Below are 57,671 nucleotides of genomic sequence, written 5' to 3'. Positions count from 1 at the left end.
GCGGGGAACTGTCATTATGTTCGCAACTTGCAGATCAGGTTTTGGCGGATGAGGTCTGATATCAAGTGATTTGCTGAGACTTAGATTATCAGAAGAACCTCCGACTTTCATATAATATGTTCCCGGATCAATCTCGTAACTTCTGGATTTTTCGCTGTAGATATAAAATTCGTTCGGACCGAGTGTAAATTCTACTGTTTTAGTTTCACCCGGTTCAAGAAATATCTTTTTAAATCCTTTAAGATCTTTGACAAACTTTGTTACAAAAGATACAGGTTCGGAAAGATATAATTGCACTACTTCCTCACCTGCACGTGCACCTGTGTTTTTTACATCTACCGACACCGTCAATTCTTGATCTGTGAAAATATAATTCTCTTGAGAAAATTTTAAATTGCTGTACGCAAAAGTTGTGTAGCTTAAACCGTAACCAAAGGCAAACTGAGGTGTATATTTATTATAATCAAACCAGCGGTAGCCGCCCCCTTTATTATCATCCAAATTATTCAACATTCGGTCAGAAAGCTGCGAGTCATTCATTGGCATTGTAACCGGGAGTTTACCGCTGGGGTTATAATCACCGAATAACACTTGGGCAATTGCGTTACCACCTTCTTGCCCGGGGTAAAATGCATACAGCAACCCTTTGATATGATTGATGAAAGGAGTCGCAGTGCATATTCCTCCGCTTATCAAAACAACAATTACGTTTGGATTTGCTGTTTTAACCCATTGAATAAAATCTTTTTGCTTTCCGGGTAATTCAATTGAACCATTTGCACGGTCTGAGCCTTCTCCTTCTTGGGTTGGGTCTAATCCTCCGAAATAAATAACAACTTCTGCTTGAGCTGCTTTTTGAAGGGCATCTGAGAAGTCACTTGCATACTCACCTGCAATCGTACATCCTTGAGCATATAAAACTTTACTTGTACCAATATAATTTTCAATTCCTTGTCTTGGAGAAACTTTGTAAAACGGATCGACCCAACTGCTGCCGGATGCATCTGTTCTCATTTCATTTGCATTAGGGCCAAGTACAGCAATAGTTTTTATTTTGTTTTTATCCAATGGTAAAATGTTGTCTTGATTTTTTAAAAGTACAATTCCTTTTTTGCCAGCTTCAAGACAAAGGGCTTGATGTGCCGGACTGTTCACATCACTCGGATCACCTTCTGGGTAGTAATCCATTATTCCAGATAAAATTTTTGTACGCAACACCCTTCGAACAGCATCATTAATATTTGTTTCAGTCACTTTTCCGCTGTTGACAAGAGCCAAAAGACCATTCGATTCGTTTGAATAAAGATCGGAACCCATTTCAATATCGCATCCGGCTTTAATTGCATTTTCGGCACTCCATAATGAGCCCCAATCAGATACAACGTAATATGGAAAACCCCATTTGGTTCTTAGAATAGTGCCAAGGAGAGTTGGATTTTCTGCTGCTTTTTGCCCACTAATTTGTCCTGTTAACTGTAATTGATTATAAGAATTCATAATACTCAAAGCACCGCCATTTTGGATCGCCTCACGAAATTGCAAACCGTGATGTTCCAACATCATGCGATTGCTGAGTATATAATTGTTGCTTGTCCTTCCGTCTTGCCTGTATTCTGTATAAAAATGTTTTATAGTTGCAATGGTTGGAGTTGATTGCACACCTTGAACGATCGAGGTATTTATCTTGGCATTGAGATATGGATCTTCGCCGCCCGTTTCAGGAGACCTGCCGTTCCGCGGATCGAGACACAGATCCAGACATGGTCCGAGCATCTGTTGAATTCCTTTTCCGCGAAATTCTTTTCCCATTGCTTCACCTACTTTATAAACCAGATCAACATCCCATGTTGCAGCCAATCCGATTCCTACCGGGAACGAAGTTGCCAAACCGTTTCGTACACCGTGAGGTCCATCCGACATGATGAACCCGGGAATGTTTAAACGTGTGTTATCAGCGGTATTCATTCCTCCTTCTTTGTGAAGCTGCAGGACTTTTTCCTCAAGAGTCATTTTTAAAATGAGGTCTGTTATTCGTTCTTCAAGAGTTTGTGAACAAATAGTTGTGTGGAGTAGAAAGAGAATTAATAATATTATTTTAAAAGTAAACCCATACAATTTATTAATTATTACCATGTCTAGGTATCCAGTAATATTTTGCTTATCAAGTTAGTTTACAAGCAAATTTACAATATTCTTCGGTTATAATTTGCGTTTAGATAGATCTTTATTAGTGATTTTAATCGGTTCATTCTTGATAAATAATGCCATTGCTTCGAGTAAACACCAGGCAGTCCTAAAATACTTAATTCATTAAAATTGTACTTGACAATTAGAATCAGCATTCTTAATATAAAAATGTAATGTAAATGGTTACATTTGATAATCATTCCCCCAAAAAGATTTTAATGCCAACGAGTGTAAATCAGATTATAAAAAGGATAAATGTATTAATTGCTATTCAATAGTAAAATTTTATCGGACAGGCTGAAAAATCCATAATTAGTTGAAGTATTTATTTAAAATCTGAAAGGTATATTATGAAAATGTTGATCACTTTATTCCTTTTAGGATTCATAATGAACTCAGGTTGTCAGTCCCGGGATGTTAAATATTTACCTTATGATAAAACTGATTTTAAGATCACTCAAAAAGAACAGGCATTCCTAAGTACTCTACAATACAAATCATTTCTTTACTTCATTCATGAAATGAATCCGGAGAATGGAATGGTAAAGGACCGCTCACAAGATGGTTCACCTGCAACTATTGCTGCTTTAGGTTTCGCGATTCCGATCTGGGCAATCGGTTCAGAGAAGGGATGGATTACTCGAGATAAGTCGATTCAATTCACTCTTACAATGCTCAATTTATTATTAATTTCGGAACAGAGTACCGAACCATTCGCCACTGGTTATATGGGCTTTTATTATCATTTTCTTGACATGAAAACTGGAAAGCGGTTTTGGAATTGCGAACTTTCATCAATCGATTCCGGGCTTCTTTATTGCGGAATTATTTTTGCAAGACAGTATTACAATGGAGCCGATGAAAAAGAAAAACAGATCAGAGAATTATCAACAAAATTATTAAACCGAGTCGATTGGAAATTTTTTACTATGCCTGATACAGGTAAATATGCCAATACAATTTCACTCGGCTGGGATAAAAAAGAGGGATTCAATAAACTTGGATGGTGGGGTTATACTGAAGCTTTGTTCTTATATGTTATTGCAGCCGGAATGGATATGCCGGGTGCAGAAAAAGGTTATGATACCTGGTTAAAAACTTATCAATGGAGAGAGCCGTATGATCAAAAGCTTGGTCACATCGTATTTCCTTCTTTGTTCATTCATCAGTTCTCATTTCTCTGGCTTGACGGGAAAGGATTGACAGATAAGTACATGCGCAGGAAAGGAATTGATTATTTTGAAAACTCCCGTCGTGCGACATACGTTCAGCGTGAATATGCAATAAGAAATATCAATAAATGGGTAGGATATGATTCGTTGACATGGGGATTGACCGCGTGCGACGGACCGGGAGAGAAATATAATTTCGGCGGAAAGGAATTCTGGACTTATTCAGCGCGCGGAACTTCAGGGCCTGATTCAACATTCGACGATGGAACAATTGCACCCACGGCTGCTGGCGGTTCAATCCCATTCGCTCCTGAAATTGCTATTCCTACATTAATGAACATGTATGATAAATACGGCTCACAAGGACTTTGGGGCAGATATGGATTTCTTGATGCTTTCAATCCAACGTTGAAATGGTACGACAAAGATTATCTTGGACTTGATCAGGGCCCTATAGTAATAATGATTGAGAATTACGAAAATGGATTTGTCTGGAAATATTTTATGAAAGATCCGGTAGTACAGAAAGGATTAACGCGACTCGGTTTCAAAAATAATGAGTAGAATATAATGACATTCCTCTTTTCCAAATCTTTTAAGGAGCTCAATAGTTTTAGAATTTCTTTCAATGGAGAACAGTAATTAATAAATTCATGTACAAATTAGAACAGTCTAAAATATGAGAGTGTATATCAAAAATTATCTGATACTTATCCTTGTTCTACTTTCACTTGCAGTTCAGGTATTCGGTTAATCCAATCTTATTGATGAAATTAAAAATACAAATATGGAGGAAATTAATAAACCGGATTGTATTGAAATAAATAACTCTAATACCATTGGATATAAAAGGAAATGCATTCTTATAGTCGAACCGGAATTAATTAGCTTTATTGTTTATGAATCAATTAATATCAAGTTACTGTTGAAGATGAAAACCCAAAAGCATAAAATAAAAATAGCTCTGATAACTAATTAACGATTAAAAGTTGTCAATGATATTGTAATCGAAATCGAGAGGTCATTGAAATGATTAAAAAAATAGTTTTGAATTGCTCAACAGCATTACTGCTAACAAGTCTTATTTATGCACAAGATATTACGCCTCCATACACTCCACAAAACTTTCAATCAATTTCATATGAATTGCACATTGATCTGATTTGGCGGCCTAATACAGAGACTGATCTTGCCGGATATAAAATATACAATTGGGATGGTGCCACATTTCAGTTGCTCTCTAACGTAAAAAAATATCGGTCATTTTATTGGGAATGGATCGGAGCTACATCTATTGCCGGAAAATATAAAATAAGTGCATACGATCTATCCGGTAATGAATCACCTATGAGTTCTGAAGTTACGACTCTCACTCATCAAATGACCGATACTGAATTTCTTGATATGACTCAACGTGCAACATTTAGATACTTCTGGGATTGGGGTGATCCGAATTCAGGAATAGCGCGTGAGAGATGGCAACCAAATGAAATAGATGTGACAAACACAATCGGCGGCGGCGGGTTTGGAGTCATGGCAATTATAGTCGGTATCGAACGAGGATTCATCACTCGAGATCAAGGTGTTGAAAGGTTGAAAAAGATTGTGAATTTCCTTGCCAATAACATTGAAAAATTTCACGGTGCTTTCCCTCATTGGTTCAACGGAACCACCGGAAAAGTTGTAAAGTTTGGGAATTATCAAGATGGTGGGGATATTGTTGAGACTTCATTCATGATCCAAGGTCTGCTTGCTGCAAGGCAATACTTCAACTTGCAAAATGGCAACGAAGATGAAATCAGAAATTTAATTAAACAAATTTGGGAAGGAATTAATTGGGATTTTTATAGAAACGGTTCAACTGGTTTATACTGGAATTGGTCTCCGACTTATCAGTTTAATATTCCGGAAGGAGGATCTTTCCGTTTTCATGGTTGGAGCGAAACTATGATCACTTATTTTCTTGCGGTTGCTTCACCAACTCATCCAATCTTGAAAGACTTTTATAAAAGTGGATGGGGAACAGATGGAGGTATTAAGTATACTGGTCAACCTAAATACGGTTATCTACTTCAAGTCGGAACAAATTATGGCGGTCCACTTTTCTGGACTCACTATTCATATCTTGGTTTTGATCCTCGGGGTAGACGAGATCTCTATGCAAATTATTTTGTGAATAATTTCAATCAGACAATGATTAACCGTTCTTACTGCATCGAAAATCCGGGACACTTTGCAGGTTATAATGAAAATTGCTGGGGATTAACTGCCAGTAATAGCATTCCGGGTGTGGGTTATTTGGCACATGAACCCGGTTCAAACGATAATGGAACGATTGCACCAACTGCTGCAATAAGTTCGATGCCGTATTTTCTTTATGAAAAAGAAAATTTGGCTCTGAATGCAATTAAACATTTTTACAGAGTTTATGGTAACACACTTTGGGGAGATTTTGGTTTTAAGGATGCGTTCAATGTCAGCAAGTTATGGTTTGACACAGATTATCTTGCAATAGATCAGGGACCAATAATCTGTATGATAGAAAATTACCGCTCTCAGTTATTGTGGAAACTCTTTATGGCTGATGAAGATGTGAAAGCAGTAATTTCAAAAAATGATCCATTCTTTCCTTCAGTTGATCCTTCTGATGTGGGAGATAAAAAAAAAATACCAACTGAATTCAAGCTCGAAGGAAATTTTCCAAACCCATTTAATCCAACGACTATTATCCGCTATCAGTTATCTTCTCTCAGTTATATACAGTTGAAGGTGTATGATACTCTTGGAAGAGAAGTTGCAACACTAGTAAATGAAGAGCAACTAGCCGGTGAACACAACATTACATTTGATACTGCAAAAATATCCAGAGTAAACCAGTTAACATCTGGGATTTATTTTTATAGAATACGAGCCGGTAAATATTCAGCAACAGGGAAAATGGTTCTGCAAAAATGATATGAACAAACTCAACAAATTGGAGGTTCTACCTGGGATTTAATCACTTCTTCCATAATTAAATCAAATTTACTATTACCTGAAATACCTAGAGTTTTTATAGTCTTACAGAAAATCTTGGTGGCATAAAGTCATTTCTGACGACTTTTAATATGAATGTTGGGTCCAAACTCGAAGATTATCTACCATTAAAAGTATTGTTAATTGTTTTAAGATTTGGAAAGGACTAAATTTGTCCCGGATGAAAAATATATTTAGAAATAATACAAAAAAAACAATAGCTCTTATACTCCTTGGGTTTTTTGTTTTTTCGTTTTTGCATTCGGAATTAGGATTTCTTGATTTTGACGGTGATAACCACGGGACACATGACTATTGCCAGATTGTTAAGAATACTAATGCACATTCAAAAATATTACGGGAAGAACTACCCAAACTTGAGCTTAATAAAGATCTCTGCTTTCATTGCTTTGAAGAAATTGAAGCGCAAACAACACAAACTTATTTTGGAACAACGGATCATCATCTAAAAGCCAAAACATTTGCCGATCTATACCTTTTTAACAGCTCCTTTCTGATTTAACCAATCTTTTTTTACTTCGTTAATCTCTTTGCGGGATAAGTGTATTCCGCCTTAAGTGTACAACCAAACAATTATAAATTTTGGAGAGAAAATGTTTAGTAATGCGAAATCCCTCTTAGCGGGAAATAAAATTTTTATTTTGGTCGCTGTCGTGCTTCTGCCAGTTTGCCTTTACGGGCAAGCTGAAATTAAAAAACTCAGTTTGAATGAAGCCATTGAAATAGGATTGAAAAATAATCCGGAAATAAAAAGCGCTATAGAAAATATTTCAGCTTCTAAAGGAAGATTTTGGAGTGGAATATCATTGCCGCAGCCGGAAGTTGGTGTTAGTTATGAATACGCACCGGTAAAAAGCAGTTTAAGTAATTCTAGTGAACGAACTATTGAAGTTCAGCAATCCTTTGAGTTTCCCTCAAATTATTTTTTGAAAGGAAGCAAATTCAGCAAAGAAAAAGAGATTGCAGTTTACAAATTAAATTTGGTTGAACGGAGCGTAATTAACCGGGTAAAGACAGCTTACTACAAAATATTGGCGAAACAATACCAGGTGAAATCTGCAGAGGATAATCTTGCAATCTCGGAAGATTTTTTTAAGAAGGCGGAGATTAGGCAAAATGTTGGCGAAGGAACTAATCTTGAAAGATTGACCGCAAAGGTTCAATACGCCGAGGCGAGAAACAATCTGGAAGTTGTAAAAAATGATTTTACAACTGCATTTGCCGAACTTAATTACGCAGTTGGATTTGGAAAACAAAGTTATGATTCGATTTTTAGTCTAACAGACTCACTGGTTTTCACTGATCATAAAATAAATTCAGAACAGATTTATAAATCATTTGAAGAAACAAATCCGCAGATAAAAATTGCGGAATTAAATTATGGTATAGCATCTGTAGAAAAGGGACTTGCTTGGTCATCACTTCTTCCGAATTTCAATCTTGCATATTTCAAACAAACTCGAGACGGCAATAACGGTTTTTACGGCGCATCTTTTGGAATATCAGTCCCGCTCTGGTTCATGTTCGATCAAAGAGGAAAAATTCAAGAAGCGGTCGCTAATCAATCCATCTCCGAATCCGAACTGCAATTGACAAAAAACGAGATCGCTCTAAAATTAAAAAGCATTTTCATGGATCACGAAAATAATCTGATGCAAGTAAAACTATATGTATATGAAATTCTTCCGCAAGCTGAGGAAATTTATAGAACAGCAATAAAAAGTTATGATGCGGGGGAACTGACTTACCTTGAATATCTGCAAGCGAAACAAACGTTATTAAGCTCGCGGAATAATTATATAAATGCTTTGTTCAATTATTATCAATCGGTATTCCGGATTGAAGAAATAGTCGGGCAAAATATTATTGAAAAATCTGAATTGGAGAAATAAATGAAAACAAATATCAAATTGTTTATTGCCGTAAATGTTTTAGTCTTTGTCCTTTGGGGATGCGGCGCTAAAGAAGAAACTAAAAAAGAAGAAAGTCATAATGAGCAGAACGAAGTTGTTAAACTTTCAGCCGAATCGATTAAACAAATAAAATTGGAAACCGAAACGGTTTCACTTCAGACGTTCACCGGATATCTGACAATTCCGGCAAAAGTAATTACAGTCCAGGATAACGAAGCGCAGATTGGTTCGCTTGTCCAGGGAAGAGTGCATGATGTTTTAGTAAAAATAGGCGACTATGTAAAAGCCGGACAAATATTAATGTATGTGGAGGGGTTAGAGATAGGAGTTGTGAAATCCGGTTATCTTAAAGCAAAAGCTAATTATGATTTTACAAAAGCTGATCTTGATCGTCATAAATTACTTATGGAACAAAATATAGGATCCAAACAATCTTATTATGAAGCTGAGGCGGAATACAAAAAAGCCAAAGCTGAGTTTCAAGCAGAGGATAAAAAAATACATTCAATTGGATTGAGCGATGAAGATGTAACCGAAGCGAATCTGAGTGAAGAACATACATCCGGCACACTGCCGATTAAATCGTCAATCAATGGTATCGTGGTTGAAAGAAATGTTGTTATGGGGCAGTATGTTGACGCAACAACAAATGCCTTCAAAGTAATTAATACAAGTACGGTTTGGGTTGACGGACAGATTTATGAAATGGATTTAACAAAGATAAATCAGAAAACAAATGCATTATTTACATCGGCAACTTATCAGAACGAAAAATTTAACGGAAGAATTATATATATCGGTCAAACTGTGGATGAACAGTCCAGAACAATTACTGTGCGCGGTGAGTTTGATAATGCGAATAACAAATTGAAACCGCAGATGTTTGGTGAATTAAAAATTCCGGTGAGTGCAAATGCAAAAGCAATTATGATTCCTGAAGAAGCAGTTATTAAAGAAGCCGGGCAAGAATTTGTTTTTGTTCAAACAAGCGATACAACCACACCTAGCGGCGGGCAAGCATTCGGACAAAGAAAAGTAATTACCGGAACATCCGTTGGCAGCCGGATTGAAATCAAGGAAGGATTGAAAGAAGGAGAAAAAGTTGTGTCCAAAGGTGTGTTCTATCTAAAGAGCGAATTGAAAAAAGATGAATTGGCGGGAGACTAAACTTATGTTAGAAAAAATAATTTCATTAACACTGAATCAAAAAGGTATGGTAATATTTCTTTCGCTGCTGATCGTTGCTTTCGGATTGTATTCATATTTGACATTGCCGATTGATGCTTTCCCGGATGTAACAAATATACAAGTGGAAGTAGTTAGTCATGCGGATGGACTTTCCGCAATTGAGATTGAGCGGAATGTAACTTACCCAATTGAGATGGCAATGCGCGGTTTGCCGGATGTAGAACAAATGCGTTCGGTTACAAAGTTCGGGCTTTCAATAGTAACAATAGTATTTAAAGATGATGTTGATATTTATTTTGCACGTCAACTTGTATTTGAGCGGTTGGGCGAGGCAAAGGAAAGTGTTCCTAAAGGTGTTGAAGTTTCTATGGGACCAATCGCAACCGCGATGGGAGAGATATATCAATATACTCTTGAAGGGAAGATGCCGAGCGATTCGCTGGCAAAGATTTCCTACTTAACAAACTTGAGAACAATTCAAGAGTGGATTGTAACACCTCAACTAAAAAGTGTTGCCGGAGTAAATGAAATAAATTCTTTCGGCGGTTACTTTAAAGAGTATCAAGTGATTGTATCGCCGGAAAAACTTTTGAAGTATTCCATAACAGCAGATGATGTTTATAGAGCAATTGAGAACAACAATCAAAATGTTGGTGGAAACATTCTTGAAAGAAATTCCGATCAATACATAGTTCGCGGAGTTGGTTTGATTAAAACCATCAACGATATAGAAAATATTGTGCTGAAATCACACGAAGGAACACCGACTTATATAAAAGATGTTGCCCAGGTAAAGATTGGTGAAGCTGTGAGAATGGGAGCCGCAATGATAAACGGCAAAAATGAAGCCGTTGGCGGAATTGCAATGATGCTGCGTGGCGAAAATAGCCGTGAGGTTGTCAAACGTGTGGAAGAAAAAGTTAGAGAAATAAATGAGAATAATATCCTTCCGGATGGTATTAAAATAATCCCTTATTACGATAGAAGCGAAATTATAAACGCAAGTGTCAATACAATGAATAAAGCTTTGATTGAAGGTGCAATACTTGTTCTAATAGTATTGTATTTTTTCTTGAGAAGTTTCAGAGGCAGTTTTGTTGTGCTTCTTGCTTTACCTCTTTCGTTACTATCTACATTTATTGTGATGAAACTTGTAGGACTTAGTGCGAATTTAATGTCGCTCGGCGGACTTGCGATTTCAATTGGGATGATAATAGACGCTACAATTATTCAAGTAGAAAATGTACAGAGGCATTTAGGCGAAGGAGAAAATGATCATCCTAAGTTATTAACGGTTCTTAAAGCAGTTCTTGAAGTTAGAAAACCAAGTATCTTCGGTGAATTAATCATTGCAATAACATTTATACCGATTCTTTCGCTGCAAGGAATTGAAGGGAAGATGTTTGGTCCGCTTGCCAAGACTGTTGCCATCGCGCTTCTTTCGTCAATGTTTCTTTCAATTTTTGTTATTCCGGTTCTTTGTTCGGTGTTCTTGAAGTCACAGCCGGAAAAAGAAAGTGTAATTATGAAGTATGCAACGAAAATTTATTTACCGCTTTTAGAATATGTGATGAAGAAGAAAATAGAATTGTTGAGTATAGCCGGATTTTTCTTGATTGCTGCTTTGTTTCTTTTCACAAAATTGGGGACTGAATTTATACCGATTATGGATGAAGGCGCGTTCGATATGGATGTTGCCTTGCTTCCAGGAGTTTCACTTTCAAAGGCTATGGAAGTAAATCAACTTGCCGCGCAAAAGATGAAAGAGTTTGACGAACTCGATGTAGTTGTATCAAAAACCGGTCAAACCGGTATTGCAATGGATACAAGAGGAGCGGATAAAACCGGTTACACAGGAATATTAAAACCAAAAAGTGATTGGAAGCGAAATATTTCAAAAGAAGAATTGACTAATGAAATGCGTGCTTCGCTGGAAGAGATACCGGGAATTGGATTTGGATTTAGCCAGCCGATACAATGCAGAATTGATGAACTTATTGCCGGAACAAAAGCGCAATTGATTCTAAAACTTTTTGGTGATGATATAGACTTGCTAAAAAACAAATCGGATGAAATTGCAAAAATTCTTTCTTCCGTTAAAGGTGGAACTGATTTGATGACAGAAAAGGTTTCCGGGCAACCATACTTAACTGTGAACATAGATAGAAATAAAATTGCGCGGTATGGGTTAAACATAAGCGATGTTCAGAATGTAATTGAAATAGCTGTTGCCGGAAAATCTGCTTCTAAATTTTATGAAGAGAATAGGAATTTTGATATAACTGTTCGTCTGCCTGAAGAAAAAAGAAACTCTATTGAAGCGATTGAGAATATATTAGTCCCGGCAAAATCGGGAATGAATATTCCGCTAGCACAATTAGCAGATATATCTATGATCGAAGGACCCGTTCAGATTAGCCGTCAAGATGGAATTAGAAGAATAGGCATTGAAATGAATGTTAGCGGGAGAGACATAGGCGGTTTTGTTGCTGAGGCAAAACAGAAAATAAAAGAGAACGTACAACTCCCGGCGGGTTATTATTTAACATGGGGCGGACAATTTGAGAATCAGCAAAGAGCAATGAATAAACTAATGATCATTGGACCAATTGCAATAGGTTTAATACTGCTACTCTTATTCATTACGTTCAGATCTGTCCGCTTGTCTGTGTTAGTAATATCCAATCTTCCATTTGCATTAATTGGCGGAGTCTTTTCGCTCTACATCTCCGGATTATATTTATCTGTTCCGGCTTCGGTTGGATTTATAGTTTTGTTCGGTGTTGCCGTATTAAATGGAGTTGTTTTAGTCTCGAGAATTTCTCAACTGAGAGATGAAGGAATTGAATTACGCGAGGCAATCAGAATAGGAAGTCTTAACAGATTACGCCCGGTTTTAATGACTGCCTCAATAGCAATTTTTAGTTTGATGCCTATGTTGTTTGCCAGCGGAACCGGATCGGAAATCCAGAAACCGCTTGCAACCGTGGTTATCGGCGGCTTGATCACTTCAACCTTTCTAACAATGTTAATCATTCCATCAATTTATAGTTGGTTCGAAAAGAGAAAAGTTGAAGCGGAAGTGTAAATAATGTATTCCGCTATATATTACTAGGATGTAAGTCGGACTTTATAATTATTTTGTTGATAATGTTGTAGAATTAGCAAAGTTAGAACGAATGAAAGATGAAAAAATGCAGTATAGTGCCACATAAGGAATCCCGAAATATTTGTAAATCGGAAAAATGAAATGGTTAGTATAAATTGTGGATTAATTACATCTTGTAAGAAGAGCTCATTCCAAAAATTTAATATATATAAAACGGAATCGTAGAAAACTTAGATGTCCACACTGGAAAACCATTCCGCGATCAATCGAATGCTTGTATTGCCAGAATATTCCTGGCTTTATTGAGTAAATATTTTGACTAACTTTTTTAATTTGAAAATATTTTTTTTGTTTTTATTTCTCAATTGGTCACAACAATTAATTGGGCAATGTCTAAAATTACCAGTTAGATATTTTGAGAAACTCATTAAAGTTAATAAGTTTATGTAAATTCATTTATTAGGTTTAGACACGGTGCTTTTATTTAAACAAATTTTAAAATTGTAAATATTCTGAAAGTCACAACTCATAAAATGAAAATAGATGGAACCTAAAAAACAAAATTCTATTGAAATAATAAGAATTCCTTTTGAGCAAATGATGAAGGAATTCGAACGCATCCTTCGTAAATATTATTTCACAGAAGAGAAATCAAAAATTTTAGCAAGAATTTTTACAGAGAGTAGTTTAGATGGAATTTATACTCATGGGGTAAACAGATTTTACGAGTTTATAATATTCGTTAATCAAAAATGTATTTTCGTTCATGCAGAGCCTGAAAAAATAAATAGCATTGGCGCTGTGGAGCAGTTTAATGGAAATCTAGGTCCCGGTCCTCTTAATGCATTGAAATGCACAGACCGATCGATGGAACTCGCAAAGGAATTTGGAATCGGTTGCGTTGCTTTATCTAACACAAATCATTGGATGCGTGGCGGCACTTACGGATGGCGAGCGGCCAAGGCAGGATTTGTTTTTATCGGTTGGACAAATACAACTGGTATTATGCCCGCCTGGGGTGCTGTCGATTCCCGATTAGGAAACAATCCTATTGTCTTTGGTGTACCGTTCAACAATGAAGCTATTGTTATCGATATGGCTTTATCGCAATTCTCTTATGGTAAATTAGAAATTGCAAAAATGAAAGGAGAACCTCTCGGTGTACCAGGCGGTTATAACAAAGATGGAATACTCACAATGAATGCCGATGAAATTCTTGAATCAAAACGCCCGCTGCCGATCGGATATTGGAAAGGCGCAGGATTATCATTACTGCTAGATTTACTGGCAACAGTTTTATCGGGAGGATATTCAACTCATGAAATTAGCAAACACAAATATGAACATGGCATCTCTCAGGTCTTTATTACAATAGATCTCTCAAAGCTTGGTGTCAATTCGGCTATTACAAATACTATCGATCAAATAATAGATGATTACCACAACTCCACCCGCGATTCTGAATCATTAGCAATTCTCTATCCCGGAGAGCGCGTGCTTAAAACTCGTAATGAAAATTTATTGAATGGTATTCCAGTCAATAGAATTATCTGGGATAAGATTCTGACGCTCTAATTAGATAGGTTGCTAAATAATTCTGAAAGTACCATATCCAAAATCCGGCGCAAAAAAATAATTCGCAAATTAGTCTTACACCTTGACCGGTTATTATATGGAATTACAAAAAATAACCTAATCTTTCTCCGGATGTCTAAACTTCATTTTTGACCTCTGACGGGGTAGCAATAAAAGATTGATTATAAATCGTAATCAAGTTTTTTTTAACACACCATCAGCAATAAATACTCCTTTATAAGTTCATTTTAAAACTCTAATTCTATTTTAGCTGTCGGAACATTCTAAAAATATTTCTTGACATTTAAGAATACGTGTTTTAAGTTTAGACACGGTGTCTATATGTCAAACATTTTTTAATTCTTAAAATGACGGGCTGCAAAAATGCCAAAAGCTAAAAATGCCAAGTATAGTGTCCCTAACCTTGAAAGAGCTCTTAAGATTTTAGAATTACTTTCGAAGTACTCCGCAGGATTGACAACAGCTCAAATTTGTGAAAAATTAAAATACCCTCGTAATAGTGTCTTCAGAATTACCTCAACACTACAAAACAATGAATATCTAATACGTAATGAAGAAACAAAGGAATTTCAACTCACACTTAAACTTTTAAATATGGGTTATGCGGCAATTGGTGATGAGACACTTATTGAAAAGGCCTTACCAATTATGAGAGAATTACGAGACAAAATTGGAGAAACTGTTCCGCTAGGTATTTTACATGGGGATGAAGGCATTGTGATAGAGGAGGTGCCTGGTGCGCATTCTTTTAGATTCGTATTAGAACCCGGGAAAAAATTTAATCTGCATACTGCAGCTCCGGCAAAGGCGATATTAGCTTTTCTTCCAAATTCCGATCTGGAATCAAAAACATCTAAAATTAATTTTGAAAAATTTACGGATCGAACTATTACAAATCTAAAAGATTACAAGGTTTGTTTAGAAAAAGTACGAAACTGTGGTTATGCAATTGATTATGCTGAAGAAATAGAAGGTATGCATTGTATATCGGCACCAATCTTTAACAGAAAAGGATTTCCGATTGCAGCCATATGGATTACCGGTCCTTCAAGAAGAATAAGTTCAACTGATTTTGATAAGATTGGCGAAGAAGTAAAAAAACATGCACTTAGTATATCGAAAAGTTTTGGATATGGGCTAATAAAATCCGTCCCAAAATAATTTGAAGAGTAAATAACAATTTCGGTTGCGGTTATGCATATAATGATTTTATGGTGATCCTCAATCAAAATAAATAACAAGTAAGATTATTAAAGATAAGGAGGATAAATGTCACAAAAATTAAAAAGAGTTTTTTCCACTCTCATCACAATCATATTTTTATTCCCAGTTTACAATATCCATAATGCGCAATCAATATTATTATCTCCCGATTCATTATATGTGGGCCAAATTCCAGTTAATAGCAAGGCAGTGAGACAACTAACTATAACGAATATTGATTCTCATGATCTTACAATTAGCGCTATTAATTTTTCAAATACAAATGGTTTTCGTCTTCTTAACAATCCCGGGACAAAAACTTTAAAATTTTTAGATAATTTCATTTTGGATGTCGAATTTTCTCCAGCTAGTAGCGGACACTTTGAGTCTCTACTTTCAATTATAAGCAATGCAAAATCTGGCCAATCCAATGTGTTGTTGAAGGGTGTAGGTATGCAAAGTTCAAAGACTACGTTTGAGAGAATCTTTACAGATCTATATGGAGGAATAAGTTCTATAGCCCCGACAAGTGATGGCGGATATATAATGGGTGGTTCGGCTCAATCACCAAGTGAATTTTATTCTAGTTTTTACCTAGTAAAGACTAATAGTCTCGGTGAATTTTTATGGTCGAAATCATATTCATACGGCAGCTTTAATGGAAATAATAGTGTTGTCCAAATTTTACAAATATCTGGTGGTGGATATATACTTTTAGGAAAAACTAGCAGTTCGGGTTCAACAGGAGTAGATGTTTATTTATCAAAATTAGATTCAAGCGGGAATATTATATGGGAAAAAACATATGGCGGAAATTTTGATGATAATGCTGCATCTATAATAACTATTTCTGATGGTTATATGATCGCCGGATCGACAATGAGCTATGGAGATGGAAGTTCGGACATATATGTTATTAAAGTTGATAATTCCGGAAATGAAATTTGGCATCATAATTACGGCGGCTCGGGCGGTGATACAGGCTCTCAAATCATTTCGACTCAAGATGGAAACTTTGCTATTGTTGGAACAACTTCAAGTTTTGGAGCGCACGGTGCTTTTGATATTTACTTGCTCAAAATTGACGGTAGCGGAAATAAAATTTGGGATAAACTTTACGGTGGCAGCGATTGGGATGAAGGCAATAGTGTTGCCGAACTTTCAGATGGAAGTCTTGCAATTGCCGGTTTTGCAATTGGTTTTGGTGCAGGTGCAAGAGATATGTTCTTGGTTAAAACAGATGCAAGTGGTGTTGAACAATGGCATAAAGCATTCGGCGGAATATACCAAGATAATGCTTTGAAAGTAGTAACTACTTCTGATGGTATAGTTATGGGCGGCACCAAAACAATTAGTATAAAAAATAATACCACAAATACAAATAGTAATATTGATCTTCTAGTAATTAAAACAGATTTGAATGGAAACTTAGTCTGGCAATCTCAATTTGGGGGATTTCAAGACGAAGGTTTCTCCGACATGATCAAAAATACGGATGGTAATTTTGTTATTGCAGGTTCAACCAGCAGTTACTCCGGAAATTATTTCTTGAATATAAATCCTCAAGGACAAATTACAAGTATAAAAGAAGAACTTGGTCAAAACTTGCCGTCAGATTTTCAATTATTTACAAATTACCCAAATCCTTTTAATAATCAGACACTAATTTCATTTCAAATACCTGAACAAAGTTCTGTTGAGCTTAGTGTTTACAATATTGTTGGACAGAAAATAACAACTCTTATTAATGGTGTAAAACCTGCAGGCAAATATAGTATTGGATTTAATGCAGCTGAATTTACTAGTGGTGTTTATTTCTATCAATTAAAAACAAGATTTGGAATTAAAACTCAAAAGATGGTATTACTCAAATAACAAGTTAAAAAATATTTAAAGAGGTAAAATGAACAAAATATGTACATGTTTTCTGTAATTAAAATTACAAATCCAAAAGAGGAGCGAAAATGTCAAAAATATTTAAACCTATTTCAAGTTTCTCGGTCGTATTGCTGCTATTGTTTTTCAACACATCTTACTATGCGCAATCTACCGGTTTAATTTCCGGCCGTGTTGTAGATTCAGAAACAGGCGAATATCTGCCTGGGGCCAGTGTGATACTTCAGGGAACAAATATTGGAACTGCGACTGATCTTCAAGGTCTTTTCAGAATTGCCAATATCCCCATCGGCAAGCATACTGTACAAATAAAATATATGGGTTACGAATCTTTCTCAACCGAAGCAGTTGTAAAGGCCGAGTCAATCACGAATCTTAATGTTAAGCTTAAAGTTAGCTATGTCAAGATGAATGATGTGGTTGTTTCTGGATTAAGGCAGGGTGCAACAAAAGCTCTTAGTGTTCAACGTGAGTCCGATAATATTAAAAACGTTCTATCTAAAGAACAAATTGAAAATTACCCTGATCAAAATGCTGCTGAAGTATTACAGAGAGTGCCGGGAGTTTATATATCAAGATCCGGCGGAGATGGTCGTTTTGTATTAATACGCGGTACGGATCCACGTTTAAGTAGTGTTACTGTAAATGGTGATCCTTTAGCGACAAATCGTAATCAACAAAGATATTCTCAAATGGATATCATAGGGTCAAGTCAGATAGCATATTTAGAAGTTAATAAAACTATGACGCCTGATATGGATGCTAATTCCATCGGAGGTTCAGTTAATATTATTTCACGTAGTGCATTCGATTATCCGGGTACAAGTTTAAAAGTTGGTGCTAATAGCGGATATGCTAATTTAGACAGAACCCCTTTATGGGGAGGTAGTGTAAATTATAGTACACGATTAGGTGAAGATAATAATATTGGTATAGCGTTGAATGTAAATTGGGATCAAAAAAATCGTGGCGTAAATCAAATTGAATCCGCTTGGGGTCCTAAAACAGATGTAAATAAAAACATTATTCCTTATGCATTAACAGAAGTGAATCTTGAAGATGTACAGCTTTTGCGTAATAGATATGGTATCGGCGGAAGTATCGAGTATCGCTTTGATAATTACAATAAAATTTATGCAAAGCTATTGTGGAGTGAGTTCGACGACGGGTACAACAGAAGCCGTACACGTCTTCGCGTTGATAGAGGAACTTACTTAAACCAAGATGGTACGCTTATCCAAAATGCACAAATTGTGCGAGAAAGTAAATCGCATATTGAAAAGCAACTTCAAAATAATTTGAGTTTAGGCGGTGAGAATCATTTTGGTGACCTAGCCTTGGACTATAACCTAGCTTACAGTATTGGACGTACAAATACGTTTCCAGATGTTGTGTCAACCTGGACTCATTCATCTAAATTCAATCTGGCTCTTGATTTATCAAATACACTTTATCCAAAATGGAATGTAACAAATCTAGACCAATCAGTTCAAAATGATCCTACAAAATATGGGTCACCGAGTTTTGACTATCGCGATTTCAATGCTTCCAATTCATATACAGTTGGCGGGTTGAACGCCTCATTACCCTATGATTTCTTTGGCTTTTTCGCGACTGTAAAAGCGGGAATGAAGTATACTCATTCATATAAAGATAATGGCGACACACATTTTAGTTACTCCTGGAAAGGAACTACCCCTCTCACGATGGCCAATTTCCTTTCAAGTCGAAATCCAAATGATTTTCTAGCGGGAAATTATGTTTTCGGTCCAGAAGCTGACTACCCTGCAGTCAAGGATTTCGTGAATCAAAATTTATATAATAGTGCAATTTTCCCAGCAACAGAAAATGTTTGGGACGCATTAGGACAGACATATCAAGTTAGAGAAAATGTTATGGCATATTACTTAATGACTGATGTTAAATTCGGCGATCTTTCAGTACTCGCAGGATTCCGACATGAATTCATTAGTGACAGCCAGGATGGCTATAAGTTAGTTTTTGATAGCAAAGGAAATTTTTCTAGCATTTCTCCTATAAGCTCCACTTTAAACTATAGTGATCTTTTCCCAATGATCCATTTCAACTATAATATTAGTGAAATGACAAAGGCTCGGTTTGCAGTAACCAGAACTACATCCCGTCCTAATTATTGGGATTTAGTACCATATTTTTATATACAGGATAAAGGTCTTAGCATAAGAGCTGGAAATTCCAATCTTAAACCAACCTATTCCTATAACTTTGATTTTAGTGCTGAACACTATTTCAGTGGAATTGGTATTGCATCTGTTGGTCTATTCTATAAATCGCTAAAGGATATTTCTTATCAAAGCACAACGTTACTTCAAAGCGGAACTTATGCAGGTTATTCTCTACAAACAACAGTGAATGGTGGAAGTTCTGACTTATACGGTGTAGAACTAAACTGGCAGCAAGAATTAACATTCTTGTCAGATTTCTTTTCAGGCTTTGGAATTTATGCTAATTACTGTCATACCTGGGCAAAAGCAAATTTAGTCGGTCGTGAGGGATTTTTACCCGGTCAAGCCGGCGATATTACTAACGTTGCTTTAGCTTATGAAAATGGCGGATTCAAAGCCAGAGTAAGTTATCAGTATCAAGGAAAATTTATTACCGCAGTTGGTATCAATGAAAACTTTGATTATTACGTTGCCTCACATGGTGGAGTTGATTTCACAGCCTCTCAGAAATTATTTAAAGGATTTGACTTGTTTATGGATGTAACCAACATCAACAATGCCCTTGATCAAGTATATATGGGAGATCCTAGTCGTCCAACCAATATACAAATGTTTTCATGGTACTCTCGTGCCGGTATCAAGTATAGTCTAGATTAATTCATAATAATAATTGTGGGCAACATATTTCTGTTGCCCACTTTAATCAACCATTTCAAATAAAAGAGCTGATAGGTCGATAAGATGAGAAAACAAAAATTATATCATGGTGTAATAGCCCCGATGGTAACGCCTGTAACAGAGACCGGAGAGATACATGCTGGTTCGGTAGAAAAACTAGTTGACTATGTAATTCAAGCAGGAAATTTTCCATTCATTCTTGGTACAACGGGTGAAATAGCATCAAACTCGCTTGCCAACCGAGATGAACTTGTAAAGCTAACTGCAAAATTTGTAAATGGAAGAAAAATATTATATGCCGGCATCACAGATAATTGCATTGCCAATACAATAAATACTGCAAATAAATATGCAGATTTTGGCGCTAATGCATTTGTCGTTCATCTCCCTTATTTCTTTCCATTGACAAGCGACTTGATGTTAAAGTATTATGAAACGATAGCAGAGAATTCTCCATTACCGATTGTTATCTATAATATAACGTCTATTACACATATGTCGATACCAATCGATGTAATTGAAAAACTTAGTACACATCCTAACATCGTTGGGTTGAAGGATTCTGAACGTGATTACGACCGTGTGGAAAAATTAGCAAAACTGTTTAAGGACAGAGAAGATTTTTCATTATTTATTGGTTGGACTAACAAATCAAGCCAGGCATTGTTGCTCGGTTTTGATGGAATAATTCCAAACACTTCAAATGTAACTCCTGCATTATTTCAATCACTTTATGAATCCGCATTTAAAGGTGACGAGCAAGAGGCGATGAAATTTCAAGATAAAGCGGAAGGACTTTCCAAACTTGTGCAGAACAATAAAACTATGGTAAGAACTATTCCAGAATTAAAGGCAATAATGAATCACTTAGGCATATGTACTCCCTATGTATTACCGCCTTTGGTTCATCTAACTGAAAATGAAAATAAAGAACTAATTAAAAATTATAAAAATCTGGGTTTGTAATTACTGGAGGAAGAATGTGGCGATCATTTGGATTGTTTTTTTCATTAATGATTTTGTTTGCTATCGGAATAAAAGGACAAAAATGCGGTGAACCGATTAAACTTAATAAAGGCCCTCAATTATTTATAGATGATTATTTGATTGCCGACCAATCATTTTTACTTAGGACAGTAAATAATCCTCAAAAACTTTCCAATCCAATATTAGTGGGTGGACTGAAAAATGATTTAGTGTGGCAGCCATATCTTAGTGTTCTTCGCGATCCAGATTCCGGTATGTTTCGTCTTTGGTACAACACACCGGTGGATACATCTGAAGTCTCACGATGCCACATAGGTTATATGGAATCGAAAGATGGAATTAATTGGATTCGTCCGCCTCGCATATTGAAAGATCCGCATGAAATTCAATTTGGTGTTAAAGTTTTAGATTTGGGAAAAAATTATTCTGACAAAGAAAAACGTTTTGTACTAGCAACATATCTTAAACCTGGTTATCGAGTTTCTACATCTCCTGATGGTTATAGTTGGACACCCATTTCTGATAAGCCTGTTTTTTTACATAACCATGATATCACATCATTGTTCTGGGACCCAATTAGAAAACAATTTTTAGCGACTGTTTCACATCGACAGAGAGGATTTGGTGATCCATCTCTTCCTAAGGTTGATGATATAAGAAGAATACCGCATGAAACAGTTAGTAAGGATTTGATTAATTGGGAAACAATATGGCCGATCATTACACCTAAGATTGGTGTACCACTCGAAGTTGGAGAAACTCAGTTTTATTCTATGTCTGGTATTATTGAGCGTGGTGATTTATTAATCGGACTAGTAAAAGTTTTGCGAGATGACTTGAATGCAACTTACGGTAAAAGTGCAAAAGAGATGGGTGATAAGGACAGAAAAGCTGCTGGAATCGGCTATACAGTTTTAGCCTGGAGTAGAGACGGACGAACATGGGAAAGAGATTATGAACCTTTCATACCAAATAATCCCATACCTGGAACATTCGACCATGCTATGGCATGGGGTGATGAACAAATAATCGTTGGTGATGAGACATATGTTTATTACGGAGGATATGAAAGCGGGCATAAAGTAAATCGTTTTAATGAAAGACATATCGGTTTTGCTAAAATGCTAATAGATAGATATGTGAGCAGAGATGCAGACTTGAATACAGGAACATTGATTACAAAACCGTTAATCATCAATGCCGAATCTCTTACTGTCAATGCTAAGGTAAAAGGGGAATTTCGTCTCCGGTTGCTCGATATAAATCGTGAGCCTATAAAAGGTTTTGATTGGGTAGAGTTAAAAGGAGATTCGGTTGAACATAAAGTAGAATGGGCAAAAAAAATAGACTCACTTGCCGGTACACCAGTTTGCATCGAGTTTCAACTTAAGAACGCACAGTTATTCGGTTTCTATTTGCACTAACAGAATTAATTACAAAAATGAATTATGAGGTATATCTTGAAAGCGAGATCCATTAAAAATTTATTGATTTATGTAATTTGTTTATTACCAGTCACGTTATTAGCACAGACCAATTCAAAAATTATTAGCATCACCGAAAATTTTGATAACGATCCTAAGTGGGAAGGAGTAAACAATAGAGTTGAGGGTATTGATTGCCCCACTATTACACAAAACTTTGGATGGGCAGCGACCAATAAAACCGGATTTGGTCCTGGAGAAATTGGCGGAGTAATCTGGAGATCTACCACACCCGCTTTTTATGCCATGCCAATAAATAAACCGCTTTCATTTAAAGATCCATTTTCCGCATCGGGAAAAATTGCGGTTATAGTTCCGCCTGAAGGCGGCGTAGGATTTTACATTGGATTTTTCAATGCTGAACGGCAAGGATGGCGTGTATGGTCGTCATGCGGATTTCGAATGGGAGATATGATAGGCGGTAAAACTCGTTTTTTTATTGATTACAAAACAGGGACAGCAAATGGTGCAAACTTATTTCCCGATTTGGAAATTCAGGGTAACGGATCGGTTCATACATGGGAGTTGAAGTACGATCCTAATATGAGTGTTGCACAAGAAAAATGGCCGGATGAAAGATTACCCAAATATTTTGAAGGAAGAATCGGAAGTGTTCATACGGATACTCTTTTGGTCGCAATTCAAAAAGATGATCCTTCGATGACAAAAGAAAAATTGTTGGATTTACTTTTAAAAGCTCGCGATGCCGGCTTGGTGGATGATTGGTATAGAAAGGATACCTATCATTTATGGACTCTGGAAAAAAATCCGGAAAAAATTAAAGGAAAAATCACATTCACATTTGATGGTCAGTCGGTAAGCTATTATGTAATTCCGGGTCACCAAGATTTGCCAACAATTATGAACCGCTTTGGTATTTATAACGTGCAGATTTATACCGGCAGTTTAGAATTTTATGTTGGTGATCTAATTGTAAATGGTAAGAAGATTGATCTGTCCCAAGATCCGCACTGGCAAGGTTTAAATAACAAAGTAACATTTACGGAAACCGATTTTCATTCACGGCATAATTACGGTTATGCTCAAACAAACTGGGCCGGTGAAAAACCAGGCGAGATTGGTGGAAGATTCTGGGGCACTGAAGTTAAAGACCCTCTCCAAGGATTTTACGCAGCCGATATTGGTGAAATGACTCTCGAAGACCCAATAAAATTTTCCGGTAAAATCACTTTTACCGAGGGAGCCGTTGACGGAAGAATGCTGATTGGATATTTCAATAAAGAAGAAAAAATGGCTCCTGTTCAAGGTGAGTATAAAGGTAATCCTCCGAATCAGTATTTAGGTCTTGAGGTAATGGACCAAACTGCGCTGGGTTATAGTTTTACTGCTGTCTGCTCGCCAAAGCAAAATATCTCAGAAGAATTACGCGGTCCAATCATAATTCCAGATCGCATCTCACGTCAATTCACATTTGATTACGACCCTAGTTCCGGCAAATCCGGAAGAATAACTGTAACACTGGGTAATGATAAGTTTTCATATGATTTAACAGCAGAGCAGCGAAAGACCGGATCAAAATTTAACCGGTTCGGTTTACTAAGTCCAAGAAAAGGCGGGAAATATGTAGATGTTTTCTTTGATGATTTAATCTATTCTTCACGTTTGCCAAAAGAAATGACCGTAAAGTACAAACAGGAAGTTATTAAAGAACCCTATCCGTTTGGCGGAAGGAAATATCGTTGAATCAGAATCCAATTGACCAGATACTCTTGAAATTTTGAAGTAGTGATCGTACGGCTAAATATTAGTACGAAATTATTCAACTGAATCAAAAGGTGAAAAAATGTTTAGAAAATCTTTTTTTCTTTTTACACTAATCATAATTATTAACTCTGTGGGCACACTTAAAGCCCAACAAGGAACAACCGGCCAAAATGGTGAATTAGGTGAATTTGCTCCTCCCGATGCATTCTTGAATGGAAGTAAACATCCATATTACGGTGCTGAAAATTCATGGGATGTTGAAGGTGATGCATTAGGCAGTAGATTTTTTGCACGTGATTACAAGCGAGAATATAAAAGGCGTGGTCAAAGAGCTTTACTTTTGACAATTGCGGGAAAATCACAGGAAGCAGAAAATTTTTGCCGTGAATCATTAAAAGGTGATAGCGAGGATTTGGAAGCATACTTTAATCTGGTTGTTGCATTAACACAACAAAACAAAATTGATGAAGCGGTTCAAACGGTTAAAAAAGCTGTGGATATGGGATTACCGCTTGGGCGTTTTTTTGCAGGACCGCGCGATCTGTTAAAGCCTCTTGTAGAATCAGAAGCATTTAAAAAATATGCAGCTCCATTTAACTTAAATATCATACACGGGCCGATGCTTGGTCAGGTTACAGATCACGGAGCTAGTTTCTGGGTTCGCACTTCTGATGAAGTAAACGTTCAAGTGAATGTAAGTAAAAACAAATCAATGAAAGATGCGATTAAATCGGATCTTATTAAGAGTGATGCATCTAAAGATTATACTGCAATATTAAAAGTGAATAATCTTAAACCGGCTACTCAATATTTTTATGAAGTTGTAGTAAACGGCAAAGTCTCAGATCAAACAAAAATTTATTCATTCAATACTTATCCCAAAACCAATTTGGGCACAAAATTTAAAGTGGCCTTCGGTGGTTGTGCAGGTTATACACCATGGCATGAAAGAATTTGGGATGTCATCAAAGATCATGATCCATTGGCATTCTTGTGGATGGGGGATAATGTTTATATCAACACACCGTTACAGCAGGATGATATTCGTTATTGTTATTATCAGAGACAATCACGTACGGAATTCAGAAATTTAGTTTCCTCAACTTCTAATTATGCAATTTGGGATGATCATGATGCAGCAACTGATGATGTTTGGATGGGACCTTACAAAGATAAACCCGTTTGGAAAATGCCCATGCTCGATATTTTCAAAGAACAATGGATAAATCCATCTTACGGAAGTAAAGAATGGCCTGCATGCTGGTTTAATTTTAAAATTGCCGACGTAGAATTTTTTATGCTCGATGGACGATTTTACCGCACAGATCCGTATGATGTTAACCCAACACAGTTAGGACCGGCTCAAAAAGCCTGGCTGCTAAATGCTTTGAAAAAATCAACGGCTAAGTTCAAAGTTATCGCATCGGGAACCCCATGGGCTTATGATTCTAAACCGGGTGTTAAAGATACCTGGAATGGATTTCATGAAGAAAGAACTGAAATATTTGACTTCTTGGCAGACAATAATATTAATGGTGTAATTCTACTTTCAGGCGACCGTCATCGTACAGATATTAGAAAAATAGAGCGACCAAATGGTTACACCTTGTATGATTGGGAAAGCTGCCGATTGACAAATCAAATTGTTCATCCAGTTGAGCCGGGTGCGATGTTTGGTTACAATGATAAACAGTGTTTTGGATTATTAACGTTTGATACATCTAGTCCCGATCCATCAGCTACATTTGATGCTTATAGTATTGATAACGAAAAAGTTTTTTCAATGACATTGAAACTAAGTGAACTTACCGGTAAAAAATAAATATGATACAAAGAAAAAATTATTTTATTCGACTGTTATTTTTTTCAATGTCGTTTATAAGTCTTATACAGATTTCTGCACAATCGGTTTGGCGGCAGTCATCATATGATGATTTTAAAAATGGAACGTTTTTAGATGCCGGCAGCAACTGTTACGTATCTGCCAAAGGAAGAATTCAGATTATTACAAGATGGGATTTCAATAATGACGGTAAACTAGATTTCTTTTTACCTTCGGGTCATGGTCATACCGAGAAAGAAAATACATATATCTATTTAAATAACAGTAAAGATATAGATGCCCGTTCTCGGATTGAATTACCTGGAGGTGGCTCCCGGGATGGTTTAGTAGCCGATTTTAATAAAGACGGATTGAACGATTTAGCCGTTGTTAACTTTAATGATAGTCACGCTCGTAAAATTCCTGCATGGATTTATTATGGTACGAATAAAGGATTTACACCTAATAATAGAATTGAATTACCTGCGGCGGATGGAACCGCTATCGTTGCCGGCGATTTTAATGGAGACTCCTGGTTAGATCTAGTCGTTGGCTGTCAATATTGGGGTGATAATGAAAATGAAAATGCACCCAAAAAAAGTTTCATTTATTGGAACTCACCCAAGGGATTTAATTCTAATAATCGTCTCGCTATTACTCTTGATGGTTTGGGTGCTATAGCCTTAGCTTCAAAAGATATTGACGGAGACGGTAAAGATGATCTTCTTTTTCTCACTAAAGAAAATTTGTATTTGTTGTTATCGACTAAGGACGTATTTAAAGAAATAACTAACGCCGTCAAATTTAAATTGACAGGTTCTGCTTTATCAATCGGCGATATGAATAATGATAAAAAATATGATATAGCTGTTTGTACAAAAGAAGGTGTGTTGATTTTAAAAGGCCAGGGAAAAGGTAATTATGATTTGAAAGAATCTATTCTGTTGCCTGTAAGTCATTCAAGTGATGTTGCCCTTGCAGATATGGATAAAGATGGATTCGATGATGTAGTCGTTGCAAATCTTGAGACAACTGGCGGCGCGACGTGGACAGACTCATATCTGTTTTATTCTGATGGAAATGATTTTACTAAAAGAAAACCATTGAAACTACCCACACTTGGTGCAAGCGGAGTTAGTTGCGGTGATTTAAATAACGATGGCTATCCCGAAATAGTTTTTAGCAATCAATATTCTACAAACGAGCATGATCTGCTCTCTTATGTTTATTGGAATGAAAAAGGCACGTTTCGTTTTGAAGATCATACGCAATTACTAACTCAAGGGTCAATGGCAAATACAATTGGTGACGTTAACAATGATGGCTCACCTGATGTGATATTTTTTAACAACGCCGGATATTTTAGTGACGGTGCCGCCGTCTCTACTGTCTATTGGGGTGATGGTACTCGCAATTATTCCAAAGAGAGAAGCACAGAAATAAACACGCATCAGGTTTTCGGATTTGGTAATGCGGATTTAGATGATGATGGTAATGTTGAAATAATTATGGCAATGCAAGCATATAAAAATACTTTCGTTGAAAATGTAAATCATGATCAAGCCGGTTTAGTAATTGAATGGAGTAAGGCAGATAAGTTTAATGAACAGACAAATTTGACAATGAATCTTGCATATGGCGGTGTGAGAATTGCTGATATTAATAGAGATGGTTATTTGGATATTCTTGCCGGCGGCGATTGTGTTGATCTGAATGATCCAGCAAAACATGGTTTCCCGATTTTCTGGGGTTCTACAAATGGATACAGTTTTAAAAATCGTACGGTTCTACATTTTAACATTCCCAAAATACGCGGACCGTTATTAATGGATTTGAATAAAGACGGATGGCTGGATATTGCTGCACAAGTTGAGTTTGGTAAAATAAGATTTTGGTGGGGCGGTCCGTATGGTTTTAAAGATGAAAGAATTACCGAACTTGACTTAGGCAGGAAAGATGAACTTATGTATCTCACTGCCGCAGATGTAAATAATGATGGCTGGCTGGATTTGTTCTGTCCTCATCGTGCAGCACCAGAAGGAAATATCGATAACTCATATCTCTATTTTGGTTCTCCAAAAGGTTTCAGCAATGATAACCGTATCTTAATCCCGAGTTATGTTCCTTACCAAAATTGTTTTGCAGATATAAATAAAGACGGCTGGCTGGATTTAGTTCTAACAAGTTATGGGGGAGAAGTTAGCGGTAACCGTCCTTCGTTAATTTATTGGGGAAGCAAGGATGGTTTTAAAAAGAATCCAACAGAACTTGAAACTTACGGTTCTTCCGGTGTTGAAGTTCTTGACTATGATGGAGACGGCTGGCTTGATATTTTATTTGCCGATCATCGTAAATCCGGTTCTTACATTGAACCGGAACCTCATAGGCATATTTGCCCCTCACTATTGTATTGGGGCGGACCGAATGGTTTCTCGAAAAACAACAGATCGGAATTCATGGCGGTTGGACCAAGCGGACTTAATTTGCGGGACCCGGGTAACAGTTATGACCGCGGTTTATACGAAGATTATATTTCTGTAGTTCATCAAATAAATAAAAATGAAATTCCTTCATCAATTAAATGGGAAGCAGAAACACCATTTGGAACATCTGTGAAATTTCAAATCCGTGCAGCAGATTCTGAAAAAGAAATTCAAAATGCAGAATGGCAGGGTCCGGCTGGTTCAAATTCATGGTTTACAAAAACCGGAAGTGAGATAAAAGAATTGAGTGGAAAGTTTATACAGTATCGTGCCCGGTTGATAACACCGAATGATGCAGCAACACCTTATTTGACTTCGGTAGAATTAACATTTTCAAAAATAAAGTAAAGAACAAATTTATTTGGAATATATGGTAATGATTTCTAGAGCGATCACATTTGTTTTATTTTTTTCTTGCTTGTTAATGGGGCAAAATGTCTGGAAGCAAAATAATTTTATGGATTTTGCTGAGGGGCAATTTTTAGATGCCGGCAGCAACTGTTACGTCTCTGCCAAAGGAAGAATTCAGATTATTACAAGATGGGATTTTAATAATGATGGTAACCTGGATTTCTTTCTGCCAGCCGGTCATGGTCAAACCGAGAAAGAAAATACATATATCTATTTGAATAATGGAACTGATATTGATGCCCGCTCCCGGATAGATTTACCGGGCGGCGGATCGCGTGATGGTTTGATTGCCGACTTTAATAAAGACGGTTTGAATGATCTCGCGGTTGTAAATTACCGCGATAGTCATGTTCCAAAAGTTCCAACATGGGTTTACTACGGGACTAAAAATGGTTTTACTCCCAGTAACAGAACAGAATTGCCTGCAGCTGAAGGTACTGCAGTAGTTGCGGGAGATTTCAATGGTGATTCATGGTTGGATTTAGCAGTCGGATGCCAGTACTATGGTGATAACGAAGATGAAAGTGTTCCGCGTAAAAGTTTTATCTATTGGAATTCACCGTCGGGATTCAGCGCAAATAATCATACTGATATTGCTTATAGCGGTCAAGGTGCAGTGGCATTAGCCTCTAAGGATCTTGATGGAGACGGAATTGATGATCTTGTTTTCTTAACTAAAGAGAATTTGTATTTGTTGTTGTCTTCGAAAGACGCATTTAAAAATATAAATAATGCGGTTTCACTGAAAGTCAAAGGCGAGGCAGTAGTAATTGGTGATATAAATAAAGATAGAAAATATGATATAGCAGTCTGTACAAAAGATGGAGTTTTGATTCTAAAGGGGAAAGGCAATGGTAGTTATGAATTAACTGATTCAATTTTATTGCCGGTAAGTCATGCAAGCGATGTTGCTCTTTTGGATTTAGATAAAGATGGATTTGATGATGTTGTTGCAGCTAACCTTGAAACTGAAGGTGGCGCAACTTGGACTAATTCTTACGTTTTTTATTCTGATGGAAAAGATTTTTCAACTCGCAAACCTCTGGCTCTTCCAACTCTTGGAGCCAGCGGAGTTAGCTGTGGTGATTTAAATAATGACGGTTATCCTGAAATTGTTTTTAGTAATCAGTATGTGATCAATGAAAATGATTTGCTGTCATATGTTTACTGGAACGACAAAGGGACATTCCGGTTTGAGAATCACACACAATTACCAACCCAAGGATCAATAGCAAACACAATAGGTGATGTTAACGATGATGGATTGCCCGATCTAATATTTTTTAATGACAGCGGATATATGAAGGACGGTGCCGCAATCTCTACACTCTATTGGGGCGATGGAACTCGAAATTTCTCTAAGGAAAGAATTACCGAATTTAATACTCATCAGATTTTCGGATTTGGATCTGCCGACTTAGACGATGACGGCAATGTTGATATAATAATGGCTTTGCAAAAATTTATTGCGAACATAAAACATGATCAGGGCGGACTTGGAATAAAATGGAACAAAGATGGTACATTCGATGAGCAGACAAATTTAACAATGAAAGTTGCTTATGGCGGTGTTAGAATTGCCGATATAAATAGAGATGGTTATTTGGATATTCTTGGCAGCGGAAGTTGTATCGATCTGAATAATCCGGAGAAACACGGATTCCCGATATTCTGGGGATCAGCAAAAGGTTACAGTTTTAAGAACAGAAGTGTATTGCATATTACTAGAGACAGAATGCGCGGACCACTTCTAATGGATTTAAACAATGATGGTTGGCTGGATATTGCGGGACAACTTGAATTTGGTAAAGTAAGATTCTGGTGGGGCGGCAAGGATGGTTTTTCGGACGACCGTTTTACTGATCTCACACTCCCGCGTAATGATGAACTAATGTATATCCAGGGTTCAGATTTTAATAAAGACGGTTGGATTGATCTGCTTTTGCCTCATAGAGGAAATCCCGATGGAACCGAATCCACTTCCTATATCTATTACGGTTCTCCAAATGGTTATAATAACAATAACATGATTCAAATAAAATCTTATGTGCCTTATCAGAATAGTATTGCGGATTTTAACAATGACGGGTGGCTTGATATTTTTCTGGCTAGTTATGGCGGAGAAGTCAGCGGAAATCGTCCATCATTAATTTATTGGGGCAGTAAAGACGGATTTAAAACCGACCGTACCGAACTTGAAACTTACGGTTCATCCGGTTCGTGCGCATTGGATTTCGACGGCGACGGCTGGCTCGATCTTTTAATATGCGATCACCGTAGAGCAGGTTCTTATATTGAACCCGAACCTCACAGACATACTTGCCCTTCATTATTATATTGGGGCGGACCGAATGGCTTTTCAAAAAACAACAGATCGGAATTCATGGCGGTTGGACCAAGCGGACTTAATTTACGGGATCCGGGTAATAGTTATGATAGAGGATTATATGAAGATTATTTTTCTTCCATTCATCAGCTAAGCAAAAATGAAATTCCTTCATCAATAAAATGGGAAGCAGAGACACCATTTGGTACATCTGTAAATTTTCAAATTCGAGTTGCAGATTCTGAGAATGAAATTCAAACTGCAGAATGGCAAGGTCCCTCTGGTACAAATTCATGGTATACAAAAACCGGAAGTGAGATTAAAGGATTGAACGGAAAGTTTATACAGTATTGTGCTCGTTTGATAACACCGAATGATGCAGCAACACCGTATTTGACATCTGTAGAAATTGCTTTTTCAAAAAGATAATAAATATTAAAATTTGTTGGAACACTAATAATGATTAAAAAGATTTTCACCGTATTATTGATAAGTACATGCACTTTATTGGGTCAGCATGTCTGGACGCAGAACAGCTTTAAAGATTTTTCGAAGGGTACTTTTAGTGATGCCGGGGCCAATATGTATGTTTCTCATAACGGCCGCATTCAGGCAATCAATCGCTGGGATGTAAACAATGATGGGAACGTAGACATTCTTTGTGTAAACTCTCATTCGTTAGTCGAAAAACTGGATATGTCAATTTATTGGGGTAACGGCAAAGACTTTAGCATACAGAATCATAGCTATATTCCTGCTAATGGTCCAATGTGGGCTACCGCGAATGATTTGGATAATGACGGTAACATGGATCTTGTTGTGCCGAATTATTCAAACGGCACCTGGACTAATATGGACTCATTCATTTATTACGGCGGCCTGGATAAAAACTACAAAAAGAAAAAAGGAGAATGGGCGTTCTATCCTTTCAAAAAGAGAGTATCATTAAAAAGTTCATCTGCTCAAAAAGCTGCGGTTGGTGATTTTAATAAAGACGGTTACAAGGATATCGTCTTTGCTTTCTCAAGCGGATTCTGGGAATACCGTGACAAAAATAAAAAGGGTTCATCAAACTCTAGAATTTATTGGGGCGGAAAAGATGGTTACAGTAATGAACACTTCACCGACATTGCCACAGATGGTGCGACAGATGTAGTTACATCAGACCTCAACAATGATGGCTGGCTCGATCTTGTATTTGCAAACAGCGAAGGGAAAACATCCTATATCTATTATGGAGGCAAAGATGGTTATAACGAAAACAATTTTGTCGAATTACCGACTGATAAAGCTTCTTCGGTTAAAGTTGCCGATGTTGATAATAATGGAACACAGGATTTAGTATTTGCCTGCGAGGATAGCTTTGCTTCCTATGCATATACAAACATAGACGGTAAGTTTGATAGTAACAGAAGAATTGTATTTGAAACTTACGACGCAAAGGATGTAGTAGCAGCGGATTTCAACAAAGACGGTTTTACAGATCTCTTTTTTACTAACCATCAATACTCTCTAAGTGGCGATCCAAATCTTGCAAGCCGCCTAATAGATTCATATCTCTATTTCGGTTCATCTAATGGATTCAGTAATAAAAATAGACAGTCAATTCCAACTATCGGTGCTTGGGGAGCTAATGCCGCGGATTTAAATAACGATGGATGGATTGATCTTTTAGTCTGTAATAATCAGGAACAATATTCGTATGAAGTTCCTTCTTTTATTTATTGGAATGGTCCGGAAGGATTTAAAGAAACTAAACGCACACCGTTATATGAACACGGAGCTGAAGGAAATTCAATTGCCGATTTTAATAATGACGGATATCCGGATATACTAATTACATCGATGATGGGAAATTCACGCGGCGATTACGATCCCTCTTACTTATACTTTGGAAAATCTGATGGTAGTTTTGACGAAAAACATAGAATTGAATTACCGGGGCGTGAAGCTTATGAGCAGGCTTTTGCCGATCTAAATGATGATGGAAAAGTTGATGTGCTAATGGTAAATAGAGGAGAAACTAACCGTGTAGCAAATGAAGTATATATCTATTGGAACAACGAAAACAAATTCAGCACATGGGATATGTCTGGATTGCCAAGCTACAATGGGCTTGGTGTTCAGGTAGCTGATCTGGATCGTAATGGTTACTTAGACATAATAGTCTCAAACGGAGGCGCACCGGTTAATATGCCGGACAAAGTAACCGACGGATCATTTATTTATTGGGGAAGCGACAAAGGATGGCCTGTTGAAGATAGAACCGTTTTGCCGATTGAATTAACCAGAGCGGCAACTGTATGCGATATCAACAATGATAGTTTTTTGGATCTTGTTTTTGGTAATCAGAAAAAAGGCGGACTGGCAACAATTTTTTACGGAGATGGAACACGCAACTACAGCATTAAAAATTCAGTACAACTTCAAAACAGTCAGGGCTCCGGTATGGCGGGTGTTGCCGACTTAAATAAAGACGGATTATTGGACCTTGCCTTTGCTCACGATAAAAATGTTCTCATCTATTACCAAGATAAAAATCACAAATTCGGTCTTCCAATTCTAATCCCGGTTCAAGCAAAAACAATGACAATCGGCGATGTAAATAATGACGGCTGGCTCGATCTGGCGTGTCCATTTTACAGCGGCAACGGAAAGCGAAGCTGGTATTCAACTGTATTGCTCGGCAGTAAAAATGGGTTCAGCATCAACAACGTTTTAAAATTTCCTACCGATGGCGGCACCGGCGCATTGATATGCGATTTTAATCATGACGGATTTAACGATATTTTTTTCTATTGCCATCGTGCGGACGGAAGTTATGATGAAATAAATGATTACAGCGATCACCACACTAATTCGCTTTTATACTGGGGAAGCCCAAATGGTTTCTCAGATAAAAACGTACTTAAGATACCAAGTGTTGGCGCTCATTATAACATGGGAGTCGACGTTGGGAATATTTCAGATAGAAAAAACACGTACAGCTATTTTTCATCAACATATAATTCAGATAATTCCAAACCCGTTTCCATTAACTGGCAAGCAGAGACTCCATCTAAAACTTCAATTAAATTTCAACTCCGTTCAGCCGATTCCGAAAAGGATCTTGCAGGCGCAGAATGGCGAGGACCTTCTGGGATTAATTCATACTATACAACGCAAAACAAACAAATAAAAAATATTTCCGGTAAGTGGCTCCAATACAGAGCGGTGTTTAATATGGATAATGGTGCAGATACGCCGGTGCTAAAAAGTGTAGAAATCAAATTTAAAAACTAGTTGAACAAAATTTTTATTAAACATGGTGGCATTCATATGAAAAAAAATCTTCTAATAATTTTTCTCGCAATTTATTTTATCTGCGGATACTCATTCGGTCAGTCAAAAGATATTTCCAAAGTTGGACCAACCACTGAAAAAGTGGATCTAGCAAAGTACAAACAAGTTTTTTATGTCTCTCAAATTAACGGCTCTGATAAAGACGGTAATGGCTCCCGGGTTAAACCGTGGAGTACAATTCTATTCGCATTAAATATTATAACCCAGAATTCAAAAGATAATGTAACAGCATTGCTTGTCGCTGCGGGAATTTATAAGGATGGCACAGTACAAATGAAATCGTACGTAGATATTTTCGGCGGTTTCAGTAATACATCATGGGAGCGGGACATTCATGCGAATCCCACAATTCTTGACGGTGATTACAGCCGGCGAGTTGCTGTTGGTGCAGATGATGCGCGTATTGACGGAGTTTCAATTATAAAAGGAATAGCTCGTTCCGATGGCGGTGGAATTTTATGCGATGATACTTCTCCCGAAATCAGTAATTGTTTTATAGTAAATAATTACGTCATGGAACCGGAAAATTTCAATTACACAAGAATTCATCAAAAAGGAAATATGGGTGGAGGAATTGCTTGTCGTTATAATGGAATTCCAACAATACGAAATAACATTTTTTATAATAACAGAACTTCAATCGGTGACGGTGGCGCTCTTTCATTTTTCGGCTGGCTTAGAGAAAGACATGCAACGGATAAAAGAATTGAAAACAATTTTATGGAAGGATCGGGAAGAGCAGTAGTTAGAAATAATGTCTTCATTCAAAATACGGCAGGTGTAAATGATATTAGTCAGTCCCGCACCAGTAACGGAGGTGCAATATCATGCTCGAATGAATCAAGACCAATAATTGAAAATAATATTATTGTTTCAAACCGCGCTAAAGGAAACAGCGACGCGGGAGCTATTTACGTTGAAGATTTTTCCTATCCGACGATTAACGACAATTGGATTGTAGGAAATATTTCCGATGACGATGCCGGCGGTATTTATGTAATGCATTTAAGTCATGCGGTTATTACAAACAATTTTATTGCAGGCAACTGGACCATGAACGGTGGTGCGGGTGGTGTTCGATTAAGTAAAGAAGGGCGTGCACTTATTTCCGATAATATCATTGTGAACAATCAATCCGGCGGAGCTATACAATGTGTTGATTCTTATATGGAACTGAAGAATAATATTATAATGAACAATAAAGGAAAAATCAGCATCAAGTATTCAAATAATTTCAGCTATTTCGTTCCTTCTTTAATAGAGAAGAATATCATTCTTGAAAATGAAGGTAAGATTGGAATTGAATTAAGAAAGAATGAAACAATTACTGTAAATAATAATAATGTGAATGAACAGGTTACCGGTAAAGACAATTCATATAAGCAAATTGGTATCAATAATAAAAGCATAACCGGAGATATTGTAAAGAATTCATTCGATGGAAAAATTTTCCAAACAATAATTGAAACCAAAAATATCGAAAATGCTCAGACCTTGTTAGGTAGAACAATACGAATTGGAGACTTCTGGAGTGTTGTTTGTAAAGTTGATAAAAATAAATTTAATGTATGGGGGAATGTATCAGAAAAAACCGCCGATAATTCTAACTTTGAGATTCTCCCTAATTACGAAATGCAAAAATAATGGAGATGGGAAGTGAATTTTTGGAAAACAAATAATTAACAGGAGTAATTTTATGCAGTCTAGCGGATTTACAACGATTGATGCAGTTATAGCTTTTACTTATGTGTTTGGGATTATCGGATTTGGTCTTTATATGTATAAACGACAGAAATCGACAAATGATTTTTTACTTGCTGGAAGAACAATGAGTTGGTTTCCAGTTGGTATGTCGCTTCTGGCTACATTAACAAGTGCGATTGGTTACATGGCATTTCCAGCGGGTTCATACAAATATGGACTGATAATGTTATGGATGGCGCTGGCAATTCCAATTTCATATCCGGTAGTTGTCAAGATTTTCATTCCTTTTTATCACAAACTGAAAGTTGTAACTGCTTATGAATATCTGGAAAGAAGATTTAATACTGAAGTCCGTGCATTGGCGAGCGCTATATTTATTTTATGGCGTCTTACATGGATGGCTGCAATTATCTACGTTCCTTCCATGGTGCTAAGTGTTGTAACAAACGGAAAAATTCCGCTTATCCCATCTATTCTGGTTATGGGACTCATAACCACTATAACTACAGCACTTGGCGGTATGAAAGCTACTATGTGGTCCAACGTAATTCATTCGTTTGTAATGTTTGCGGGAATGATACTCGCTGTTATCTTAGTATTTACCGCGGTACCCGGTGGTATTTCTGAAGTATGGTCTATGCTTGTCGCTGCAGGAAAGACAAATCTAACTGCTAATATTCCCGGTTTCGACGACGCAGGTCTATTTGGTAAGATAAGACTCTATTTAGTAACAGACATTACAATTGTCTCACTTATAATTACTTATTCAGTTCAAAAAATGGGAAACTACTGTGTGGACCAGGCGATGGTCCAAACCTATTTAACCGGAAAATCATTGGCGGAAAGTAAAAAAGGATTTTTAACCAATGCCTATGCTTATCTATTATATATAGTTTTAGTTACTTTCATCGGATTTGGATTGTATGCAGTTGCGATCCATTTAAACTTTCCTAAAACATTGGCCATCGATAACATCTTCCCATACTTTATCGCAAACGTCATGCCTGTTGGTGTTACCGGTTTAATGGTTGCTGCTATTTACGGCGCGTCCATGTCGAGTCTAAATTCCGGAATAAACTCAAGCATCGCTGCAATACTAAATGACTTTTACGGGCGGTATAAATTAAAAGTATATAATCTTGATGCCGGTGAAGTATCAAATGAAGAGAGAGATCGTCGTTTAAAAATTGCAAGATATTCGTCACTCATTCTTGGATTAATAGTTACAATCGGCGCTTGCTTTGTAGGAGAAATGGGTAACATCTTCGACTACTCACAAAAACTTATAAACATGTTTACTGGACCGTTATTTGGAGTATTTATTTTAGGTATGTTCTCTAAAAGAGCAACAGCACCAGCTACATTGATCGGAGGTTTTCTTGGATTTCTTTTCGGCTCCCTTTTAGTATTTGGTAAAAAATGGGGAATAGACGCATTCTCAGTGGGCGTCCTATGGCCTGCGGCTATTTCATTCTTCGCCACCTTAGTTCTTGGACTTGTACTGAGTTTCTTCATCGGTAAAAACAACGAGGAAAATCTGAATTACACATTTCGAAATGTTATGAGAAATAATAATCTCTAAAAAAATAAATGAACAACTACTTAATCTGTTACTGAGAAAATAATGCTAAAAGAAGAAAAAAACATATTACAAAAAATATCACATACTGTACGTGCTCTTTCTGCAGATGCGATTGAAAAACAGCAGTCCGGTCATCCCGGATTGCCTCTAGGAGCTGCTGAGATTGGTGCTTTTCTATTTACAAAAGTGATGAAACATAATCCTAAAAATCCTAATTGGATGGGAAGAGATAGATTTATACTCTCAGCCGGCCATGGATCAATGCTTCAATATGCGTTACTTCATCTATGCGGTTATGATTTGAGTCTGGATGATATTAAAAATTTTCGTCTGCTCAATTCAAAAACTCCTGGTCATCCTGAATATGGAATTACACAAGGCGTTGAAACAACTACAGGCCCATTAGGGCAGGGAATTGGTGCTGCAACTGGAATGGCAATAGCGCAGAAATTACTATCGGCAAGATTCGGTAATGAATTATTTAACTCAAAAATATTTGTCCTTGCCGGTGATGGTTGCATGATGGAAGGAATAAGTTCTGAGGCGGGTAGTCTTGCTGGTAATCTTGGATTGAATAACCTTGTAATAATCTATGATTCCAACAATGTGTGTCTGGATGGTCCTACATCTGAATGTTTTAATGAAGATGTAGCTAAACGATATGAAGCATATGGTTTTAATGTATACCGGATTGACGGATATGACTTTGATCAGATGGAAGTGGTCTTTAATGATGTAAGAACTGAAAAGGAAAAACCGAGTTTGATAATTGCCCAAACTATTATTGGAAAACATTCTACTTCAAGACAAGGCACAAATTCAATACATGGAAAGTTTCTCGATCCCGATGAGATGAAAGAATTTAAAAAAGAGATCGGCTGGCCAGATACCCGTTTTTACGTACCAGATGAAGTCAAAGAATATTTTTTGAATTCTCTACCGCAGTTTATTGAGTATGAAAAAAAATGGAATGAACTCTTTTCGAAATTGATTCTTAACGATCCAATTAAATCAAAAACATGGAAAGTATTTTCAGAGAAAAAACTACCAGATGACTTTGGAGAACAAATCTGGAATTTGAAAATGGAATCAGATTTACCGACACGAAAATATAATGAAACGATCATTGCAAAAATTGCAGAAATGCTTCCATTTCTTATTTCGATCTCTGCTGATGTTGCCAGCGTAGATTTAACATGGCTTCCAGGCAATAGGATTGTAAATAAAAACAATTGGGACCGGCAGCAAATTAAATTTGGTGTTCGTGAATTTAGTATGGCCGCTGCCGCTTATGGAATGCAATTATATGGTATGATTCAACCGGTGATAGGAACTTTCTTGGTGTTCTCCGATTATATGAGGAATGCCATTCGAATGACTGCACTAATGAAACAAAGGGTAATCTATGTCTATTCACATGATTCGATCTTAATTGGCCAGGATGGTCCTACACATCAGCCGGTTGAACATTTAATGTCTTTACGCCTTATCCCAAATTTAGTAACAATAAGACCTGGCGATGAAAATGAATCTAAAGCAGCGTGGTCAACAGCACTTGAATTTAATGACGGTCCTGTTGCATTATGTTTTACACGTCAGCCAGTACTTTCCTCGGTTAATAAAATAACAAAAGAAAAAGCACGTAATGGTTTAAAACGCGGGGCATATATTTTATATGGCGAGAAAGATTCACTTGTTCAGATAGAAATTTTTGCGACAGGTTCAGAAATCAATCCATCTTTTGTTGCAGCAAAAATGTTAGAGGAAGATGGTTACTCTGTTCGAGTTATTTCTGTACCAAGTTGGGAATTATTTGACAAGCAGAATGAAGATTACAAGAATTCAATTCTTTATGGAAAAGCCAATTTAAAAGTAAGCGTAGAAGCTGGCGTAGGATTGGGCTGGCAAAAGTTTGTAGGTCAAAACGGATTGATAATCTCTCAAGAAACATTCGGTGCTTCTGCTCCTGAATCTGTATTAGCAGATCATTTCGGTTTTACTGCTGAAAAAATATATAGCAGAATCAGGCGATCTCTTTCTGTTGTTACAGAAAAAATTATTAATAATTCGTAGAGTCTTATAGCTAATGAAAATTCAAAAATTATTTAATGAATATTTATTTTGAAAAGAACCGGAGAAAAAAATGAATAACCTATTTGATGTATCTGGAAAAATTGCTTTGGTAACCGGAAGCGGGCAGGGAATTGGTTTCACTTTAGCTAAAGGATTAGCTAAAGCAGGATGTACAGTAATACTGAATGATATTGTAGAAGAAAGACTTAAATCGGCTGTTGAAAAATTACGGGCTGAAGGATTCTCTGCGTATGGTTTTGTATTTGACGTTACGAAAGAAGACGATATAAACCAGAATGTTCAAAAAATTCAAAAAGAAATTGGAATAGTAGATATTTTAGTAAATAATGCCGGCATTCAAATTAGAGGTCCTCTTGAAGATTTTAATTATACAGATTGGCAAAAAATATTAAATATAAATTTAACATCCGCTTTTCTTGTGAGTAAAGCGGTAGTAAAAAAAATGATTGTAAAAAAATCGGGAAAAATTATTAATATTTGCTCGATACAAAGTGATCTGGCGCGGCCTTCAATAGCTCCTTATACTGCATCGAAGGGCGGATTAAGAAATCTGACTCGCGGTATGGCAACCGATTGGGGAAAGTATGATATACAAGTCAATGGAATATCACCGGGTTATTTTAAAACCGAAATGACAAAAGCACTTTATGAAGATGTAAAATTCGATGCCTGGCTTTGCGGCAGAACACCTGCCAACAGATGGGGCGATCCGGAAGAGTTAGTAGGTGCGCTTATCTATCTTTCCTCTAAAGCCTCAAGCTACGTGAACGGTCAATTAATTTACGTTGATGGTGGTATGACGTCCTGTGTCTGACATTTAATTCAAAAATATAATGAGTTGTTATGAATAAGATCTCATCCTTAATTCTTTCCGCATTCTTCTTTATCATATTGTTTGCGGAAACCAAGGCGCAACAATATCAATTTTCGATACCGAAAGTTGAAGGAATTAGTATAGAAAAAGGAGAATCTATTAGAATACCTGGTCCAACAACTGCAACTGTATTCCAGTTTAAGGATGGACGAATTGTATTAGGTACTGGGAAGGATGTAAAATGGTCTTCTGATAAAGGCCATACGTGGGTGGAAGGAGGTCCGGGACCAAACGCAAGAAATACAGTTGATTTAGGAAATGGAGAAATAATTTGTGTTCAGCCGAATTCGATTAAACGACCGGATGGAAAATTTACGTTGAAGTTGCAGAGGTCTATTGATAATTGGAAAACAGTAGTGAATGAAGAATCCGTTCTTGACATTCCTAATTCATCATTTACAGTAACTGGTGACGGGAGTATTAAAGACGGGTTTATATTCCATCATGGAATTTTAAAGCTTGATGATGGGACATTAATAGGTACAATGTACGGCAACTATGAAGGCGATAATATTTACTGCGATGGATATCCACCGGAATTAAATCAGCGTAAGTATAGAACGATAGTTGTTTTTTCAAAAGACAAAGGCAGTAGTTGGGAAAATAATGTTCTTGTTGCTTATGATAAAATGCTGGGACGCGGGATAGAGGATAATCATCCCTTACTTGGTAAATATGCGAGTGCTACATCTATAGTTCCGGCTATTACTCAAGAAGGTTTTAGAGAAGCTGATATTGTAAGAGCGGCGAACGGAGATTTACTTTGTCTAATGAGAAGCGGGGGAAGAAATGGTAAAGCTGTTAATTTGTTTCCCACACCTCTTTATTGTTCCAGATCAACAGACAATGGAAAATCATGGTCACCACCTGCTCAAATTGCAGATAGAGGTGTGTGCCCGAATGCAGTTACTCTTGAAAATGGAATTATTGTTTGCACTTACAGTCGGCCGGGTAACTGGTTAATTTTTTCAGATGATAATGGTATTACTTGGAAAGGAGCTTTTCAATTTGCTACTTCAGATGATTACAATTTCATTGTTGAGACCGAACAAAATGTAATCCAGGTTTATCACGAAGTGAAAGAGGGTAATCAGAAAATAATTTATGGCTCCTATTTTAAAATTGAAAGGCGGTAGTAGTTTAATACGGTATGCAAAGAATAATAAAATCCAAGACGATTTTGCATTGGAAATAAATTTTTGGCGATCGACGAATAGAAATAAATTAATCTGACTTTCTAAATATTGTGTAGGTATTATTTGAAACAGCGAGATTTTACAGAGTTTAAAGAAAGACATTTATCGTTTTGGTCATTGAAGAATGTTAAGAGTCCTTTGATTGCTTTTACTGTTGGTGCTGGTTTAGATTCATGGAGTTACTGGCAGTACAACAAAGCTGCGCAATCACTTCTTAACCGTGGTGAAATCAAACCCGATGATATCAATCCGGCTGATTTCGTGGAAGATCAACTTCGTTATTTGGAATTATCTGAGCAAATAAACGATGATGTATGCAGATCGGCCATGCCTTTAGCATCTGTTCCCTGGATGGAAGCAATTCTTGGCTGTCCGATTTTTTCAACTGAAGCATCGATGAAAAGTAAAGAAATCAATGATAATATAGATTCACTAGAACTAGTTCCATTAAATGCTGATAATCTGTGGGTAAAAAAATATTTTGATTTTATTCGTGTCTATGAAAACGCGTTTTCTAAAAATTATCCGGTTGCCCAATCGATACTAAGAGGACCGTCTGATCTCGCCTGTGCTTTAGTAGGTGCAGAAAATTCAGCTATTGCCCTTCTTGATAATCCGGAAGCGATGCATAATTTACTTGGTTATCTAACTGATCAACTTGAGCGCTTTCTGAAAATGCAAATTGGCATAATCCCAAAATTTCATGATGGTTATGTTATCGGTCAATATGAAATATGGGCACCTGAACCAGCGATTCGAATACAAGAAGATTTCTCAACTCTCTACTCACCGGAACTTTATAATGAATTTCTTAAACCACTCGATATACGGCTTGCCGGTATTTCAAATTATACTCTAATTCACTTGCATTCATCTTCACTTCATTTAATTGATCATTTCCTTGAGGTATCCACTATACGAGCATTTCAAATAACTAAAGACCCAGGCACTACTATTCTGAAAGATATTCTTCCTGCCTTACATAAAATTCAGGAAGCAGGAAAACCATTGATAGTAAAAGGTCAATTTGATAAAGAGGATTTTGATCAACTGAAAAATCAATTATCTGTTCGCGGATTGTGCTTACAGCCGGTTGTAAAAAGCTTAACCGAAGCAAAAGAATTATTGCCCAAATTAAAAAATTGATGACTATGCCGCGTGAATGTTTCCTGTTTTAATTAAGTATAATAATTGCCCGTAAATTAAACAATCCATGATATTGGAGACTGCCTTGAATAGTTTGGAAAATCGCGACGACTTTGAGAAATCAACATATAGTAAAGTAACAAGAAGATTAATTCCATTTCTCTTCCTTTGTTACATTCTTGCATATGTAGATAGAGTGAATGTGAGCTTTGCAAGATTGCAAATGCAGCAAGACTTAGGTATGAGCGATACAGTTTTTGGTGCCGGCATGGGATTATTCTTTATCGGATATTTCTTTTTCGAAGTTCCTAGTAACATAATGTTAAAAAAAATTGGCGCTCGTTTTTGGATCGGTCCAATTATGATTATATGGGGTATTGTTTCTTCTTCAATGATGTTAGTAAAAAGTCCCTTCGGTTTTTATCTATTAAGGTTTTTACTCGGAATTGTTGAGTCTGGTTTTTTCCCGGGTGTTGTTCTTTACCTAACATTTTGGTATACAGATAAGTATAGAGCAAAAATGGTTGCGGCGTTCATGAGTGCGATTGCATTATCCGGTGCTTTCGGAAGTCCAATGTCCGGATGGATTATGTCAAAATTTTCTACATTATATGGACTAACTAATTGGCAATGGCTCTTTTTAATTGAGGGAATTCCATCTGTAATAGTTGGAATTGTTGCATTATATTTCCTTGATGATGGACCTCAGAGTGCAAAATGGCTGAAAGATGATGAGCGAAATTTACTTTTAAATAATTTGGATAAAGATGAAAAAAATAAAAGCAAAGCAGAAAAAGATCGTCATCGATTAATAGATATATTCAAAAGTTCAAAAGTATGGTTGCTGTGTTTCGTTTACTTCGGTTTCATGATGAGCAATTATTATATCGGTTTTTGGATGCCCCAGTTGATAAAAGATAATATTACAACTGATCCATGGCAAATCGGATTAATATCAATTATTCCATGGGGATTTGGTGCTGTAGCAATGGTCGTTTGGGCTCATCATTCAGATAAAACCGGAGAACGTCGTTGGCATGTAGCAATAGCCAGCATAATAGCAGCGATCTTTTTAATTATAAGTGGAATTCAAAATTTACCAGTTATTGTAAGTGTAGCTGTTTTGGCTTTAGCTACGGCGGGTATCTTATCTGGCCTTTCAACATTCTGGGCTTTGCCTACATCACTATTATCCGGCACAGCCGCTGCTGCAGGAATTGCATGGATTAATTCAGTCGGCAATCTCGGCGGATTTGTTAGTCCATATGTTGTTGGTTGGATACGTGACAATTTTCATAATCAAATGTATGTTGGTTTGGTTATCGCAACGGCATCTACTATTTCTGCGGGACTAGTATTATTAGTTGCTCGGAAAAATAAGGCCATATTCAAAACTTCTTTCAGACAAAATGATTAACAATCAGGCTCAACCAATTCATAAAACTTTCTTTGTTGTCTGCTTAGTATGTGTAATTGAGTTGGCTTGATGACAAAATGTTTACAACTCTTCAAAAGTTTACATTTATGAATTAACCTCCAAGCATTTATTAAGTGGATGAGACTCCAAGACTCACCGACCACAAAAATAGAAACTTCCTTATCGCACTTAAATACGGTATCTGAAGTTTTTGGTTTTACTTTACAGTTTCAACAAATTAATATTATCAAAAATAAATCTGCATGAATAGAAAATGATTTTTAAATTATTCAGTGATGGCGATTTCTAATGTCTCCTGTTAATTACAAAAGACTAAGGATATTGATTTTATTTTGAATTCATTATATTTGTTGCGAGTTCACTTTTGAATCCGTTCATAGATTGATACAAAAATAATTTTTGCAATGCTATCTTTAAAGAGGAAGAATAACATGAAATATCGTGAACTTGGACGGACAGGCTGGAAGGTGTCATCAATTAGCTTTGGTGCATGAGCAATAGAAGGATACTTCTATTACAAAGCAAAAACTACCAAGAACAATTTCAATGTTTAAGACCATCCTCCGAAGTCGAATTACCAATTTTCAAAATGTAAATATGCAATTAATTATATTGATGCATAATACAAACCATCAAGTAATCGAAAATGAATTTCATCATTTAAATCGGGGTAATTAAGTTTCTGTTGAGGGATTTATGTTTAGTATCGGCTATGATATCGGAAGTTCGTTTATCAAGTGTTGTATACTAGAAATTGATAACGGCAAAATAATCGCTGAAGATTTTTATCCTGCTGATGAAATGAAAATTAATTCTCCCAACCCCGGCTGTGCGGAACAAGATCCAAATTTGTGATGGGAGAATGTAAAGATTCTCACAAAACGATTGTTAAGAATCAACAATATTAATTCAAGCAAAATTGTTCCGATAGGAATCTCCAATCAAATGCATGGACTCATATTAATAGAAAAAATCAAAATGTGTTGCGTCCATCAATAATTTGGTGCGATAGTCGCGCAGTTGAAATCGGCAATAACGCTTTTGAAATAATTGGAAGTAATTATTGTTTGAATAATTTATTGAACTCTCCCGGAAATTTTACCGCTTCGAAGCTTAGATGGGTAAAGGAAAATGAACCCGGAATTTATTCTCAAATTCATAAAGCAATGCTTCCGGGCGACTTTATAGCAATGAAATTAGTACAACTATTTCCGGGCTAAGTGAGGGTATATTCTGAGATTTTAAAAATCATTGTGTCTCTAATAAATTACTCGATCAGTAGGAAGTTAATGAAAATATTCTTCCGGATATTCATCCAACATTTTCCATTCAAGGGAAAATTAATTCTCATGTCGCAGAAGAACTTGGTCTAAAAGTTGGAACAGTCGTATCATATCGGGCGGGTGACCAACCTAATAACGCGTTCTCTTTGAATGTTCTCAAAGCCGGAGAAATTGCAGCTACGGCTGGAACTTTCGGCGTCATCTATGGTGTGATTGATAAAATCAATTTCGATAAACTTTCACGTGTGAATCAATTTGCCCATGTAAATTATACAATTGAACAACCGAGTTATGGAGTGCTACTCTGTATAAACGGGACAGGCATCCAAAATTCATGGATAAGAAAACAATTTGCCAGTGATTTATCGTATGATGCAATAAATAAATTAGCGAGTAATATAGCGGTTGGCTCGGAAGGAATTTTCGTGGTTCCATTCGGTAACGGCTCGGAACGTGTTTTGCAGAATAAAAACATCAAAGGGCAGATTCTTGGAATAGATTTTAATAGACATACAAAAGAACATCTGTTCAGAGCCGCACAGGAAGGGATTGCATTTTCATTGAAATATGGTGTCGATATTATGAAAGAAATGGGGTTGAACATTAATGTTATTCGCGCAGGAAATGTGAATATGTTTCTTAGCCCGATTTTGCGGCAAACTTTATAGAATGTTACATGCGCATTAATAGAATTATACAATACAGACGGGGCACAGGGCGCCGCACGAGGAGCCGCATACGGTGCCGGATATTATAAATCTTTTCAAGATACTTTTCATTCTTTAAATAAAGTAGGAGAGGTAGTTCCCCAGGCAAAAGAGATTGATATTACTTTGGATACTTATGATTGCTGGCAAAATAAATTAAAATTATTCTGTTAACTGAAAGCCATTTAATTTATTTGTTCTTTCCGGCTCAGCTTATTTAGTTGCTTTATTTGTCTTTAACTTACTCGCTACAAAATTAGAACCTATTGAAGAGAAATTCTAAAGCTCTTGAATGGTTCAAATATGATACTTAAATAATAAATAAAAATTTAAGATCTGAATCTTCCTATTTGAAAAAAGTATTTTGGTTTTTGAAAATTCAGAAAACTAAATGTGAAGTGTTGATAATAATTATATTTCTTCATAATTAAGTATTGTGTTTTCACAAAATAGTTATTAAAAGATGTGAAAAGGCATTTCATAACTTTTCATCTCATTTATAATGCATTCCACAAATAATCATATAAGGAAGACAGTTATGACTAAAAGAATCATAGCATTTTCTCTTCTTACCGTTTTCATAGTTTTTATCTCTTGTCAATCGAACAATAAGGATCATTCAATGGTTGAAAAAAAATTATTTGGTAAACTAGCCAATGGTACGGAAGTGTTCTCCTATACACTGAGAAATGTCAATGGAATGGAAGCAAAAATAATTTCTTACGGTGCTACTGTTGTCTCTTTAACCGCCCCGGATAAAAATGGCAAGTATGAAGATGTTGTGCTTGGGTACGATAATTTAGAAGGGTATATTGAAGGCACATCGTACTTTGGTGCAATCGTGGGCAGGTACGGTAATAGAATCGGTAAAGGGAAATTCAAGTTAGACGGTAAAGAATATCAGCTTTCGATTAACAACGGTGAAAATCATCTTCACGGTGGTGTAGAAGGATTTAACAAAAAATTATGGACTGTCAGCGGTGTTGATGAAACTCCGAGTGGCGCTTCGATCTCTTTAAAATACGTGAGTATGGATGGGGAAGAAGGATATCCCGGTAAAGTAGAACTAACTGTTGTTTATGATTTGACGAATGAAAATGAATTGCGAATAAGTTATACCGGTACAACTGATAAAACTACAATTCTAAATCCAACACATCATTCATATTTTAATCTTTCGGGTGATCCTAATAAAACAATACTTGATAATGAACTGATGATTGACGCCGCAAACTTTACACCTGTCGATGCCGGATTGATAACAACCGGTAAATTTGAATCGGTGACTAATACTCCAATGGATTTTCATTATGCAAAAAAAATAGGTCGCGATATTGAATCTAATTTTGAGCAGTTAAAATTCGGGGGAGGTTATGACCACAACTGGGTGCTGAACAAACATCAAGAAAAAATTTTCAAGTGTGCCGATCTATATGAACGTGAGAGTGGGAGATTTATGGAAGTTTTTACTGATCAGCCCGGACTGCAATTTTATTGCGGAAATTTTCTTGATGGTTCGGTTAAAGGAAAAAATGGAATCATGTATCAGAAGAGAACCGGTTTATGTCTGGAAGCTCAATGCTTCCCCGATTCGCCAAACAAGCCCGAGTGGCCGAGTGCCGTTTTAACCCCAGATAAAGTTTATCATCAAACAACTATTTATAAATTTTCAGCGAAGTAATCTTTTGATAAAACACCAAATCAATTAATAAAAAAATGAGGTGTGAGTAATGGGTGTACTTCAATCTCTGGATTAGGTAGTAATCTTTGGATATTTTACTATCATACTCGGCTTAGCTTAGTGGATAATCAAAAGGCAAAAAAATACTTTTAAAGAATATTTTTTAGCGGGTAGAAACTTAGGATGGTTTATTGTAGGCGCATTTATCTTTGCATCAAATATTGGCTAGGAACATCTTGTTGGATTAGCCGGTTCCGGTGCTACTGATGGTGTTGCCATGGCTCATTATGAACTTCACGCTTGGTGTTTGCTTATTCTTGGCTGGGTGATGGTTCCGTTTTACATGAGATCAAAAGTTTTTACTATGCCTGAATTTTTGGGAAGAAGATTTTCTCCACACGCTCGCACAGTTCTTTCGGGTATTTCTTTGATCGCTTATGTCCTTACAAAAATTGCAGTTGGAGTTTTCGCGGGCGGTGTTGTATTCGCAGTTCTTCTGCCCGACATAAACTTTATGGGAATGGTAAACCAGAAGAAGTTTCTATCAAACAATTCGCTGGTTTCATAAAAAAAGAAAATACGATTAATATAAAACTACCATCTAAATCGGTCGTTTTAATCCAATTGAGAAAATAATATGTATCCAAAATCCACTGCAGACAAATAATTCACAAATTAGTCTTACCCAATTAACTATTATGAAATAAAGATTAAATCCATTCAATATTACTACGAGAGATTTCTGATAAGAAATAGTCTAAAAAAATTTTGGATGCGTTCATCTTCATATGTAACATATGGCACAACAGCATCATTACAGTAATTTAATTATTGCCAAATAGAGCTTCATTTATTACTTTGCTTTCAGTAAATGGAAAAAATATTGAATATTCTGCTTTTCAAGGTCAATTAGAGTGTATTAATTCAGATTTTGTCATAATTCTGTATAAGATTCTTAATTATTCAAAAAAATTTGAATCAACATTCGGGAAACTCTTTTGAAAAAAATCAAGATACTCCTAATCGAAGATAATCGACTTCTCCGAGACGGCATTTCTGCAATGATAAAAAAACAGTCTGATATGCACGTTGTTGCCACAGTTGGTAATGGCGAAAACATATTAAAAATGCTTGGCAATCTCAAACCAGACTTGGTGCTGCTTGATCTCGGTTTGCGAAATCAAAACAGTTTGGAGATTGTAAAATTAACTAAACATCAATTCTCGGAAATAAAAATAATAGTGATGGATCTTATACCACTTCAGGCAGATGTTTTCGAATTTGTACAAGCAGGAGTTTCAGGATTCATACTCAAAGACGCAAATGTTACCGAATTTTTTAAAACTATCCGATCGGTTCACCAGGGGATGCAGGTTCTGCCGTCACACTTAACCGGATCACTTTTTTCTCAAATTGTTGAACATGCAATCAATGGATCAAAAACAACCGCGATTACCGAATCGGTTCGTATGACAAAACGTGAACGTCAAGTGATCGAATTGATTGCCGAAGGATCTTCAAATAAAGAAATTGCTCAAAAACTCCATCTCTCACCTTACACTGTCAAAAGTCACGTTCATAATATTCTTGAAAAATTAGCACTTAATACGCGTGTGCAGATTGCAAAACACGCTCATCTTTCTGATTCTTATAAAACTGCAATTGAGACAACTTCACTAATCGAATAATTTACTTCAGTCTTTTATCCTAAAAGATGTAGTCCTTTTTTCATCCTTTCGCTCTATAGAATTAGACTATTCGTAATTATACTTTATGTGTGCAAGCATAGGTCAAAAAGATAGATGACTTGTAAAATTAATTTATCAGGAGTATTACCATGAAAAAGTTAAACGCAATATCCTTAATTCTAATTTTTATCGTATCTCTTTTTATTTACAGCTGTAGTGCAAGCGGAGGAGTTTCTGTAGGAAAGCAGCAAAATAGTAAAACAGTTAATTTGACAAAATGATAATGTCATCATTGTAATAATTCGTTGGTCTAAATAATTCTATCAGATAAAATTGAAAACGATTTATTTGAAGCAAAATTTTTGTTCATGAATATTCCGGTACTTTAAACGGGAAAACACAAAAAGGAAAATTATGATGTCTAATTTTGCGATCTATTTAATAGGAATTTTATTTGTTGCTGGCGGATTTTCCTGGGCAGCTTATAAGTTAGGAGCTCCACCAATTTGGATTGGAATAGGTGTCATTATCGTAGTCGGATTGGGAATTATGGCAGCTGTTTCAAAAACACGGCAAAAAGAAAAATCTGGGACAGACAAATGAAGAATAAAACTAGCATGAACTTGAGTTACAGAATTAATCAAATGAGAATCATAGCACTATTGGGTTTATTATTTTTACTTTCAAACTGCAGTCAGTCAATACCAGCATTGATGTATACTACCAAAGATTTAACGTATGCTTATTCTAATGAGATCCACATCAATTATGAAAAGCTCGGATATGGAGATAAGAAAGCTGTATTCCTGCATGGATTCGGCACCTCATTACATTCTTGGGATGATGTAAAGGAATTATTTCCTCCGGATGAATTCACGCTTTACCTAATTGATCTGAAAGGATTCGGTAATTCTTCAAAACCGGAGGATGATAAATATACAATTGAAGATCAATCAAAAATTGTGAAGCAATTTGTAGAAGATATCAATACGGATTCGTTGTATCTAATTGGTCATTCCTATGGAGGAGCTGTTGCTTTGCTCACACAAATATCATTACTAAATGAAAAGAGCAAAACAAAAATTAGTAAATTGATTCTGATTGATTGTCTTGCCTATACGCAGGAAATGCCCGCTTTTATTAATTATTTGAGAACTCCTCTTTTGAATAAATTAACATTTCAGCTTACAAATAAATCCAAAGCAGAATATATACTTGATAAAATATTATACGATAAGAGTAAGGCTAATAAAAAACTAATTGACAGGTATGCTTCTTTTTATTACGGTGAAGGACTTGAGTATACTTTCATTAAGTCTGCCGAACAGATTGATCCCGATGGATACGGAAAAATAATAAGTGCTTACAAGAACATTACGACACCATGCCTAATTCTTTGGGGTAATAATGATTCGGTATTATCAGTGAATAATGGTATTAAACTAAGTAAGGAATTACCCCATACAAAATTGGAGATAATTGATGCTTGCGGACATGCCCCGCAGGAAGAAAAACCCGAAATAACATTTGAAAAAATATATGCATTCATTAAAGGACATTAAATAAAACAGTCAAACAATCTTTATGTAATTCTCTTCTCCATTCCATTATAAGTTGTAGCCCCGTCCCCGTCCTTTTTGACTGATTGATTTTATATCCTAAATAGTTAGATCTCGATTCAGACAAAGGGTGGTGTCATGGTAATGATTGATAAGAAGAAAAAAATAAAATCTCCAAGTAGTCCAGGTCTTCCAAAATTCAAATTGAAATCCGCAAATGAATTAAATGAATTTGCTGAAAACATAATCAATACTGTCCGCGAACCTCTACTTGTTTTGGATCAAGATTTAAGAGTAGTTAAAGCCAGCCGTTCATTCTATGATTTCTTCAAAGTAAATTCCGATGTTACAATTGGATCTCTTATTTATGATTTGGGGAATCGTCAATGGGATATTCCTAAACTGAGAGAATTGCTTGAAACTATCCTTCCCGAAAAAACAATGTTTGATAACTATGAAGTTGAGCATGATTTTTCGACAATTGGCAAACGAATCATGCTTTTGAATGCCCGGCAAATTGAAAGAGCATTTGGGAAAGAGAAGATAATTTTATTAGCCATTGAGGATATTACTGATCGAAAACTGTCTGAAGAATCGGTTAGTGAAACCAGCCGTGTTACAAACGAATATCTGGACATTCTGTTTAATCATGCATATGCACCTATTATTGTTTGGGATTCCTCGGGGGTAATAATACATATAAATAAGGCTTTCGAAAATTTGAGCGGTTACGATTGGACCGAGGTCAGAGATAAAAAGATTGAAATTCTTTTCCCAAAAGAAAAAGTTGATTTGACACTTGATCTAATTAAAAATACACTTATAAATGATGAAAGACCGGATCTAATTGAAGTAGAGATATTGACAAAAAAGAATGTTCTCAAGACAGTCTTATGGAATCCAGCAAATATTTTTGATAAGGAAGGAAAACATATTGTTGCAACTATTGCTCAAGATATTACCAGTCGTAAGCTCGATGAAGGATTATTAAGGGAAAGTGAAGAGAGATACCGATCATTTTTTGAAAACAGCATGGATGCAATAATGTTAACAATTCCAGATGGAAGAATATTATCAGCCAATCCAGTTTCGTGTAAAATATTTGGTTATTCGCAAGAGGAACTTATAAAAGTGGGTCAATTCGGCATTGTTGATAATATGGACCCTATATTACCTAATCTGTTAATGGAAAGAAGATTAAATGGGCATGCACATGGTGAATTGACGATGATTCGGAAAGATGGAACACGTTTTCCAGCTGAAATTTCATCGGCTATTTTCAAAAACCAAGAAGGTTTTGAACGTACGAGCATGATCATTCGTGATATATCAGAACGCAAGGAAGCCGAACATAAAGTACTAGAAAGCGAAAAGCGCTTCAGAGCCATTTTTGACCAGGCCCCAATTGCAATTGCGCTGCTTGATAAGCAAGGTCACCCGGTTATTTCAAATCTACCTTTATCCAAAATGATCGGTTATAGCAGTACTGAACTGTCGAAAATGAAGTTTACAGATTTTACGTTTCTGGATGATATTAATAAAGATATGAATCAATTCAATGATTTGATCGATGGGAAAATATCCAAGTACAGCATGGAAAAAAGATTTGTTCATAAAAATGGAAATCTTGTCTGGATTAATCTTTCTGTAACAATACTTCACGATGAAGATGGTGCTTCGCATGAAATATTAGGAATGGCTGAGGACATCACCGAGCGTAAAAAGGCTGAAGAAAAAATGATTCAGCTTAGCGCCATTGTAGAATCTTCCGATGAAATTATCATTAGCAAAACTTTGGACGGCATAATTACAAATTGGAATAAAGGCGCGGAGAAAGTTTATGGCTATAACGAAAGTGAAGTTATTGGGCTTCCAATCTCGTTGTTACTCCCGGTAGCACATAAGGATGAAATACCGGAGATTCTTGAAAAAATAAAATACGGATTATCGGTAGATAACTTTGAATCAGAACGAATAACAAAAGATGGCCGGCTTATTCAGGTTTCTCTTACGATATCACCAATTAAAAACAGAGATGGTGAAATTACCGGTGTTTCAACAATTGGACATGATATTACCGAGCACAAACAAGCAGAAGAAAAATTGCGTGATAGCGAAGAACGATTCCGGCATTCATTCGATTACGCCGCAACAGGTGTTTGTATAGTTGGTACCGATCAGAAATTTCTAAAAATTAATAAAGCTTTTAAAGAAATGATAGGTTATAAAGAAAATGAAATATTGAATTTTACTTTCTCCGATATCACTCATCCCGATGATTTATCCATTGGCGTATCTCAATTAAAGAAAATGATGGATGGTAAAATTGATATTGCATCATTTGAAAAACGATATATAAGGAAAGATAAAGAGATAATTTGGGCTCACGTTTCAATATCATTAGTCCGGAATTCTAATAATCAACCTCAATTTTTTATTACTCAGGTAATTGATATTACAGAACAAAAACGTGCCGAAGAAGAAATTACAATGCTTGCGCACTCATTAAGAAGCATAAAAGAATGTGTCAGTATAACTGATATGGAAGATAAAATAATATTTATCAACGAATCATTTTTGAAAACTTATGGCTACGATGAAAATGAATTGGTTGGGAAAAATATGAAAATGGTACGTTCATCAAAAAATCCACATGAATTGGTTAATAAAATTTTACCAAGCACAATATTAGGAGGATGGCAGGGTGAATTGTGGAATAAACGAAAGAATGGGAGTGAATTTTTAATTAATCTTTCTACCACAGTTATTAATGATGATAACGGCAAACCTTTGGGACTAATTGGCGTTGCAACCGATATAACCGAGAAAAAAAAGATGGAAACCGATTTATCATCTGCGGCAGAAATCGCAAAACTTGGTTATTGGGAATATGATGTTGATTCGGAGCAATTTACTTTTAATGATCAGTATTATAGACTCATACATGGAACCTCTACTGAAAAACAAGGCGGTAATATTATGAGCGCCGAGGAATTTGTCAGGAGATTCGTATATCCCGACGATGCAACTATGATAGCCAAAAATTTACAAGAAGCAATAAGTTCACCGAATCCGGATTATTTCGGAAAGGCGGAGATAAGAGTTTTTCGTGACGATGAGAATATAGCAAATGTAAGTGTTCAATTTAAGATTCTGAAAGATTCTTCGGGACGTACCTACAAAGTCTATGGTGTTAATCAGGACATTACAGATAGTAAAAGAACTGAGAAAGAATTGATAGAAGCAAAAGAAAAAGCTGAACAGTCTGATAAACTAAAAACAGAATTTCTTGCACAGATGTCACATGAAATAAGATCGCCTATGAATGCTGTTGTAAGTTTTGCAAATTTATTAAAAGAAGATCTAGAGGGAAAAATAACACCTCAACTTTTAGAATACTTAGATGGGATTGATTCTGCCGGTCATCGGCTAATACGAACTGTTGAATTGATATTGAACGCTTCTGAGTTACAAGTCGGTACTTTCGTACCTAATTTCATAGATATTGATTTAATTGGAGAAATATTAGAAAAAATTAATAAAGAATATATTTTATTAGCGCAGGAAAAGGGTCTCAAATTTAATTTCAATACGGAACTAACAGAAGTAATTATACATGGTGATAAATATAGCATATATCAATTATTTGTGAATCTGATGGACAATGCAGTTAAATACACAAATAAGGGCTCTATTTCGGTTAAGGTTGAGAAAAATAAAGATGCACCGGAGGAAATAAAGGTCTCCATAGAAGACACGGGGATTGGTATGTCAGAAATTTTTATGGAGCAGATGTATAATCAGTTCACACAAGAAGATAGAGGGTATTCAAGGAGATATGAAGGGAATGGACTAGGTCTTTCACTTGTAAAAAAATATTGTAGTTTAAATGGAATAACGATTGAAGTTGAATCTAAGAAGGGAATTGGAAGTAAATTTACTTTATTCCTGACAAGTAAAAAATAATTACATCAATAAAAGATTAATCTCTGGTAAAGGAAGTGTGATGAATGGAAAAAATAAGCTATTGATAGTAGAAGATGATAAACTAAATCAGTTGGCATATAGGGGAGTTCTATCTAAGCATTATGATGTAAAAATCTGCGGTGATGATAAAGAATTCTATTCCGCATTAAGTGAAGACACTTATGAATTATTCATCATCGATCTAGCCCTTAATTGCGAAAAAAACGGGATTGACCTTATAAAGGAGCTGCGGCAAATGGACAAATACAAGGGAACCCCAATAATAGTGGTAACTGCATATGCATTTACGAAAGACCGGAAATTATCTCTGGAGGCTGGTGCGGATAAATTTATAGTTAAACCCTTTGATAATAAAAATCTATTGGGAGAGATTCAGAAATATTTTTAGATATACTTGAGTGTTGATGAAGGCAGTAAGATAATAATGTAGCTATTCCTTGTTAAATGAGTGTATAACGATGTCGATTGTTGAAAATAGAGCAGCAGATGCTGAAATTATTAAGTCTCTCAAAATTGCATCAGCAATTTCAATAATCGCCGGAAGCTGGTCTTTATTATTTGAGATTTTCTATTTTCACTTTTTTAAAGTTGATATCTACTTTGCTAGAGTCTTGTTCACTTTAATAGCCCTAACAATATTTTTCCTCTCATTTAAGAATATCAGTCAACGATTAACAACAATTCTTGTACATCTGCTTATTATATCTCTAATAAGTTCATTCATTTATACAATCTACAAGATTCCAAACACACTCTTTATTAACTCTCAAATACTCTCGCTGCTAATTTTTACAACAGCATTAATTTTTAGTTGGGAAGTTAAAAACCAAATCATTGTGGCCATATACTATAACTTGCTCTTTGCCGGTTCAATTATTTTTAACGGATCTAATATTTTTTTTCTGCCTAATCTTTTCTCTATTACAATATTTGTCAGTCTTATCAGTCTTTTAAGCATTGTAGCTAGTGCTGTAAATTACAGCCGAAGGAAAATCTATAAGTCGAAGGCAGAAGAGGTAAATTTCATTTTTAATAGTATTCCTATCGGAATATGCAGAACAGATGGTTTTGGAAATATTCTAACCCAGAATAAATTTTTAGCGTTTTTATTAGGCGCGGAACAAATAAAGAAAAAATCAAATATAGTTGAACTTATTAGCGATTCTAAATTCAGCGAATATTTTTCTCAAATTAATTATTCAGGTGCAGATGCTCGGGAAGTCAGTGTAAATTATAAGAACGAAGAAGATAAAATGATTTATCTGAGAGTTATATCGAAATATAAATCAACAGAAAGCGGGAATAAAAATATTGACTTCATTATTAAAGACGAGTCTAACGAAGTCCTGGCAAGAAATGAGCAAAAAGAAATTGCTTTAAAATTGCTTAATGAAACAAAAGAAAAAGAGCATTTCGCTCAAATGCGGATTTTGGAAAAGAATCAAAAAATTCAATTATTAGCAAAAATTAATCACGAAGTGAGAACACCGCTTAATGCCATTCTAATGTTTCAACAAATGATCGAAGAAGATATACTTCGATCGATGGAAGAAGTAAAAAAGTATTCTAAATCTGTAAAAACAGCAGTTGGTCATTTGCTTAATACGATTGACAATTTTATTTATTATGCTAAAATTGAAACAGGTAAGATGGAAAATGAAATGGCTCTCTTCAACATCCAAGAGGAAATTGAAGACATTATACAGTTGCTAAAACCATTAGCGTTAGGTAAATGCATTGGCCTAAGTTTAATCTTAGAAAAATCTTCCAGAATATTGGCTTATTCGGATGTGAAAAAATATAGACAGATAATGACTAATTTAATTGCCAATTCAATAAAGTTCACACGAACAGGTAATATCAATGTTATTCTGAATAATAGGCATCTTGATGATGATCAATATGAAATTATAACAAAAATTGAAGATACCGGCATAGGTATAGCGAAAGACAAACTAACTGATATATTC

Annotated in this window: 36 protein-coding genes and 1 pseudogene (2 of these 37 cut by a window edge); 36 read left to right on the top strand and 1 reads right to left on the bottom strand. The window is 36.1% G+C overall.

From position 1 onward, the window contains the following. Nucleotides 1-2,133, bottom strand: the 5' portion of a protein-coding gene (locus tag NTX65_04050) for a glycoside hydrolase family 3 C-terminal domain-containing protein (GenBank protein ID MCX6168488.1). It extends 1,038 nt beyond the left edge of the window; only the first 2,133 of its 3,171 coding nucleotides appear in the window; the start codon lies at nucleotides 2,131-2,133; its stop codon lies off the left edge, out of view. A gap of 443 nt (nucleotides 2,134-2,576) precedes the next feature. On the opposite strand from NTX65_04050, the gene NTX65_04045 reads away from it, so the two are divergent. The 36 genes and pseudogenes from NTX65_04045 to NTX65_03870 form a co-directional block, all read left to right on the top strand. Beyond that, nucleotides 2,577-3,923, top strand: coding sequence for a hypothetical protein (locus NTX65_04045; protein ID MCX6168487.1), 1,347 nt, complete (start codon nucleotides 2,577-2,579; stop codon nucleotides 3,921-3,923). A 465-nt stretch (nucleotides 3,924-4,388) separates the two neighbouring features. Next, nucleotides 4,389-6,314 (top strand): T9SS type A sorting domain-containing protein, encoded by a 1,926-nt coding sequence (locus NTX65_04040; GenBank protein MCX6168486.1) that lies wholly within the window; start codon nucleotides 4,389-4,391, stop codon nucleotides 6,312-6,314. Nucleotides 6,315-6,555: 241 nt separating this feature from the next. Beyond that, a complete protein-coding gene (locus NTX65_04035) occupies nucleotides 6,556-6,897 on the top strand; it encodes a hypothetical protein (GenBank protein ID MCX6168485.1) in 342 nt (113 codons plus the stop codon). A gap of 91 nt (nucleotides 6,898-6,988) precedes the next feature. Beyond that, a complete protein-coding gene (locus NTX65_04030; GenBank protein MCX6168484.1) occupies nucleotides 6,989-8,287 on the top strand; it encodes a TolC family protein in 1,299 nt (432 codons plus the stop codon). Then, nucleotides 8,288-9,475, top strand: coding sequence for an efflux RND transporter periplasmic adaptor subunit (locus NTX65_04025; protein MCX6168483.1), 1,188 nt, complete (start codon nucleotides 8,288-8,290; stop codon nucleotides 9,473-9,475). A gap of 4 nt (nucleotides 9,476-9,479) precedes the next feature. Beyond that, nucleotides 9,480-12,584, top strand: coding sequence for a CusA/CzcA family heavy metal efflux RND transporter (locus tag NTX65_04020; protein MCX6168482.1), 3,105 nt, complete (start codon nucleotides 9,480-9,482; stop codon nucleotides 12,582-12,584). 564 nt (nucleotides 12,585-13,148) lie between these two features. Beyond that, nucleotides 13,149-14,180, top strand: a complete 1,032-nt coding sequence (gene yiaK / locus NTX65_04015) for a 3-dehydro-L-gulonate 2-dehydrogenase (protein ID MCX6168481.1) — start codon at nucleotides 13,149-13,151, stop codon at nucleotides 14,178-14,180. A 384-nt stretch (nucleotides 14,181-14,564) separates the two neighbouring features. After that, on the top strand, nucleotides 14,565-15,362 hold the full coding sequence (locus NTX65_04010) for an IclR family transcriptional regulator (GenBank protein ID MCX6168480.1): 798 nt from the start codon (nucleotides 14,565-14,567) through the stop codon (nucleotides 15,360-15,362). A 108-nt stretch (nucleotides 15,363-15,470) separates the two neighbouring features. Further along, nucleotides 15,471-17,279, top strand: a complete 1,809-nt coding sequence (locus tag NTX65_04005; protein MCX6168479.1) for a T9SS type A sorting domain-containing protein — start codon at nucleotides 15,471-15,473, stop codon at nucleotides 17,277-17,279. Nucleotides 17,280-17,368: 89 nt separating this feature from the next. Further along, nucleotides 17,369-20,161 (top strand): TonB-dependent receptor, encoded by a 2,793-nt coding sequence (locus NTX65_04000; protein MCX6168478.1) that lies wholly within the window; start codon nucleotides 17,369-17,371, stop codon nucleotides 20,159-20,161. An 84-nt stretch (nucleotides 20,162-20,245) separates the two neighbouring features. Further along, on the top strand, nucleotides 20,246-21,148 hold the full coding sequence (locus tag NTX65_03995) for a dihydrodipicolinate synthase family protein (GenBank protein MCX6168477.1): 903 nt from the start codon (nucleotides 20,246-20,248) through the stop codon (nucleotides 21,146-21,148). A gap of 14 nt (nucleotides 21,149-21,162) precedes the next feature. Next, nucleotides 21,163-22,593, top strand: a complete 1,431-nt coding sequence (locus NTX65_03990) for a hypothetical protein (GenBank protein ID MCX6168476.1) — start codon at nucleotides 21,163-21,165, stop codon at nucleotides 22,591-22,593. Between the two features lie 36 nt (nucleotides 22,594-22,629). Continuing rightward, nucleotides 22,630-24,357: a hypothetical protein gene (locus tag NTX65_03985; protein MCX6168475.1), complete on the top strand. Its 1,728-nt coding sequence runs from the start codon at nucleotides 22,630-22,632 to the stop codon at nucleotides 24,355-24,357. Between the two features lie 100 nt (nucleotides 24,358-24,457). Continuing rightward, the gene (locus NTX65_03980; protein ID MCX6168474.1) at nucleotides 24,458-26,200 is read left to right on the top strand and encodes an alkaline phosphatase D family protein; all 1,743 of its coding nucleotides are present in this window, start codon (nucleotides 24,458-24,460) and stop codon (nucleotides 26,198-26,200) included. Nucleotides 26,201-26,202: 2 nt separating this feature from the next. Continuing rightward, complete coding sequence (locus NTX65_03975) at nucleotides 26,203-29,031, top strand: VCBS repeat-containing protein (protein ID MCX6168473.1); 2,829 nt, start codon at nucleotides 26,203-26,205, stop codon at nucleotides 29,029-29,031. A 28-nt stretch (nucleotides 29,032-29,059) separates the two neighbouring features. Beyond that, nucleotides 29,060-31,849 (top strand): VCBS repeat-containing protein, encoded by a 2,790-nt coding sequence (locus NTX65_03970; protein ID MCX6168472.1) that lies wholly within the window; start codon nucleotides 29,060-29,062, stop codon nucleotides 31,847-31,849. Nucleotides 31,850-31,879: 30 nt separating this feature from the next. Beyond that, complete coding sequence (locus NTX65_03965; GenBank protein MCX6168471.1) at nucleotides 31,880-34,702, top strand: VCBS repeat-containing protein; 2,823 nt, start codon at nucleotides 31,880-31,882, stop codon at nucleotides 34,700-34,702. Nucleotides 34,703-34,738: 36 nt separating this feature from the next. Next, nucleotides 34,739-36,406: a right-handed parallel beta-helix repeat-containing protein gene (locus tag NTX65_03960; protein MCX6168470.1), complete on the top strand. Its 1,668-nt coding sequence runs from the start codon at nucleotides 34,739-34,741 to the stop codon at nucleotides 36,404-36,406. A gap of 52 nt (nucleotides 36,407-36,458) precedes the next feature. Continuing rightward, the gene (locus tag NTX65_03955) at nucleotides 36,459-38,048 is read left to right on the top strand and encodes a sodium/solute symporter (protein ID MCX6168469.1); all 1,590 of its coding nucleotides are present in this window, start codon (nucleotides 36,459-36,461) and stop codon (nucleotides 38,046-38,048) included. 42 nt (nucleotides 38,049-38,090) lie between these two features. Further along, nucleotides 38,091-40,121, top strand: a complete 2,031-nt coding sequence (tkt, locus tag NTX65_03950; protein MCX6168468.1) for a transketolase — start codon at nucleotides 38,091-38,093, stop codon at nucleotides 40,119-40,121. Nucleotides 40,122-40,191: 70 nt separating this feature from the next. Continuing rightward, nucleotides 40,192-40,956, top strand: coding sequence for an SDR family oxidoreductase (locus tag NTX65_03945; GenBank protein MCX6168467.1), 765 nt, complete (start codon nucleotides 40,192-40,194; stop codon nucleotides 40,954-40,956). Between the two features lie 29 nt (nucleotides 40,957-40,985). After that, entirely contained in the window at nucleotides 40,986-42,152 is a 1,167-nt protein-coding gene (locus NTX65_03940; GenBank protein MCX6168466.1) for a sialidase family protein, read from the top strand. 123 nt (nucleotides 42,153-42,275) lie between these two features. Next, a complete protein-coding gene (locus tag NTX65_03935; GenBank protein MCX6168465.1) occupies nucleotides 42,276-43,358 on the top strand; it encodes a hypothetical protein in 1,083 nt (360 codons plus the stop codon). Nucleotides 43,359-43,443: 85 nt separating this feature from the next. Then, nucleotides 43,444-44,775 carry an MFS transporter gene (locus tag NTX65_03930; protein MCX6168464.1) on the top strand — a complete coding sequence of 444 codons (1,332 nt, stop codon included), beginning with the start codon at nucleotides 43,444-43,446 and terminating at the stop codon, nucleotides 44,773-44,775. A gap of 717 nt (nucleotides 44,776-45,492) precedes the next feature. Further along, complete coding sequence (locus tag NTX65_03925) at nucleotides 45,493-45,651, top strand: hypothetical protein (GenBank protein MCX6168463.1); 159 nt, start codon at nucleotides 45,493-45,495, stop codon at nucleotides 45,649-45,651. Between the two features lie 125 nt (nucleotides 45,652-45,776). Next, a complete protein-coding gene (locus tag NTX65_03920; protein ID MCX6168462.1) occupies nucleotides 45,777-46,016 on the top strand; it encodes an FGGY family carbohydrate kinase in 240 nt (79 codons plus the stop codon). A gap of 209 nt (nucleotides 46,017-46,225) precedes the next feature. Further along, the gene (locus tag NTX65_03915; GenBank protein ID MCX6168461.1) at nucleotides 46,226-46,747 is read left to right on the top strand and encodes an FGGY-family carbohydrate kinase; all 522 of its coding nucleotides are present in this window, start codon (nucleotides 46,226-46,228) and stop codon (nucleotides 46,745-46,747) included. 577 nt (nucleotides 46,748-47,324) lie between these two features. Continuing rightward, nucleotides 47,325-48,467, top strand: coding sequence for a galactose mutarotase (locus NTX65_03910; protein ID MCX6168460.1), 1,143 nt, complete (start codon nucleotides 47,325-47,327; stop codon nucleotides 48,465-48,467). Between the two features lie 244 nt (nucleotides 48,468-48,711). After that, nucleotides 48,712-49,035: pseudogene (locus NTX65_03905) on the top strand (hypothetical protein). Between the two features lie 430 nt (nucleotides 49,036-49,465). Continuing rightward, nucleotides 49,466-50,155, top strand: a complete 690-nt coding sequence (locus tag NTX65_03900; GenBank protein MCX6168459.1) for a response regulator transcription factor — start codon at nucleotides 49,466-49,468, stop codon at nucleotides 50,153-50,155. 149 nt (nucleotides 50,156-50,304) lie between these two features. Continuing rightward, a complete protein-coding gene (locus tag NTX65_03895) occupies nucleotides 50,305-50,436 on the top strand; it encodes a hypothetical protein (protein ID MCX6168458.1) in 132 nt (43 codons plus the stop codon). A 133-nt stretch (nucleotides 50,437-50,569) separates the two neighbouring features. Further along, nucleotides 50,570-50,758 (top strand): hypothetical protein, encoded by a 189-nt coding sequence (locus NTX65_03890; GenBank protein ID MCX6168457.1) that lies wholly within the window; start codon nucleotides 50,570-50,572, stop codon nucleotides 50,756-50,758. Next, nucleotides 50,755-51,717: an alpha/beta hydrolase gene (locus NTX65_03885; protein ID MCX6168456.1), complete on the top strand. Its 963-nt coding sequence runs from the start codon at nucleotides 50,755-50,757 to the stop codon at nucleotides 51,715-51,717. The genes NTX65_03890 and NTX65_03885 overlap by 4 nt, the downstream gene beginning before the upstream one ends. 135 nt (nucleotides 51,718-51,852) lie before the next feature. Next, nucleotides 51,853-55,680 (top strand): PAS domain S-box protein, encoded by a 3,828-nt coding sequence (locus tag NTX65_03880; protein MCX6168455.1) that lies wholly within the window; start codon nucleotides 51,853-51,855, stop codon nucleotides 55,678-55,680. A 40-nt stretch (nucleotides 55,681-55,720) separates the two neighbouring features. Beyond that, entirely contained in the window at nucleotides 55,721-56,089 is a 369-nt protein-coding gene (locus NTX65_03875) for a response regulator (GenBank protein ID MCX6168454.1), read from the top strand. A gap of 70 nt (nucleotides 56,090-56,159) precedes the next feature. Further along, nucleotides 56,160-57,671, top strand: the 5' portion of a protein-coding gene (locus tag NTX65_03870) for a HAMP domain-containing sensor histidine kinase (GenBank protein ID MCX6168453.1). It continues 195 nt past the right edge of the window; 1,512 of the gene's 1,707 nt are visible here — the first part of the coding sequence; the start codon lies at nucleotides 56,160-56,162; its stop codon lies off the right edge, out of view.

This window comes from Ignavibacteriales bacterium, from assembly GCA_026390795.1.
Lineage (GTDB): Bacteria > Bacteroidota > Ignavibacteria > Ignavibacteriales > Melioribacteraceae > Fen-1258.
Note: the sequence above shows the minus strand (reverse complement) of the source record. Positions and strands in the feature narration are given on the sequence as shown.

What these genes read in the sequence shown, in the direction of transcription:
- NTX65_04045 (MCX6168487.1), top strand. Translation starts at nt 2,577, where the DNA reads ATGAACTCAGGTTGTCAGTCCCGGGATGTTAAATATTTACCTTATGAT.
- NTX65_04040 (MCX6168486.1), top strand. Translation starts at nt 4,389, where the DNA reads ATGATTAAAAAAATAGTTTTGAATTGCTCAACAGCATTACTGCTAACA.
- NTX65_04035 (MCX6168485.1), top strand. Translation starts at nt 6,556, where the DNA reads ATGAAAAATATATTTAGAAATAATACAAAAAAAACAATAGCTCTTATA.
- NTX65_04030 (MCX6168484.1), top strand. Translation starts at nt 6,989, where the DNA reads ATGTTTAGTAATGCGAAATCCCTCTTAGCGGGAAATAAAATTTTTATT.
- NTX65_04025 (MCX6168483.1), top strand. Translation starts at nt 8,288, where the DNA reads ATGAAAACAAATATCAAATTGTTTATTGCCGTAAATGTTTTAGTCTTT.
- NTX65_04020 (MCX6168482.1), top strand. Translation starts at nt 9,480, where the DNA reads ATGTTAGAAAAAATAATTTCATTAACACTGAATCAAAAAGGTATGGTA.
- yiaK (MCX6168481.1), top strand. Translation starts at nt 13,149, where the DNA reads ATGGAACCTAAAAAACAAAATTCTATTGAAATAATAAGAATTCCTTTT.
- NTX65_04010 (MCX6168480.1), top strand. Translation starts at nt 14,565, where the DNA reads ATGCCAAAAGCTAAAAATGCCAAGTATAGTGTCCCTAACCTTGAAAGA.
- NTX65_04005 (MCX6168479.1), top strand. Translation starts at nt 15,471, where the DNA reads ATGTCACAAAAATTAAAAAGAGTTTTTTCCACTCTCATCACAATCATA.
- NTX65_04000 (MCX6168478.1), top strand. Translation starts at nt 17,369, where the DNA reads ATGTCAAAAATATTTAAACCTATTTCAAGTTTCTCGGTCGTATTGCTG.
- NTX65_03995 (MCX6168477.1), top strand. Translation starts at nt 20,246, where the DNA reads ATGAGAAAACAAAAATTATATCATGGTGTAATAGCCCCGATGGTAACG.
- NTX65_03990 (MCX6168476.1), top strand. Translation starts at nt 21,163, where the DNA reads ATGTGGCGATCATTTGGATTGTTTTTTTCATTAATGATTTTGTTTGCT.
- NTX65_03980 (MCX6168474.1), top strand. Translation starts at nt 24,458, where the DNA reads ATGTTTAGAAAATCTTTTTTTCTTTTTACACTAATCATAATTATTAAC.
- NTX65_03975 (MCX6168473.1), top strand. Translation starts at nt 26,203, where the DNA reads ATGATACAAAGAAAAAATTATTTTATTCGACTGTTATTTTTTTCAATG.
- NTX65_03970 (MCX6168472.1), top strand. Translation starts at nt 29,060, where the DNA reads ATGATTTCTAGAGCGATCACATTTGTTTTATTTTTTTCTTGCTTGTTA.
- NTX65_03965 (MCX6168471.1), top strand. Translation starts at nt 31,880, where the DNA reads ATGATTAAAAAGATTTTCACCGTATTATTGATAAGTACATGCACTTTA.
- NTX65_03960 (MCX6168470.1), top strand. Translation starts at nt 34,739, where the DNA reads ATGAAAAAAAATCTTCTAATAATTTTTCTCGCAATTTATTTTATCTGC.
- NTX65_03955 (MCX6168469.1), top strand. Translation starts at nt 36,459, where the DNA reads ATGCAGTCTAGCGGATTTACAACGATTGATGCAGTTATAGCTTTTACT.
- tkt (MCX6168468.1), top strand. Translation starts at nt 38,091, where the DNA reads ATGCTAAAAGAAGAAAAAAACATATTACAAAAAATATCACATACTGTA.
- NTX65_03945 (MCX6168467.1), top strand. Translation starts at nt 40,192, where the DNA reads ATGAATAACCTATTTGATGTATCTGGAAAAATTGCTTTGGTAACCGGA.
- NTX65_03940 (MCX6168466.1), top strand. Translation starts at nt 40,986, where the DNA reads ATGAATAAGATCTCATCCTTAATTCTTTCCGCATTCTTCTTTATCATA.
- NTX65_03925 (MCX6168463.1), top strand. Translation starts at nt 45,493, where the DNA reads ATGTTTAGTATCGGCTATGATATCGGAAGTTCGTTTATCAAGTGTTGT.
- NTX65_03910 (MCX6168460.1), top strand. Translation starts at nt 47,325, where the DNA reads ATGACTAAAAGAATCATAGCATTTTCTCTTCTTACCGTTTTCATAGTT.
- NTX65_03895 (MCX6168458.1), top strand. Translation starts at nt 50,305, where the DNA reads ATGAAAAAGTTAAACGCAATATCCTTAATTCTAATTTTTATCGTATCT.
- NTX65_03890 (MCX6168457.1), top strand. Translation starts at nt 50,570, where the DNA reads ATGATGTCTAATTTTGCGATCTATTTAATAGGAATTTTATTTGTTGCT.
- NTX65_03885 (MCX6168456.1), top strand. Translation starts at nt 50,755, where the DNA reads ATGAAGAATAAAACTAGCATGAACTTGAGTTACAGAATTAATCAAATG.
- NTX65_03880 (MCX6168455.1), top strand. Translation starts at nt 51,853, where the DNA reads ATGGTAATGATTGATAAGAAGAAAAAAATAAAATCTCCAAGTAGTCCA.
- NTX65_03875 (MCX6168454.1), top strand. Translation starts at nt 55,721, where the DNA reads ATGAATGGAAAAAATAAGCTATTGATAGTAGAAGATGATAAACTAAAT.